The sequence below is a fragment of the Rhodococcus sp. USK10 genome, assembly GCF_019378875.1.
In the GTDB taxonomy this organism is placed as follows: Bacteria; Actinomycetota; Actinomycetes; order Mycobacteriales; family Mycobacteriaceae; genus Rhodococcus_F; species Rhodococcus_F pseudokoreensis.
Genome location: NZ_CP076048.1, coordinates 1861497 through 1919167, shown reverse-complemented (window position 1 = coordinate 1919167; position 57671 = coordinate 1861497). Strand labels below are relative to the sequence as shown.

48 protein-coding genes (2 of these 48 cut by a window edge) are annotated in these 57671 nt (G+C 68.2%); 24 read left to right on the top strand and 24 right to left on the bottom strand.

From position 1 onward, the window contains the following. The 4 genes in view from I1A62_RS15865 to glyA are tightly spaced (at most 12 nt apart) and all read right to left on the bottom strand, a layout consistent with a single transcriptional unit that may run on beyond the window. Nucleotides 1–2753, bottom strand: the 5' portion of a protein-coding gene (locus tag I1A62_RS15865; RefSeq protein WP_219459116.1) for a 2Fe-2S iron-sulfur cluster-binding protein. The gene continues 115 nt to the left of window position 1, outside the view; 2753 of the gene's 2868 nt are visible here — the first part of the coding sequence; it begins with the start codon at nt 2751–2753; its stop codon lies off the left edge, out of view. Then, complete coding sequence (locus tag I1A62_RS15860) at nt 2750–3028, bottom strand: sarcosine oxidase subunit delta (RefSeq protein ID WP_124389817.1); 279 nt, start codon at nt 3026–3028, stop codon at nt 2750–2752. Before I1A62_RS15860 ends, I1A62_RS15865 begins: the two co-directional genes overlap by 4 nt. Nucleotides 3029–3040: 12 nt before the next feature. Next, nucleotides 3041–4276, bottom strand: a complete 1236-nt coding sequence (locus I1A62_RS15855; protein ID WP_219459115.1) for a sarcosine oxidase subunit beta family protein — start codon at nt 4274–4276, stop codon at nt 3041–3043. After that, a complete protein-coding gene (gene glyA, locus I1A62_RS15850; RefSeq protein WP_257890820.1) occupies nt 4276–5601 on the bottom strand; it encodes a serine hydroxymethyltransferase in 1326 nt (441 codons plus the stop codon). The genes I1A62_RS15855 and glyA overlap by 1 nt, the downstream gene beginning before the upstream one ends. A gap of 113 nt (nt 5602–5714) precedes the next feature. Here glyA and I1A62_RS15845 point away from each other — a divergent pair, with 113 nt between their 5' ends. Continuing rightward, entirely contained in the window at nt 5715–6386 is a 672-nt protein-coding gene (locus I1A62_RS15845) for a GntR family transcriptional regulator (protein WP_124389814.1), read from the top strand. Nucleotides 6387–6455: 69 nt separating this feature from the next. Here I1A62_RS15845 and purU read toward each other — a convergent pair whose 3' ends face one another. From purU to I1A62_RS15825, 4 genes are all read right to left on the bottom strand, one after another. Further along, nucleotides 6456–7304: a formyltetrahydrofolate deformylase gene (gene purU / locus I1A62_RS15840; RefSeq protein WP_219459114.1), complete on the bottom strand. Its 849-nt coding sequence runs from the start codon at nt 7302–7304 to the stop codon at nt 6456–6458. Between the two features lie 115 nt (nt 7305–7419). Next, nucleotides 7420–8313, bottom strand: coding sequence for a bifunctional 5,10-methylenetetrahydrofolate dehydrogenase/5,10-methenyltetrahydrofolate cyclohydrolase (locus tag I1A62_RS15835; protein ID WP_219459113.1), 894 nt, complete (start codon nt 8311–8313; stop codon nt 7420–7422). Beyond that, nucleotides 8310–8936, bottom strand: a complete 627-nt coding sequence (locus I1A62_RS15830; protein WP_219459112.1) for a cyclodeaminase/cyclohydrolase family protein — start codon at nt 8934–8936, stop codon at nt 8310–8312. Before I1A62_RS15830 ends, I1A62_RS15835 begins: the two co-directional genes overlap by 4 nt. After that, a complete protein-coding gene (locus tag I1A62_RS15825; protein ID WP_219459111.1) occupies nt 8933–11395 on the bottom strand; it encodes an FAD-dependent oxidoreductase in 2463 nt (820 codons plus the stop codon). The genes I1A62_RS15830 and I1A62_RS15825 overlap by 4 nt, the downstream gene beginning before the upstream one ends. A gap of 363 nt (nt 11396–11758) precedes the next feature. On the opposite strand from I1A62_RS15825, the gene I1A62_RS15820 reads away from it, so the two are divergent. Further along, nucleotides 11759–12559, top strand: a complete 801-nt coding sequence (locus I1A62_RS15820; protein WP_219459110.1) for an IclR family transcriptional regulator — start codon at nt 11759–11761, stop codon at nt 12557–12559. Nucleotides 12560–12567: 8 nt separating this feature from the next. Here I1A62_RS15820 and I1A62_RS15815 read toward each other — a convergent pair whose 3' ends face one another. Beyond that, nucleotides 12568–13746, bottom strand: coding sequence for an NAD(P)/FAD-dependent oxidoreductase (locus I1A62_RS15815; protein WP_124389808.1), 1179 nt, complete (start codon nt 13744–13746; stop codon nt 12568–12570). Continuing rightward, nucleotides 13743–14087: a bifunctional 3-phenylpropionate/cinnamic acid dioxygenase ferredoxin subunit gene (locus tag I1A62_RS15810; protein WP_219461217.1), complete on the bottom strand. Its 345-nt coding sequence runs from the start codon at nt 14085–14087 to the stop codon at nt 13743–13745. The genes I1A62_RS15815 and I1A62_RS15810 overlap by 4 nt, the downstream gene beginning before the upstream one ends. A gap of 198 nt (nt 14088–14285) precedes the next feature. Here I1A62_RS15810 and I1A62_RS15805 point away from each other — a divergent pair, with 198 nt between their 5' ends. The 6 genes from I1A62_RS15805 (at nt 14286) to I1A62_RS15780 (ending at nt 23027) form a co-directional block, all read left to right on the top strand. Further along, nucleotides 14286–15098 (top strand): IclR family transcriptional regulator, encoded by an 813-nt coding sequence (locus I1A62_RS15805; RefSeq protein ID WP_124389807.1) that lies wholly within the window; start codon nt 14286–14288, stop codon nt 15096–15098. A gap of 379 nt (nt 15099–15477) precedes the next feature. After that, nucleotides 15478–16644 (top strand): aromatic ring-hydroxylating dioxygenase subunit alpha, encoded by a 1167-nt coding sequence (locus I1A62_RS15800; RefSeq protein WP_219459109.1) that lies wholly within the window; start codon nt 15478–15480, stop codon nt 16642–16644. Further along, nucleotides 16641–18266: a BCCT family transporter gene (locus tag I1A62_RS15795; protein WP_219459108.1), complete on the top strand. Its 1626-nt coding sequence runs from the start codon at nt 16641–16643 to the stop codon at nt 18264–18266. Before I1A62_RS15800 ends, I1A62_RS15795 begins: the two co-directional genes overlap by 4 nt. Then, complete coding sequence (locus I1A62_RS15790; protein ID WP_219459107.1) at nt 18263–19783, top strand: aldehyde dehydrogenase family protein; 1521 nt, start codon at nt 18263–18265, stop codon at nt 19781–19783. The genes I1A62_RS15795 and I1A62_RS15790 overlap by 4 nt, the downstream gene beginning before the upstream one ends. A 56-nt stretch (nt 19784–19839) precedes the next feature. Next, complete coding sequence (locus I1A62_RS15785) at nt 19840–21408, top strand: APC family permease (protein WP_219459106.1); 1569 nt, start codon at nt 19840–19842, stop codon at nt 21406–21408. Next, nucleotides 21405–23027: a GMC family oxidoreductase gene (locus I1A62_RS15780; RefSeq protein ID WP_219459105.1), complete on the top strand. Its 1623-nt coding sequence runs from the start codon at nt 21405–21407 to the stop codon at nt 23025–23027. Before I1A62_RS15785 ends, I1A62_RS15780 begins: the two co-directional genes overlap by 4 nt. On the opposite strand, the gene I1A62_RS15775 is transcribed toward I1A62_RS15780, so the two are convergent. Continuing rightward, nucleotides 23008–24111 (bottom strand): S9 family peptidase, encoded by a 1104-nt coding sequence (locus I1A62_RS15775; protein WP_219459104.1) that lies wholly within the window; start codon nt 24109–24111, stop codon nt 23008–23010. The genes I1A62_RS15780 and I1A62_RS15775 overlap by 20 nt on opposite strands. A 101-nt stretch (nt 24112–24212) precedes the next feature. On the opposite strand from I1A62_RS15775, the gene I1A62_RS15770 reads away from it, so the two are divergent. From I1A62_RS15770 to I1A62_RS15760, 3 genes are all read left to right on the top strand, one after another. Then, complete coding sequence (locus I1A62_RS15770; RefSeq protein ID WP_219459103.1) at nt 24213–25085, top strand: LLM class F420-dependent oxidoreductase; 873 nt, start codon at nt 24213–24215, stop codon at nt 25083–25085. 191 nt (nt 25086–25276) lie between these two features. Next, nucleotides 25277–26365 carry a DUF2207 domain-containing protein gene (locus I1A62_RS15765; protein ID WP_219459102.1) on the top strand — a complete coding sequence of 363 codons (1089 nt, stop codon included), beginning with the start codon at nt 25277–25279 and terminating at the stop codon, nt 26363–26365. A gap of 18 nt (nt 26366–26383) precedes the next feature. After that, entirely contained in the window at nt 26384–26902 is a 519-nt protein-coding gene (locus tag I1A62_RS15760; RefSeq protein WP_219459101.1) for a hypothetical protein, read from the top strand. 39 nt (nt 26903–26941) lie between these two features. Here the strand turns inward: I1A62_RS15760 and I1A62_RS15755 are convergent, their stop codons facing one another. Continuing rightward, nucleotides 26942–27487, bottom strand: coding sequence for a dihydrofolate reductase family protein (locus I1A62_RS15755; RefSeq protein WP_219459100.1), 546 nt, complete (start codon nt 27485–27487; stop codon nt 26942–26944). A gap of 257 nt (nt 27488–27744) precedes the next feature. Here I1A62_RS15755 and I1A62_RS15750 point away from each other — a divergent pair, with 257 nt between their 5' ends. The 4 genes from I1A62_RS15750 (at nt 27745) to I1A62_RS15735 (ending at nt 31624) form a co-directional block, all read left to right on the top strand. After that, nucleotides 27745–28584 (top strand): NmrA/HSCARG family protein, encoded by an 840-nt coding sequence (locus tag I1A62_RS15750; RefSeq protein ID WP_374710776.1) that lies wholly within the window; start codon nt 27745–27747, stop codon nt 28582–28584. Nucleotides 28585–28690: 106 nt separating this feature from the next. Beyond that, entirely contained in the window at nt 28691–29545 is an 855-nt protein-coding gene (locus I1A62_RS15745) for a tryptophan 2,3-dioxygenase (protein ID WP_219459098.1), read from the top strand. Continuing rightward, a complete protein-coding gene (locus I1A62_RS15740) occupies nt 29542–30777 on the top strand; it encodes a kynureninase (protein ID WP_219459097.1) in 1236 nt (411 codons plus the stop codon). Before I1A62_RS15745 ends, I1A62_RS15740 begins: the two co-directional genes overlap by 4 nt. Then, nucleotides 30761–31624: a PaaX family transcriptional regulator C-terminal domain-containing protein gene (locus I1A62_RS15735; protein ID WP_219459096.1), complete on the top strand. Its 864-nt coding sequence runs from the start codon at nt 30761–30763 to the stop codon at nt 31622–31624. The genes I1A62_RS15740 and I1A62_RS15735 overlap by 17 nt, the downstream gene beginning before the upstream one ends. 5 nt (nt 31625–31629) lie before the next feature. Here I1A62_RS15735 and I1A62_RS15730 read toward each other — a convergent pair whose 3' ends face one another. The 10 genes from I1A62_RS15730 to I1A62_RS15685 all read right to left on the bottom strand — a co-directional run bounded on the left by I1A62_RS15730 (nt 31630) and on the right by I1A62_RS15685 (nt 47511). Continuing rightward, nucleotides 31630–32079 (bottom strand): flavodoxin domain-containing protein, encoded by a 450-nt coding sequence (locus I1A62_RS15730; RefSeq protein WP_072944048.1) that lies wholly within the window; start codon nt 32077–32079, stop codon nt 31630–31632. A 34-nt stretch (nt 32080–32113) separates the two neighbouring features. Beyond that, nucleotides 32114–33883 carry a sulfite reductase subunit alpha gene (locus I1A62_RS15725; protein WP_219459095.1) on the bottom strand — a complete coding sequence of 590 codons (1770 nt, stop codon included), beginning with the start codon at nt 33881–33883 and terminating at the stop codon, nt 32114–32116. Further along, nucleotides 33880–39387, bottom strand: coding sequence for a glutamate synthase-related protein (locus I1A62_RS15720; protein ID WP_219459094.1), 5508 nt, complete (start codon nt 39385–39387; stop codon nt 33880–33882). The genes I1A62_RS15725 and I1A62_RS15720 overlap by 4 nt, the downstream gene beginning before the upstream one ends. A gap of 411 nt (nt 39388–39798) precedes the next feature. After that, nucleotides 39799–40194 (bottom strand): nitroreductase/quinone reductase family protein, encoded by a 396-nt coding sequence (locus tag I1A62_RS15715; RefSeq protein WP_219459093.1) that lies wholly within the window; start codon nt 40192–40194, stop codon nt 39799–39801. A 42-nt stretch (nt 40195–40236) separates the two neighbouring features. Next, a complete protein-coding gene (locus I1A62_RS15710) occupies nt 40237–41619 on the bottom strand; it encodes a dicarboxylate/amino acid:cation symporter (RefSeq protein ID WP_219459092.1) in 1383 nt (460 codons plus the stop codon). A gap of 191 nt (nt 41620–41810) precedes the next feature. Further along, a complete protein-coding gene (locus I1A62_RS15705; RefSeq protein ID WP_124389763.1) occupies nt 41811–42797 on the bottom strand; it encodes an isopenicillin N synthase family oxygenase in 987 nt (328 codons plus the stop codon). Nucleotides 42798–42828: 31 nt separating this feature from the next. After that, on the bottom strand, nt 42829–43317 hold the full coding sequence (locus tag I1A62_RS15700; RefSeq protein ID WP_219459091.1) for a GNAT family N-acetyltransferase: 489 nt from the start codon (nt 43315–43317) through the stop codon (nt 42829–42831). A gap of 179 nt (nt 43318–43496) precedes the next feature. Beyond that, nucleotides 43497–44990 (bottom strand): aldehyde dehydrogenase, encoded by a 1494-nt coding sequence (locus I1A62_RS15695; RefSeq protein ID WP_219459090.1) that lies wholly within the window; start codon nt 44988–44990, stop codon nt 43497–43499. A 26-nt stretch (nt 44991–45016) separates the two neighbouring features. Further along, nucleotides 45017–45382, bottom strand: a complete 366-nt coding sequence (locus I1A62_RS15690; RefSeq protein ID WP_219459089.1) for a cupin domain-containing protein — start codon at nt 45380–45382, stop codon at nt 45017–45019. Between the two features lie 11 nt (nt 45383–45393). After that, nucleotides 45394–47511 carry an FAD-dependent oxidoreductase gene (locus I1A62_RS15685; RefSeq protein WP_219459088.1) on the bottom strand — a complete coding sequence of 706 codons (2118 nt, stop codon included), beginning with the start codon at nt 47509–47511 and terminating at the stop codon, nt 45394–45396. A 209-nt stretch (nt 47512–47720) separates the two neighbouring features. Here I1A62_RS15685 and I1A62_RS15680 point away from each other — a divergent pair, with 209 nt between their 5' ends. From I1A62_RS15680 to I1A62_RS15670, 3 genes are all read left to right on the top strand, one after another. Continuing rightward, nucleotides 47721–48338: a TetR/AcrR family transcriptional regulator gene (locus I1A62_RS15680; protein WP_257890819.1), complete on the top strand. Its 618-nt coding sequence runs from the start codon at nt 47721–47723 to the stop codon at nt 48336–48338. 200 nt (nt 48339–48538) lie between these two features. Continuing rightward, nucleotides 48539–50080, top strand: a complete 1542-nt coding sequence (locus I1A62_RS15675; protein WP_219459086.1) for an APC family permease — start codon at nt 48539–48541, stop codon at nt 50078–50080. An 85-nt stretch (nt 50081–50165) separates the two neighbouring features. Further along, nucleotides 50166–51092, top strand: coding sequence for a LysR family transcriptional regulator (locus tag I1A62_RS15670; RefSeq protein WP_124389756.1), 927 nt, complete (start codon nt 50166–50168; stop codon nt 51090–51092). On the opposite strand, the gene I1A62_RS15665 is transcribed toward I1A62_RS15670, so the two are convergent. Beyond that, nucleotides 51089–52294, bottom strand: a complete 1206-nt coding sequence (locus I1A62_RS15665; RefSeq protein ID WP_219459085.1) for an enhanced intracellular survival protein Eis — start codon at nt 52292–52294, stop codon at nt 51089–51091. The two genes, I1A62_RS15670 and I1A62_RS15665, sit on opposite strands and share 4 nt — an antisense overlap. Before the next feature lie 120 nt (nt 52295–52414). On the opposite strand from I1A62_RS15665, the gene I1A62_RS15660 reads away from it, so the two are divergent. After that, nucleotides 52415–53092, top strand: coding sequence for a hypothetical protein (locus I1A62_RS15660; RefSeq protein ID WP_219459084.1), 678 nt, complete (start codon nt 52415–52417; stop codon nt 53090–53092). Here the strand turns inward: I1A62_RS15660 and I1A62_RS15655 are convergent. Further along, nucleotides 53050–53958, bottom strand: a complete 909-nt coding sequence (locus I1A62_RS15655) for a dienelactone hydrolase family protein (protein ID WP_124389753.1) — start codon at nt 53956–53958, stop codon at nt 53050–53052. The genes I1A62_RS15660 and I1A62_RS15655 overlap by 43 nt on opposite strands. A gap of 192 nt (nt 53959–54150) precedes the next feature. Between I1A62_RS15655 and I1A62_RS15650 the strand changes: the two genes are divergently transcribed. The 5 genes in view from I1A62_RS15650 to I1A62_RS15630 are tightly spaced (each overlapping or abutting the next) and all read left to right on the top strand, a layout consistent with a single transcriptional unit that may run on beyond the window. Further along, nucleotides 54151–54771 carry a flavin reductase family protein gene (locus tag I1A62_RS15650; RefSeq protein ID WP_124389752.1) on the top strand — a complete coding sequence of 207 codons (621 nt, stop codon included), beginning with the start codon at nt 54151–54153 and terminating at the stop codon, nt 54769–54771. Beyond that, nucleotides 54768–56228 carry a 4-hydroxyphenylacetate 3-hydroxylase family protein gene (locus I1A62_RS15645; RefSeq protein ID WP_219459083.1) on the top strand — a complete coding sequence of 487 codons (1461 nt, stop codon included), beginning with the start codon at nt 54768–54770 and terminating at the stop codon, nt 56226–56228. Before I1A62_RS15650 ends, I1A62_RS15645 begins: the two co-directional genes overlap by 4 nt. Next, complete coding sequence (locus tag I1A62_RS15640; protein WP_219459082.1) at nt 56225–56638, top strand: RidA family protein; 414 nt, start codon at nt 56225–56227, stop codon at nt 56636–56638. The genes I1A62_RS15645 and I1A62_RS15640 overlap by 4 nt, the downstream gene beginning before the upstream one ends. Next, nucleotides 56635–57306 (top strand): DUF1028 domain-containing protein, encoded by a 672-nt coding sequence (locus I1A62_RS15635; RefSeq protein ID WP_219459081.1) that lies wholly within the window; start codon nt 56635–56637, stop codon nt 57304–57306. The genes I1A62_RS15640 and I1A62_RS15635 overlap by 4 nt, the downstream gene beginning before the upstream one ends. After that, on the top strand, nt 57303–57671 hold the 5' end (the start) of the coding sequence (locus I1A62_RS15630) for a M20 family metallopeptidase (RefSeq protein ID WP_219459080.1). 780 nt of this gene lie beyond the right edge of the window; only the first 369 of its 1149 coding nucleotides appear in the window; it begins with the start codon at nt 57303–57305; the stop codon falls past the right edge of the window. The genes I1A62_RS15635 and I1A62_RS15630 overlap by 4 nt, the downstream gene beginning before the upstream one ends.

Sequence of the window (57671 nt, the reverse complement as noted above, 5' to 3'; positions counted from 1 at the left end):
CCCTTGACGAGGGCGAGACCGAACGGGCGGCCGAGTTCGGCGCTGAGGTAGCTGGAGGTGACGTGCCCGAGCATCGGGACCGGCGGCGGTGGCAGGGTGCCGTCGGGGCGGTGTTCGATGATCTGCGCGCCCTCGGGCAGCACGGTCTGCTTGTCGAGGGGCAGCAGTCCGACGAACTGCTTACGCAGCGGGTTCTGGTTCTCCTCCCGGCTGAAGGAGCGCTTGCCGACGAAGTCGACCTTCTTCTTCGACACGGCCCAACTCATCCCGAGATCCTGGGGGGTGACCGTGCCGTCGGTGTCCTGCCCGATGATCGGGTAGCCCTTCTCGGCGCGCAGGACGTGCATGGTCTCGGTGCCGTACGGGGTGATGCCGAACTTTTCCCCGGCGGCGATCAGGCGCGCCCAGACCGCGGGGGCGTGCCAGCCGCCCACGTTGACCTCGTAGGCGAGTTCGCCGGAGAAGCTGACCCGGGCCACGCGCACGTGCTGGTCGCCGAGGGCGGTGTCGCGCCAGGCCATGAACGGGAACGCGTCGTTGGTGACGTCGAGGTCGGGGAAGACCTCACCGATCACGTCACGCGATTTCGGTCCGACGACGGGGAAGGTGGCCCATTGTTCGGTGACGGAGGTGAGCCTCACCTGCAGGTGGGGCCATTCGGTCTGGAGCCATTCCTCCATCCAGTCGAGGATCTTCGCGGCGCCGCCGGTGGTGGTGAAGACCTGGTAGCGGTCGTCGGCCAGGCGCATCACGGTGCCGTCGTCGATGACCATGCCGTCGACGCCGCACATGACGCCGTAGCGGACCATGCCGACCTTGAGGGTGCTCATCATGTTCGTGTAGAGCATGTCGAGCAGCACACCGGCGTCGGGTCCCTGGACGTCGATCTTGCCGAGGGTGGAGCCGTCGAGGATGCCGACGCCGGCGCGGACGGCGGCGCATTCGCGCAGCACCGCGGCGTCCATGTCCTCCCCGGGCAGCGGGTAGTAGCGGGGACGCTTCCACTGGCCGACGTCCTCGAACACCGCGCCGCGGCCGACGTGCCAGTCGTGCAGGGCCGTGACCCGTTCGGGGTCGAAGAGGGCGCCGCGACTGCGGCCGGCCAGCGCGGCGAACGCGACCGGGGTGTACGGGGGCCGGAACGTGGTGGTGCCGAGGGTCTCGATCGGGCGGCCGAGGAGTTCGGCGGTGATGCCCGACGAGATCACACCCGACGTCTTGCCCTGGTCGTGGGCGGTGCCGATGGTCGTGTAGCGCTTGATGTGCTCCATCGACGTCATTCCGGCGCCGACCGCGCGGGCGAGGTCGGCGACCGTCGCGTCGCGCTGGACGTCGACGAACTGGGTGTCCTGCCCCGCGACATCGGGCACCCGCCAGAGCACCAGGGGCTTCGTCGTCTCGGGTGCGACGGAGGGTGCCGTGTCGGTGTCAGTGCCGGGGGCGAGGGCGTCGAAGCCCAACGCGCCCAGAATCTCCCGGCCCGCGCGCTCGCCGTCGTGCAGACACCCCGCCAGGTCGAAGATGCCGTTGGCGGAGCCGGCGACGGTGACGCCGTCGAGGTCCTCGCCCGGCACGAACGCGCCGAGGTTCTCCTCGTAGCGGAGCTTGCCGCGGGCCTGACTGAACAGGTGCACGGCCGGGTTCCAGCCGCCGCTGACGAGCAGGGCGTCGCAGGCCAGCGGGACCGCGGTGCCGGTGTCGTCGCCGCGGGAGGTGACGAGGGCGTGGCTGACCCGGCCGTTGCCGCGGGTGCCGCAGACGACGGATGAGGTGCGGACAGTGATGCCGCGCTTGTCGCACTCACGCTGCCAGTGGGCGGGGGCGGTGTCGCGGGCCTCGACAACCGCGTTGATGCGGACACCGGCGTCGTGCAGGTCGATCGCCGCCTGGTACGCACTGTCGTTGGTGGTGAACACGACGGCCTGCTCACCGACCTTGACGCCGTACCGGTGCAGGAAGGTGCGGGCACCGTGCGCCAGCATGATGCCGGGGCGGTCGTTGTCGGTGAAGACGACGGGACGCTCGTGCGCTCCGGCGGCGACGAGGATGTGCCGGGCCCGGATCCGCCAGACACGCTGGCGGCTCAGGGCGGCCGGGGCCTGGCCACCGAGGTGGTCGGTGCGACGCTCCAGGGCGAGGACGAAGCCGTCGTCGTAGTGGCCGAACGCGGTGGTGCGCTGCAGGTGCAGCACATCCGGGTAGGTTGCGAGTTCGGCGACCGCGGCCGTCACCCAGTCGAGAGCGGGGGCGCCGTCGATCAGATCCGTGCTGCCGAGCAGGTCACCGCCGGCTTCGCTCTGCTCGTCGACGAGGACGACCCGCGCACCGGCCCGGGCCGCGATCAGCGCGGCGGCGAGACCGGCCGGGCCGGCGCCGGCGACCAACAGGTCGGTGTGGACGTGTTTGGCGTCGTATTTCGCCGAATCCGGGATGGTCGCGAGACGTCCCTGACCGGGGATGCCGCGGGCGACGAGGCCGTCGAACAACTCGATGGTGGTGGCGAGCAGCATCGGCTCGGGGAACGGCTCCTCGATCTGCACGAGGCCGCCGGTGTCCTCGGCCCAGGCGGCGGTGATGCCGCGGGGGCGGCCGAGTTTGATGCTGGTGGTGACCTGGTGGACGCCGTTCGCGAGCAGCGCCGAACCGAGCGTGTCACCGGGGTGACCGGTCAGTTCCCGGCCGTCGAACGTGAAGGTGTAGGAGGTGTCGCGGTCGAGGCGACCGCCCTGGCGGGTGCGGAAGGGTGCGTTCACGATATCGTCGGCTTCTGCTCGTCCAAGCGGTACACGCTGTGGAATCGGTAGGTGGCAGTGTCTCGTACGGCGTTGAACCAGCGCCTGCAGCCGGCGCTGTGGTTCCATCGTTCCGCGAACAGACCTTTCGGGTTCGCGCGGAAGAACACGAAGTGCGCCCATTCCTCGTCGGTCAGCGACTGCGGATCTTCCGGGTACACGACGTGGGCTTCGCCGCCGTAGTGGAACTCGGTTTCCTCACGGGACCCGCACCACGGGCATTCGATGAGTTGCATTGTGGCTCCTGGTTAGTGGGCGACGGCCGCAGCGCCGTGCTCGTCGACGAGGGCGCCGGTGACGAACCGGTCGAGGCTGAACGGCGCGATGAACTCGTGCGGTTCGTCGTTCGCGAGGGTGTCCGCGAGGCACCAGCCCAACCCTGGGGTGGCCTTGAAACCGCCGGTGCCCCACCCGCCGTTGAGATACACGTTGTCGTAGGGGGTGCGGCCGACGATCGGGGAGGCGTCGGGGCAGGTGTCGACGATGCCGCCCCAGGTGCGCAGCAGATGCGCCCGGGCGAACACCGGGAACAACTCCACAGCGGCCGCCATCTGGCGTTCGATGATGTGGAACGCGCCGCGCTGGCCGTAGCCGTTGTAGGAGTCGACACCGGCGCCCATCACCAGTTCCCCCTTGTGCGCCTGGGAGACGTACACGTGGATGGCGTTGGACATCACGATCGTCGGGTGCACCGGTTCGAGGAGTTCGGAGACCAGGGCTTGGAGCGGGTGCGACTGCAGGGGGGTGCGGATGCCGAGCATGTCGGTCAGGGTGGAGGTGTGTCCGGCGGCGCAGAGCGCGACCTGTCCGGTGGCGATGTCGCCGCGGGTGGTGCGGACCCCGGTGACCTTGTTGCCGTCGGTGACGAAGCCGGTGACCTCACAGTTCTGGATGATGTCGATGCCGGCCTCGTCAGCGCGGCGAGCGAATCCCCAGGCCACGTAGTCGTGCTTGGCGATGCCGGCCCGCGGCTGATAGGTGGCGCCGAGCACGGGGTAGCGGATGTCGGAGGAGATGTTCACCAGCGGACAGAGTTTTTTGACCTCGTCGGGTCCGACCCATTCGGCGTCGACGCCGTTGAGTTTGTTGGCCTCGACCCGGCGGACGCTGTCGCGGACGTCCTGGAGGCTGTGCGCGAGGTTGAGGACGCCGCGCTGGCTGAACAGGATCGGGTAGTCGAGGTCCTCCTCGAGGCCCTCCCACAGTTTCAGGGCGTGCTCGTAGATGCGGGTGCTCTCGTCCCACAGGTAGTTCGACCGGATCAACGTGGTGTTGCGGGCCATGTTCCCGCCCGCGAGCCAGCCCTTCTCCAGGACGGCGACGTTGGTGATGCCGTAGTTCTTGGCGAGGTAGTGGGCGGTGGCGAGGCCGTGGCCGCCGCCGCCGACGATCACGACGTCGTAGGACTTCTTCGGTTCCGGGTTACGCCACAGGAAGTCCGGGTGGTCGGGCAGGTGCGCGCCGGGCGGTTGGGTGGCACTCATCAGTTCGCCTCCGTGAGGTCGGGGTAGAGCGGGAACGCGGCGGCGAGGGCGTCGACCCGGGCCCGCAGGCTATTGAGTCCGGCCTCGTCGGTGGCCGGGCGCAGGGCGTGGCTGATGATGTCGGCGACCTCGGTGAACGCGGCCTCGTCGAAACCGCGGGTGGCGAGAGCGGGGGTGCCGATCCGCACCCCCGAGCTGACCATCGGCGGGCGGGGGTCGAACGGGACGGCGTTGCGGTTGACGGTGATTCCCACGCGGTGCAGCCGGTCCTCGGCCTGCTTGCCGTCGAGTTCGGACTCGCGCAGGTCCACCAGGACCAGGTGGACGTCGGTGCCGCCGGAGACGACGTTGATGCCCGCGGCCCGCGAATCTGCTTGCAGGAGGCGGTCGGCGAGGATCTTCGCGCCGGCCAGGGTGCGCTCCTGACGTTCGCGGAACTCGGGTTCGGCGGCGAGCTTGAACGAGACGGCCTTGCCGGCGATCACGTGCTCGAGCGGGCCACCCTGCTGTCCGGGGAAGACGGAGGAGTTGAACTTCTTCGCCAGCGCCGCGTCGTTGGTGAGGATGACGCCGCCGCGGGGACCGCCCAACGTCTTGTGCGTCGTCGACGTCACCACGTGCGCGTGCGGGACGGGGGAGGGGTGCAGTCCGGCGGCGACCAATCCGGCGAAGTGCGCCATGTCGACCATCAGGTAGGCGCCGACCTCGTCGGCGATCGCACGGAACCGGGCGAAGTCGAGCTGGCGGGGGTACGCGGACCAGCCGGCCATGATCAGCTTGGGGCGGTGCTCGCGGGCGAGGCGCTCGACCTCGTCCATGTCCACTCGGTGGTCGTCCTCGCGGACGTGGTAGGCGGCGACGTCGTACAGCTTGCCGGAGAAGTTCAGCTTCATCCCGTGGGTGAGGTGACCGCCGTGCGCGAGGTCCAGCCCGAGGATGCCGTCGCCGGGCTGCAGCAGTGCCGCCATCGCCGCGGCGTTGGCCTGCGCCCCCGAATGCGGCTGCACGTTCGCGAACTCCGCGCCGAACAGCGACTTCAGGCGGTCGATGGCGAGCTGCTCGATGACGTCGACGTGCTCGCACCCACCGTAGTAGCGGCGTCCGGGGTAGCCCTCGGCGTACTTGTTGGTCAGCACCGACCCCTGCGCCTGCATCACCGCGAGCGGGGCGAAGTTCTCACTGGCGATCATCTCCAGGGTGCCCTGCTGGCGCTCCAGTTCGGCCCCGATCGCCGCGTGCACGGCCGGATCGAGATCGGCGAGCGAATGAGTCAGCGTCGGATTCGCTGCTGCTACCTCGGTGAGGTTTGCGGTGTCCACGGTCATGGTTCGCCTTTCTGGAAGGTCAGTTGAACTGGAACTGATATATCAACTGGAAAGTAGCGTAAGGTCAGTACCGGACAAAGGTCAATAGCTCCGGAAAATCAGGGAGACGGAACATGAGCCTGGCGCATTCATCGGTCGCGGACCCGGCATCGAACGGCGGCACCAACGCCGACCGCGCGTACGAGATCGTGCGCGAACGCCTGGTCATGCTCGACATCCGGCCGGGCGAGCCGATCAACGACGACCGCCTCGCCGAGGAACTCGGCTTCGGCCGGACGCCCGTACGGGAAGCGCTCAAGCGCCTCGAGCGGGAGCGTCTCGTGATCGCCTACCCCCGTCGCGGCACGTTCGCCACCGCCGTCGACATGACCGACCTCGCCGACATCTCCGAGATCCGCAAGCAGCTCGAACCCACGGCGGCCGCCCGGGCGGCGCGCACGGCGTCGCAGGACGCACGGGCCCGGCTGTCCGCGCTCGCCGACGAGATCGCGGAGATCGACGACAGCGAAGACCCGCGCGACGTCCTGCGCAAGGACGTGCGGGTGCACCGCGAGATCTACCGGGCGTCCGGCAATCCGCACCTCGAAGACATCCTCGTCAGCCTCGACGCCCACGCCACCCGCATCTGGTGCCTCTTCCTCGACCGGCTGCCGGACGTCGCCGCCCACGTCCGCGAGCACGTCGCCCTGCTCCGGGCCATCGTCGACGGCGACGGGGACACGGCGTCCGCGCTCACGCTGTCGCATGTCGCGGGCTTCGAGCAGGCCATCCGCGACCTGCTGTAGGCGCTTCGCGCCCGTGCGTGGTTAACGAGTGCAGAGACTCGTTAACCACGCACGGGCGGCGAAGCCGCCTCAACTGAAGACGACCGTCCGGTGTCCGTGGAGCAGGACCCGGTTCTCGCAGTGCCAGCGCACGGCCCGCGACAGCGCGAGGGCCTCGGCGTCCTGCCCGACCGTGGCGAGCCGCACCGGGTCGAAGCTGTGGTCGATGCGGATGACTTCCTGCTCGATGATGGGTCCCTCGTCCAGGTCGGGTGTCACGTAGTGGGCGGTGGCGCCGACTTGCTTGACTCCGCGATCGAACGCCTGGTGGTAGGGCTTGGCGCCCTTGAAGCCGGGCAGGAACGAGTGGTGGATGTTGATCGCGCGTCCACGCAGTGCGCGGCACGCGTCGTCCGACAGCACCTGCATGTAGCGGGCGAGCACCACAAGATCTGCGTCGAATTCCTCGACGAGTTCGAGTAGCCGGGCTTCGGCCTCCGGCTTGGTGGTCGGCGTGACGGGGACGTGGACGAACGGCAGGCCGGCGGCCTCGGCCATCGGGCGCAGCACCTCGTGGTTGGAGACGACGGCGACGAGTTCGGCGCCGAGGTTGCCCGCTCGCCAGCGGAAGATGAGGTCGTTGAGGCAGTGGCCCATCTTGGAGACCATCACGATCACGCGGGGTAGGTCGCTGCCGTTGAAGTTGAACGTCATGCCGAATCTCGCGGCCACGTCGGCGAATTGAGCGGTCAAGTGCTCGATGTCGACGTCACCCGCTGACACGAACGACGTGCGGAGGAAGAACGCGTCGCTCCGGGTGTCGTCGAACTGCTGATGCTCGGCGATATCGCAGTTCTGCTCGAAGAGGAAGGAGCTGACTGCGTGAACGATCCCGGGGCGCTGAGCGCAGCTGAGCGTCAGGGTGAAGGTCTGGGTCATGTGGGTCTCCTCGATGCCGGAATCAAATTGAGGTATTAGTCCGAGCAAACTGATATATCAGGATGGTCAATGCTATTTCAGGCGGGACGGGCGGGTCAAGGGCTGGAGACGGAAGTCAGACGCCGCTTCGGAATCCGGCGAGCACCGAGTCCGATCGGGTCTGGGCGTGCTGGGTGGCGGCAGCATCGACGGTATGGGCGATCAGTAACGCGGTGGTCACCGGTCCCACCCCTCCGGGGACCGGGGTCAGCGCACCGGCCCGGCGGTCCACGCCCGCGGCGTCGACGTCACCGAGCAGTCGGCCGTCGGCGGTCGCCGTGGTCCCCACATCGATGACGACGGCGCCGTCGGCGACGTGGTCGGCGGTGATCAGTCCGGGAATACCGACGGCGACGACGAGGATGTCGGCGTCTCGGGTGCCGGCAGCCAGATCGGTGGTGTGCCGGTGGCAGACGGTCACCGTCGCGTTGCGCTGCACGAGCAGATGCGCGACCGGACTTCCGACCACCGTCGATCGGCCGACCACCGCAGCGGTCCTGCCGTGCGGAGAGATTCCGTGGTGATCGAGCAGCTCGATCACGGCCTGTGCGGTGGCGGGTGCGAACGCGGGGAGGCGCGCGACGAGACGACCCAGACTGACCGGGTTCGCGCCGTCGACGTCCTTGGCGGGGTTGATCGCCTCCCGGAGTGCGTCCAGGTCGGTGCCGTCCGGCAAGGGGGTCTGCAGGATGATGCCGTGGACGTCCGGGTCGTGGCCGAGTTCGACGAGCGTGCCGTGGATCTGTCCGGTCGTCGCCGACGCACCGAGATCGACTATGTCGCACAGGATTCCGGTGCGTTTCGCGGCCGCCGCGATGGAGCGCACATACCAGGCGGTTGATTCGTCGTCGGTGGCCAGCACGACCGCCAGCCTGGGCCGGATTCCGAGGTCGGTGAGAGCGGCGGCGGCGACGGACGCGTCGTCTCGGATGGAGGTGGCGAGTTCGGCGCCACCGAGGCTTCTGGTCATGAACTCAGCTGCTTTCGTACTCGTGTCGTGACGGCGTCGGCGCGCTCGACGATGGCGTCGACGCCGGCCAGGCACTCGGTGAGGGACCGGCGGGTGTCCGCATCGGTGATACCGGGCAGGTTCACATCGATGTTGACCCGGGCGGTGGTGGCGGCGGCGCGGGCGGCCTCGGCTGCGGCCGCGACGTCGCTGACGACGGTGGGGTTCGCCACCGGCAGCAGGATGTCGGCGAGCGCGACGACGTCACCTGCCGCGACCACCACCTCGGCGGGCACCGCGGCCGCGCCGGCGAGTGCGGTCGCGATCGCCGCCGTGCGCGCCCCCGATTCTTCCTCGGTTTCCCGGGGGAGACGGTAGGCGTCGATGACGGCCGTGAACGCAGCCATGTCGTCGTCGGCGAACTGCAGTGCCTTCTCGCGGAACGCATCTGCGGACGCGCAGATGCGTTCGACGAGCATCCCGTGGTCGGCGTACCTCTTGCCGGTGGTGTAGCGGGCGACCATCGAGACCAGCGCGGCCGCCTGGCCGAGGTGGAGCGCGGCGGTTGCGCCGCCACCCGGCGCGGGGGTTCGATCGGCGAGCGAATCCAGGAACCCGGTGATCGTGTCGTGCCGGATGCTCATGACCGGATCTTCTTCATCTCGGGGTCGACGAGCGGTTCGGCCACGACGGTGGCGGGGATGCGCCGCCCAAAATATTCGATCTCCACCGCGGTGTCCACGGTCGCGGTCGCGGGCAGCCAGGCGTAGGCGATCGGCGCCCCCACCGTGTGACCGAACGCGGCACTCGTGACGTACCCGGCGGGCTGTCCGTCGACGAACACCGGTTCGTGGCCCAGGACCACCGACTGCCGATCGTCGATCATCAGGCACGCCAGGCGCCGCTCCACCGTCTCGTCGGAGACGCCGTCAAGGGCGTCACGCCCGCGGAAGTCGCCCTTCTGCAACCGGACCGCGAAACCGAGACCGGCCTCGTACGGGTTGTGCTCGGTAGTCATGTCGGTTCCCCACGAGCGGTAACCCTTCTCCATCCGGAGGCTGTTGAACGCGGCGCGGCCGGCCGCGATGACGTCGTACTTCTGTCCCTCCGCCCACAGCAGATCCCACAGCCGCAGACCGTTGTCGGCGGACGTGTACAGCTCCCAGCCGAGTTCACCGACGTACGACAGGCGCATCGCCGTGACGGGCACCCCGCCGATGTGCACCTCCTTCGCGCGGAAGTACTTGAAGTTCTCGTTCGTGAAGTCGTCGGAGCTGAGCGCCTGCACCAGATCCCGCGCGCGGGGACCCCACAGCCCGATCCCGCACGTGCCGCCGGTGACGTCGCGGATCTGCACACTGCCGTCGTCCGGGGACTGCCGGCGGAAGTAGTCGAGGTCGAGGTTGCCGTTGGCGCCGACCTGGAAGACGGTGTCGGACAACCGCGTGACGGTGAGGTCGCTGCGCACGCCGCCGGCGTCGTCGAGTGCCAGCGTGTAGGTGACGGATCCGACGGACTTGTCCATCTTGCCGGTCGTCAGCCGATCGAGCAGATCGAGGGCACCGGCGCCGGAGATCTCGAGCCGCTTCAGCGGTGTCATGTCGTACATCGCCACCGACGTGCGGGTGCGCCAGGCCTCGGCCGCTGCGATGGGGGAGTGGAACATCGCTGCCCACGGCTCACGGGCCGGTGGCTGCCAGTCGGCCGGAAGGTCCTGCACCAGATGGGCATTGGACTCGAACCAGTGCGGGCGCTCCCAGCCCGAACTCTCCAGGAACATGGCGCCGAGTGCCTTCTGGCGCACATGGAACGGGCTCACGCGCAGGTCGCGGGGAGACTCCTTGGGCTGCAGCGGGTGCAGCACGTCGTAGATCTCGACGAAGTTCTGCTGCGAGGTCTCGCTGACGTAGTCGGGCGCGATTTGGATCTCCTCGAAGCGGTGGACGTCGCAGCCGTGGAGTTCGATCTCGGAGCGGCCGTCGACGAGGAGTTGGGCGACCGCGCGGGCGACACCGGCGGAGTGCGTCACCCACACCGCCTCGGCGATCCAGAAACCGGCGACGTCCGGTGACTCGCCGAGCAGGGGGCCGCCGTCCGGGGTGAACGAGAAGACACCGTTGAATCCGGCTTCCAGTTCGGCGGATTCGAGGCAGGGCAGCAGCAGCTTGCTCTGCTCCCAGGACGGCGCGAAGTCCTCTTCCGTGAACGGCAGCATGGACGGCATGTCGGAGGAGGACACGTCGGTGCTCTCGTCCAGGTCGCGCAGGTTCACCGGCATCGGCCGGTGGGCGTACGTGCCGATGCCGAGACGGTCGACATGCTCGCGGAAGTACAGATCCTGATCCTGATGGCGCAGGATCGGGAAACCCGCCTCGGCGAGTTCGGTGTTCCGTCCGACGAGTTCGGGGATCTGCTCGGTTTTCGCGTACTGGTGCGCCAGGGGCAGCAGCGGGACGTTCATCCCGACCATCGCGCCGACGTCGGGACCCCAGAAGCCGGCGCAGGACACCACGATGTCTGCGGGAATCACACCGTCCGGGGTGGCGACACCGGTGACCTTGCCGCCGCGTTGCTCGATGCCGATCACCTTCGTCGAGCCCTGGAACACGGCGCCGCGGGATTCGGCGCGCCGGGCCAGCGCGACGACGGCACGGGACGCCTTGGCGAGGCCGTCGGTCTCCACGTGCAGCCCGCCGAGGACCCGCTTCTCGTCCAGCAGCGGGTGCAGCTTCGCGCACTCGGCGGGGTCGAGGACGGTGCCCTCGATGCCCCAGGACGTTGCCCAGCCCTGCTTACGGTGCAGGTCGGCGAGACGCTCGGGGGTGGTGGCCACCTCGAGTCCGCCGAGTTGGTTGAAGCACCACTGACCGTCCACGTCCAGTCCGACGAACTTCTCGACCGTGTACCGGGCGAACTCGGTCATCGTCTTGGACGCGTTCGTCTGGAACACCAGGCCCGGTGCGTGCGACGTGGATCCTCCGGTGAGCGGCAGCGGTCCCTGATCGAGGACCGTGATCCGATCCCAGCCGCGAGCGGTGAGCTCGTCGGCCAGATTCGCGCCGACGATGCCGGCTCCGATGATCACTACGCGCGGTGACCCCATGATGGTCCTCCTGGTTCGGTGGGTGCCTGTGTGTGGCGAAGTACGGGTGCTGCCGCTGTCGCGGCGGGTGGGACGTTCGATGTTCGGTGCGGGCTGGGACGGCGCCGGAGAGAACTGTGAATTGCGAAACGGTTCGGGCTGATCGGAACCATTATCGACAACTGATATATCAACACATTAGGTCCGGAAGAGTAAGGGGGTCAACCCCGAATTGCGGGTAACTCCTTGATGATCGAGTAGGGAAACAGCGAATGATCCCCGACTTACCGGAGAAATGCGCACCGCGGCGACCGGCGGTGGCTCGGAACGGGGTGTGGATGGAGATAACCGTCGCACGATGATGTCGCCTATCCTGAAGTCGCGATGACTGAATTGGACGATAACTCGAATGGAGATCGGAGCCGGCCGGCCGGCGCTGTGCAGTCAGTGGATCGCGCTCTGGCGGTACTCGAAATCCTCGCCAGGCTCGGCACCGCCGGCGTCACGGAAATCGCCGAGGAGCTGGGCGTCCACAAGTCGACCGCGTCGCGCCTCGTCGCTGTCCTGGATTCGCGGGGCTACGTCTCCCAATTGAAGAGCCGGGGGAAGTTCCAGCTCGGGAATTCGATCGTCCGTCTGGCCCGCACCGCGACGCCGGACGGCGATCTGGTGCGGCAGAGTCAGGAATTGTGTGCCGAACTGGCCGAAATTGTCGGCGAGAGCGTCAATGTGTCGATACTCGACGGCAATCGCTCGGTGAGCATCGTCAAAGCGGACGGCCCGTCCGGCGTCGGTACCTATACGTGGGTGGGGCAGAGCAGCCCGGCACACGCGACGGCGAGCGGAAAACTGTTGCTGACGGAATTGTCCGACAGTGAAATCGCGGAGCGGGTGGGAGAAAGTCCGATCGCTCTCACGTCCGAAACTCTCACCGATGTGCCTGCCCTCGTGGAATCGCTGAATTCCATCCGCGAGCGGGGCTGGGCGGAGTCCGAGGAGGAACTCGAACTCGGATTGAACGCGGTGTCCGTCCCGATCCGTGATTACACATCGAAAATGATTGCGGCTCTGAGTGTGTCCGGCCCCGCCTACCGATTGCTGCCGGAACGGTTCGAGGACGTCGCACGCGCCGCGCTCGACACGTCCCAGCGGATCAGCAACCGCCTGGGCTACGCCGTCACGTAGCGCCGGCATCAGGCCCGCGACCTGGCGAGTTGCTTCTTGTACCGGGTGAACAGCCGGGGATTGTTCATCGCGAAGACGCCGACGGTATCGCCGTCCCTGTCGTAGGTGGCCACGAACGTGCCGGTGCCGGGGTCGCCGTCGACGAAGCGGACCTCGTCGGTGCTGTGCCACGTTCCGGCGAACTGCAGCATCTTGCCGTACTGGTGGGACCAGAAGTACGGGATCGCGGCGGGGCCGGACGGTGTAGCCATGATGGTGTCGGCCACCGTGGCCGCCTGGGCGACGGCGTTGCTCCAGTGCTCGCTCCGGTGATGGATCTGGTGGGCGTCGTCGAAAGTTCGTGCGCAGTCGCCGATCGCGTACACCCCGGGGAGGTTCGTCCGGCACGACGAGTCGGTGAGGAAGCCGTCGTCGATCATCAGTTCCGAATCGCACGCCCATTCGACGTTGGGGACGGCCCCGATTCCGACCACCACGACGTCCGCGGGCAGGACCGTTCCGTCGCTGAGCCGGACGGCCTCGACCGCGTCGTCGCCGAGCAGTGCGTCGACGACCGACCCGGTGAGAAGCCGGACGCCGTGTGCGGCGTGCTGTCCCGCGCAGATCGCCCCGAGTTCGATGCCGAGCGGACCCGCGAGGGGTGTCGGCGAGGCCTCGACGACCGTGACGTGCAGGCTCATTTCGGCCGCACTCGAGGCCACCTCGGCTCCGATGAAACCGGCTCCCACGATCACGAGATTCTGCGCTCGTGACAGCGATTCCCGCAGTGCGCGTGCGTCGTCGACAGATCTGAGCGTGTGCACGCCGGCGAGACCGAGGTGCCCGGGCAGGGTCCGGGCGCGCGCGCCGGTCGCGACGACCACGGCATCGGCGTCGAGGTGGGACCCGTCGTCGAACATGACGCGGTGGAGCCCGTCGGGGGAGCGGACGAGGCCGGTGGCGGTGCTGTTCATCCGCCATTCGACGTCGAGGGTGTCGTCGTCGCTGTTCATCAACAGCAGGTCCTCGTCCGTCATGCCTCCGGTGAGGAATTCCTTGGACAGCGGTGGTCGGTCGTAGGGCAGTGATGGCTCGCTGCCCGCCACGACGAGGCGGCCGGTGTATCCCTGCTCGCGCAGCGCGCGGACCGCCGACAGTCCGGCAAGTGAAGCGCCTAGTACCACAATGGAATTCGGGACAGTGCTCATCTTGTGTCGCCCTTCTGTTCGAGATGGAGCAGCACGGTGCCGTCGACGATCGACACGTCGTGGGTGCGGACTGCGATCTTGGCCGGCGGGCCCGACGGCACTCCGGTGCGGAGGTCGAAGCATGCCTCGTGGAGCGGGCACTCCACCGTGCAGCCCTCGACCCAGCCGTCGGCGAGGGAGGCGTCCTGATGGGTGCAGGTGTCGTCGACGGCGTACAGACCGTCGGAGGTGTGGAAGACGGAGATGGGAGCCATTCCCGGCGGCGTGACCGTGACTACTTCGCCCACGGGCAGGGTAATGAGTTCGCACACGGCGAACGGTGTGGTGCCGGGGTGGATCACAACTGGGGAATCGTTATCGAGAATCACTCGATACCTCCGGATGCGTCGGGAAGGAGGGGCAAGTTGTGGAGCAGTTGTTGCGCTATGCGCGACGACTTGCAAGCTGTGCAACACAATGCTCTCCGGTGCTGCCCCGCGGTGTCAAGCATTCGTGTGTAAAAACTGCGTTCCGGAAGTCGGTGGGCATAACCTCGGGGCATGAGTGAATCCGAGGCGACGGCACCCGCGGCCCAGGGCGTGGAAGGGAAGGCGAAGACCGTGCACGCGGTGGAACGTGCCATCGACGTGCTCGAGATCGTCGCGGCGGAGGGCCGGGTCGGCGCCACGGAGATCGCCGTGCGCCTCGGCGTGCACAAATCGACCGTCTCACGTCTGATCGCCTCGCTGCAGCAACGCGGATTCGTGGAGGAAGCGGGCGTCCGCGGCAAATACCAGCTCGGATTCGCAGTCGTGCGATTGGCAGAGGCCACGGTCGCGCAGAGCGGGCTCGTCGAGGTTGCGCAGCCCGAGTGCGACCGCCTGGCCGATGCGTTCGGCGAGACGGTCAACCTCGCGGTGCTGGACGGTGCTGCGACGCTCAACGTGCTCGAAGCTCGCAGCGATCGTCATGTCGCGCTCCGCACGTGGGTGGGTCAGGTCACCCCGGCACATGCGACCGCAACCGGCAAGGTCCTGGTCTCGGAGATGACATCGGGCCAGCTCCGCAGCAGGCTGGGCCCGCGATTGAGCGCACTCACTCCCAATACGATCACCGACTTCCGTGCGTTCGACGTCGAGCTCGAGCACGTGCGGTCGCGAGGCTGGGCGTCCACGGCCGAGGAGCTCGAAGCGGGGCTCAATTCCATCGCGGTGCCGGTGCGGAGCAAGGTCACCAACCGGATCGTCGCGTCGATCTGTGTGTCCGGCCCGGAGTACCGCCTGGCGCCCGATCAGTTCGAGGCGGTGGCGCTCGAAATCGCCGACGCGGTGGCGCGGATCGAAGCGCAGCAATCCGTCGGCGCGGGTGACTGACGACCCGAAAGTGACTCTCTCTCAACGTAGGACGAACCGATAGTCCGGTTTGCCCGGGTTTCGCCGACTCGTGGTTAACGCGGCGTTTCGGCCGTGTCGCGTCTGCGAAAGAAGTGCCGAATGTGATGTTTGACACGTCTGCTCGCGACGGTCTAAGTTGTTTAAATCGCATAGCGTTGCTGATGACGCAACAATGCTGGCGCCGCGATGACTCGACGGGACTGCTGTCCGCTGTTCGAACGATCGTCGCGGATCGGGCATCCATGTCGTCACACTCGGCAACGACGCCCCTTGCGATCTGCGCCCCATTCGCCCACAGATTCCAGGTCACAGCCCCGACCGAACGCATCTTTCCCGTAACGAAAGAACGGTGACATCTATGTCCGCTCCGGACGTCCAAGCCCCCGCTCCCGCGCCCGCCCCGGCACTGATCCCCACTCTGGGGGGTCGCTTCTACACCGACCCCGACATTTTCGTGAGCGAGCAGGAGAACGTCTTCGAGGCGATGTGGTTCTGCGCCGCCCGCACCGCCGACCTCGCCGACGCCGGTGCCTTCAAGAAGGTCACCGTCGGCCGGGAGAGTGTCCTCGTCGTCCGCGGCCGGGACGGCGCCCTCCGGGCCTTCCTCAACATCTGCCGGCACCGCGGCGCCATGCTCTGCACGGAGGACGAAGGCCAGGTCCGGCGGAACCTCCAGTGCCCGTATCACGCGTGGACGTACGGACTCGACGGCAAACTGGTCGCCGCGCCGAACATGGCCGCGCTGCGCGACGAGACCGGAGCCGACATCGACCGGGTGCGGTACGGGCTGGTGCCGGTCGCGCTGCGCGAGTGGCTCGGTTACGCCTGGGTGTGCCTCGCGGACGAGCCGCCGTCGTTCGAGGACGAGGTCATCGGCTCCGTCACCGAACGGCTCGGCGATCCGGCCGCCATCGATCGGTACGAGATCGGAACCCTCGAACTCGGCCGCCGGATCACCTACGACGTCGCGGCCAACTGGAAGCTGATCATCGAGAACTTCATGGAGTGCTACCACTGCGCCACCATTCACCCGGAACTCACCGAGGTGCTTCCGGAGTTCGCGGACGGCCTTGCCGCACAGTACTTCGTGGGGCACGGCGCCGCCTTCGGTGACGAAGTCGAGGGCTTCACCATCGACGGAAGCGGCGGATTCGAGGCGTTGTCCGGCATCAGCGACGATCAGGACCGCAAGTACTACGCCATCACGGTCCGCCCGCAGGTCTTCGTGAACCTCGTGCCCGACCACGTCATCTTCCACCGGATGTACCCCATGTCCGCGGACCGCACCATCGTCGAATGCGACTGGCTGTACGCGCCGGACGTCACGGCGTCGGGACGTGACGTCTCCCGCTCGGTCGAACTGTTCCACCGGGTCAACGAGCAGGACTTCGACGCCTGCGAGCGGACGCAGCCGACGATGTCGTCGAAGGCCTACCGCGACGGGGGTGTGCTGGTGCCCGCGGAGCATCACATCGGCGAATTCCACGACTGGTTACTCACCCGGCTGGGTGGGGACGCGAAATGACGTACGCCGGCGAGCAACCGAGGGTGATCGACCCTCCCGAACTGCAGGCACCGGAACCGGAGCGCGGGGCACCCGCCCACGCCGCGCCGCGGGGCGGCGTCGACAAGGTGGTGTTCGGCGCCGCGGCCGGAGTCGGGGTGGGCATCATCCTGTGGGGCCTGCTGGCGCCGGAGAACCTCGCGCTCGTGTCGAACGCGGCCCTCGGGTGGCTCGTCGCCGACATGGGGTGGTTGTTCATCACCGCGGCCACCGGGTTCGTCCTCTTCTCGCTGTTCCTGGCGTTTTCGCGGTACGGCCGGATTCCGCTCGGCAAGGACGGCGAGAAGCCGGAGTTCCGGACGGTCAGCTGGATCGCGATGATGTTCAGCGCCGGCATGGGGATCGGGCTGATGTTCTACGGCGTCGCCGAACCCCTCGCGCACATGGTGAGCCCGCCTCCCGGAACCGACGGCAGCGCCGGGTCGGCGATGGCCACGACGATGTACCACTGGGGACTGCACCCGTGGGCGATCTACGCGGTCGTCGGATTGTCGATCGCCTACGGCTCCTATCGGCGGGGCCGCAAGCAACTCATCAGCTCCGCGTTCATCCCGCTCCTCGGCCGTCGCGCCGAGGGGGCGGCGGGCAAGGTGATCGACGTGCTCGCGATCATCGCGACGATGTTCGGCACCGCCGCGTCGCTCGGCCTCGGTGCCCTCCAGATCGGGTCCGGGCTCGAGATCATCGGCTGGATGGGTGAGGTCGGCACGTTCGCCCTGGTGGCCCTCGTCGGATTGCTGACGTTCGCGTTCGTCGCCTCGGCGGTGTCCGGGGTGGCCCGCGGAATCCACTGGTTGTCCAACATCAACATGGTGCTGGCCATCGTGCTGGCGGTCTTCGTGTTCGTCCTCGGCCCCACGGTGCTGATCCTCAACCTGCTGCCCACCACCATCGCCGACTACAGCGCGCAACTCGCGACGATGTCGGGTCGCACCGCCGCGAGTGCGGGTGACGACACCGCATCGTGGTTGTCGTCGTGGACGATCTTCTACTGGGCGTGGTGGGTGTCGTGGACCCCGTTCGTCGGCATGTTCCTGGCCCGGATCAGCCGCGGCCGCACCATCCGGCAGTTCGTCGTCGGTGTGATCGTCATTCCCACCTCGGTCAGCCTCGTGTGGTTCGCGGTGTTCGGAGGTTCCGCGATCGGGGTGCAACGTGACGGCACCGACGTCGCGTCCCAGTCGTCGACCGAGGGGCAGTTGTTCGGAATGCTCGACCACCTGCCGCTCGCCGGTGTTTCCACCGTGCTGGTCATGGTGCTGGTGGCATTGTTCTTCGTCTCCGGCGCCGACGCGGCATCGCTCGTGATGGGCACCCTGTCGGAGCGGGGGACCCGGCACCCGAGCAAGCGGATCGTCGTGTTCTGGGGCACGCTCACCGGCGGCACCGCGGCGCTCATCCTCTGGACCGGCGGCTCGGACGCCCTTCAGGGCCTGCAGACGATGACGATCATCGCGGCCGCGCCGTTCCTGCTGGTGATGATCGGACTGTGCGTCTCGCTGTACCGGGACGTCTCCCGTGATCCGCTCATCGTCGGCCCAACGAAAGAATCTGCACACGAAAGGGTTTCGGACACACTATGAAGATGTCGGCGCTATCTGCTGATCTCGACGTCCAGAAATTGTTCGGCACGGTGAATTTCATCGCGGGGGAGTGGGTGGCTGCGTCATCGGGGCGCACCCGCGACTGCATCGACCCGGCAACCGGGAACGTGATCGCCACCGTGGACGAGGCGTCGCCCGAAGACGCCGGGCGAGCAGTACAGGCGGCACGGGCGGCCTTCGATGCCGGGGACTGGCCGGAGACGCCGGTCGCCACGCGATCGTCGCTGTTGTCGCGTATCGCCGATCTCCTCGAGCGCGACAAGGAGGAACTGGCGCGCATCGAGACGGTCGACACCGGTAAGACGTTGGTGGAGAGTCGAATCGACATCGACGACGTCGTCTCCGTGTTCCGGTACTACGCCCGGCTGGCCCTCGTGTCGAGCGACCGCGTCGTCGACGTGGGTGACCCCGCCGTCGTTTCCCGGGTCGTGCGCGAACCGATCGGGGTCTGCGTCCTGATCGCACCGTGGAACTACCCGCTGCTGCAGATCTCCTGGAAGGTGGCACCGGCGTTGGCGGCCGGCTGCACGATGGTACTCAAACCCAGTGAGGTCACGCCGCTGAGCACGATCGCATTCACCCGGCTGATGGAGGAGGCCGGTGTGCCCGCCGGTGTGGTCAACCTTGTGCAGGGCAGCGGCGCCGACCTCGGCCCCGCGCTCACCGACACCGGCGACGTCGACTTCATCTCGTTCACCGGCGGACTCGCCACCGGCACCACCATCCTGGAAACGGCCGCGAAGCACGTCACGAAGGTCGCCGTGGAACTCGGCGGCAAGAATCCCCACCTCGTCTTCGCGGACGCCGACTGGGAGTCGTCCGTCGACCAGGTGCTCACCGGGGTCTTCCTGCATTCGGGTCAGGTGTGCTCGGCCGGGACGCGTCTGATCGTCGAGGAGTCGATCGCCGACGAGTTCGTCGCCGCCCTCGTCTCGCGGGCCGAGGCCATCCGTGTCGGCCCGGGACTCGACCCGTCCAGCGAGACCGGACCTCTCGTGTCGACGGCGCAGCGCGACAAGATCGAAGCCTATGTGGCACTGGGCATCGCCGAGGGAGCGACGCTCCGGACGGGCGGTTCGCGGCCCGCCGATCTCGCGCTCGACGGCGGCAGCTACTACCTGCCCACCATCTTCGACCACTGCGACCGCACGATGCGGATCGTGCAGGAGGAGACGTTCGGGCCCATCCTCACCGTCGAGCGATTCACCACCGAGGAGGACGCGGTCCGGCTCGGCAACGACACCGAGTACGGCCTCGCCGCCGGGGTCCGGACGTCGGACGCCGCCCGCGGCGAGCGGGTGGTGCGGCGGCTGCGCCACGGAACGGTGTGGCTCAACGACTTCGGCTACTACACGCCGGCGGCGGAGTGGGGCGGATTCAAGAAGTCCGGCAACGGACGCGAACTCGGACCCGCCGGGCTCTCCGAATACCAGGAAGTCAAACACATCTGGAACAACACGACCTCACCTCACGCGGGGTGGTTTACCGCGACCTGACGTGCACTCGGCAGGGCGCGCGAGCAGACCCCATCGACTTCTCAGGAAGTGATCGAATGACCAGACCCGACAACACGGCCGGCGATCAGGACAGTGGACTCGACGATTTCGGATACAAGGAGTCCCTGGATCGCAGTATCGGCAAGTTCGCGAGTTTTGCCGCGGGCGTCAGTTACATTTCCATCCTGACCGGCACTTTCCAATTGTTCTACTTCGGTTTCGGCACTGCAGGCCCCGCATACCTGTGGTCGTGGCCGCTGGTGTTTCTCGGCCAGCTCGCGGTGGCACTGTGCTTCATGGAGCTGGCTGCCAAGTATCCGATCGCCGGTTCCGTGTACAACTGGGCGAAAACGCTCGGCAGCAGAGTGGTGGGGTGGTCGGCGGGCTGGCTGATGCTCACCGCGTCGATCGTCACCCTGTCGGCCGTTGTGCTGGCGCTGCAGCTCAATCTGCCGCGGCTGTGGAGCGGCTTCCAGATCGTCGGCGACGGTACCGGGGAACACGACTTCGCCACCAACGCCGTCATTCTCGGGACCGTGATGATCGGCTTCACCACCGTTGTCAACGCGCTCGGTGTCCGTCTGATGGCGATGATCAACAGCGCCGGGGTGTTCATCGAACTCATTGCCGCGGTGCTGATCGCGATCATCCTCGCCGCCAACGCGACCCGCGGCCCGCAGGTGTTCTTCTCCACCCACGGCTACGGCGCCGGTGAAAGTGGAGGCTATCTCGGTGCGTTCCTGGTGGCCACTCTCGCGTCGGGCTACGTGATGTACGGCTTCGACACCGCGAGCTCGCTGGGCGAGGAGACGGTGGAACCGCGCCGCACCGCCCCCAAGGCGATCCTCCGGGCGATCCTCGCCTCGTTCGTGATCGGCGGCGCGATCCTCGTGTTCGCCGTGATGGCGGCACCCGACCTGGACGATCCGAAGATCGGCGCATCCGACGGCAGCCTGCAGTACATCGTGGAGCAGGTGATGTGGGGCCCGCTGGGCACCATCTTCCTGATCTGCATCGTGATCGCCGTGACGGTGTGCTCGCTGGCGGTGCACACCGCAGCCATCCGGCTGACCTTCGCCATGGCCCGCGACAACGCACTCCCGTTCGGGGAGCGGCTCGCCCGCGTTCACCCGAAGACACGGACACCCGTCGTGCCCGCGGTGACGATCGGAGTGGTGGCCGCGCTGATCCTGGTGGTCAACATCGGCCAACCGCACATCTTCACCGTGCTGACCTCGATCGCGATCATCATGATCTACCTCGCGTACCTGATGGTGACCGGCCCGATGCTGAAGCGGAGGCTGCGCGGTCAGTGGCCGCCGCGGGACCTGAAGGAGGGCGGTTACTTCACGATGGGCAGGTGGGGGCTGCCCGTCAACATCGTCGCTGTGGTGTGGGGAATTGGCATGGCCGTCAACCTCGCCTGGCCGCGCGAAGCCGTCTACGGGGAGCCTTGGTACAACACGTGGGGCGCCTTCGTCTACATCGGCGTCATCCTCGGGCTCGGACTGCTGTGGTACCTCACCACCGGCAGGCACCACATCGGAACGTTGACGTCACACTCCGCGGCCGCCGCACCGGCCGCACCGCAATCCGAACCGATCGACAAGGAGCTTGCTCGATGACCGAAAGTGAACTGCGGAGCACTGCACTGGAATTCGACTATGTGATCGCGGGTGGCGGCAGTGCGGGTTGCGTCCTCGCAGCCCGCCTGAGCGAGGACCCGTCGGTGACGGTGTGCCTGCTGGAGGCGGGACCGTCGGACGTCGGGGACCGGGCCATCCTCGAGTTGTCGCAGTGGATGCACCTGCTGGACTCTGGATACGACTGGGACTATCCGGTCGAGCCGCAGGAGCGGGGCAACAGTTTCATGCGGCACGCCCGGGCCAAGGTCCTCGGCGGGTGCTCGTCTCACAATTCGTGTATTGCGTTCTGGCCGCCGGCCGAGGTGCTCGACGACTGGGAGGCGATGGGTGCGTCGGGGTGGGGTGCGCGCGACATCCTGCCGTACGTCGGCCGGCTGGAGAACAACGACGCCCCCGGCGACGGCCACGGTCGCAGTGGTCCGGTGCGGTTGCGCGACGTCCCACCGAACGATCCGTGCGGCCACGCGGTCCTCGACGCCGCCGCCGCGGTCGGGCTGCCGACCGTCGCGTTCAACCGCGGCGGAACGGTGCTCAACGGGGCCGGGTGGTTCCAGATCAACGCGTCCGAGGACGGCACCCGGATGTCGTCGTCGCACGCCTACCTGCACCCGATTCTCGGCACCCGCCCCAACCTGGAGGTCCGGACCGGCTGCTGGGTCCGTGAGATCCTGTTCGACGAGCAGCAGACGGCGACGGGCGTGCGCTACCAGCGCCCCGACCTCACCGGGTACGACACGGTGTCGGCGCGACGGGAGGTGATCGTCACCGCCGGTGCCATCGACACCCCGAAACTGCTGATGCTCTCGGGTATCGGACCGGCGGAGCATCTCGCGGAGTTCGGCATTCCGGTCCGCGTCGATTCGCCCGGGGTCGGAGCCAACCTCGACGACCACGTCGAGGGTCTGGTGTTCTGGGAGGCGTCCCGGCCGATGGTCACCGAGTCGACGCAGTGGTGGGAGATCGGCCTGTTCGCCACCACCGAGACGGGGCTGAACCATCCGGACCTGATGATGCACTACGGGAGCGTCCCGTTCGACATGAACACCCTCCGGTGGGGCTACCCCACCACCGACAACGGATTCTGCCTGACACCCAACGTCACTCAGGGCCGCTCCCGGGGCACGGTGCGGCTGCGCTCGCGCGACTTCCGCGACCGCGCGAAGGTCGATCCCCGGTACTTCACCGACAGCGACGGTCACGACGACCGGGTGATGCTGTCCGGGGTGAAACTGGCCCGCACGATCGCCGAGCAGAAGGCGCTGCGTGGGTGGATCGCCCGTGAACTGGCGCCGGGACCGGATGCGGTGACCGACGACGAGATCCTCGACTACATCCACAAGACCCACAACACGGTGTATCACCCGGCGGGCACGGCCCGCATGGGCGGTGTCGACGATCCGATGGCGGTGCTCGATCCGGAACTGCGGGTCAAGGGGGTGCGGGGACTGCGGGTGGTGGACGCGTCCGCGATGCCGAAACTGCCGCACGTCAACCCGAACATCACGGTCATGACGATGGCCGAGCGCTGCGCGGACCTGCTGCGCGGTCGCGTGGGGGCCGGGCTACAGCCGGCGGTGTCTACGCTGTCCGAGGTCTGATCCGGGCATCGACCGCCCCGGCGATCCTTCGCCAGATCTCGCTCGCGGGATCGATGACAGCGAAGTGATCGCCGGGGCCCTCGATCAGGGTGACGTCGGCGTGGGTCTCCGCTGCGGTCGCGTGGTATTCCCTGCTCATCTCCACCAGGTCCGGCTCGTCGTCCACGGCGCACGCGACGAGTTGCGGGACACCGAGCGGCAGCCGATGGAGCGGTGACGACCGCTCGTACGTCGCCCGGTCTTCGGCCCAGCGGCCGCCGACGGCGTGCGCGACCGCGCCCTCGCCGAGCCGGCGTTCGTCGGCGAGTCGCAGATTCAGCACCCCGGCGAGGCTGACCGCCAGCGCGGGACGTATCGCCGCCCGGTCGGCGACGGCGTCGGCGGCGGCGCGCAGGGCGAGCTGACCGCCGGCCGAGTGGCCGAGGATCACGACGCGTCCCGGATCAACCTCCGGGACGGACCCGGCGGCCTGCAGGGCGGCGGCGACGTCGGACGTCATCGCTGCCCATCGGTCGTCGGCGCCGCGCCGGTACTCGACGTTCCACGTCACGTACCCGCGGGCCGTCAGGTCCACCGCCAGACCGTCCATCAGGTCGAACTCCCAACGGGGACGCCAATATCCGCCGTGGATCAGCACGGCGACGGGGAACGGTCCGGTGCCGTCCGGGACCCGTAGTTCGGCGCGCTGATCGGGGTCGTCGCCGTAGCGAACGATCGTCCCGGAGTGAAAGCGGTGGTGGTACCAGCTGTCGACGGCGAAGCGGAGTCCGTCGAGTCCCCGCCCGCGGATGTGGGCCCGGATGCCGTCGGAGCGATCCGGCTCGCACTCCCCGAAATCGACGCGGATCGCCCCACAGGCCGGTGCGGTGAACGACGCTCCGGCGCCGGGCACGACGACGAACTCGCCCCGGACCGTCGCCGCCCGCACGGCGAGCTGCAGATCCGCGGTATCCGCGGCGAACGTCAGCTCGCCGGTGAGGCCGCGCGCATCGAGCGCCCGGCCGAGGAGTTCCGCGGCGGTTCCCCTGTGCGCGACGGTCCCGGGTGCGAAGACGACGTCGAGTCGGCGAGCGGATTCGGTCACCGGGTCACCGTACGTATCAGTGAGGACATCTGGCGAGGGCACGGTGGGTGGTACTGACGATCCCTGGGTAGCGAGCGGCAACAGGTTTACCGTGGAGAGCTATGGAACTTGGACTGCACATCGCCGACTTCACCTTTCCCGCCGGACCGTCGATCCTCTCGGACGACCTGCGTCGCATTGCCGTCACCGCCGAGGGCGCGGGTTTCTCCAAGCTCAGCGTCATGGACCACCTCTGGCAGATCGAACCGGTCGGACCGATCGACACCGAGATGCTCGAGGCGTACACCACCCTCGGATTCCTCGCCGCCGTCACCGAGAAGGTGGACCTGCTGGCCTGGGTCACCGCCACCGTCTATCGCGAGCCGGGCCTTCTCGCCAAGGCCGTGAGCACGCTCGACGTCCTGTCCAAGGGGCGCGCGTACCTCGGAATCGGCGCCGCCTGGAACGAGGACGAGAGTGTCGGGCTCGGCCTCCACTTCCCGCCGACGGCCGAACGCTTCGAGCGACTCGAGGAGACACTGCAGATCTGCCTGCAGATGTGGAGCGAGAACGACGGACCGTTCGAGGGAAAGCACTACCAGCTCGGCCGCACCATGAACGTGCCGCAGCCGCTACGGCGCCCACACCCGCCCATCCTCATCGGCGGCGGGGGCGAGAAGAAGACGCTTCGGATGGTCGCGCAGTACGCACAGGCCTGCAATTTGTTCGGTGGACCCGAGGTCGCCCACAAGCTGGACGTGCTGAGGGATCATTGCAGCGCACTCGGTACCGACTACGACGCCATCGAGAAGACCGTGATGTTCCCGCTCGACCCGGGTGCGGGCGGACAGAATGTGGACACCTTGCTCGGTCAGCTCGAGGACCTGTCGAAGCTCGGCATAACCCACGTTCACGGATGGGTGCCGCAGGTCGCGTCGATCACGCCCCTCGAGATCCTGGGCGAACGCGTCGTTCCGGTGATCGCGGACTGGTGAATCGCGTTCGCCGTCACCGACCGGACGGAGGTGTCGACGCAACACGCCGTGCGTGGGAGCGTCGTCCCCGATGGGGTGAGGATTCGTGCACCTCGAGGTGGCGTTGGTAGTCCCTGTGTCGTCTGGTTGCCGGGGGTGCGGGTGCCGAGGATTGCGGTATCAGCGAATATTCCCGGCGACGAGGTAGGCGAATGTACGACAACGGCGATGAGTACCAGCCCGATTCCGGTGAGGAGGTCCGCGGCGTGGCGCGGGGTCGCGCGTCGGATGCGGCGAGGATGCGCGTTGCCGCTGTCGTACTCCTCGGCGTCTCGGCGTGCACAGGACTGCTGTTTCCCCTGGTGTGGGGGCCGACGTCGAATGCGCGTGGGCTCGCGGCGATCGTCGGCGACTCGTTCGGGCTCGCCGCGGGCGCTGTGGCGCTGTCGGTCGTCGCGTGGGGCGCGGGTCGGCTGTGGTCGCGAAGTGCCCGCGAGAAGCTCCCCGAGCCGCCGGTGCGGTACGGACCCGTGCCCGGTCTCGGGCCTGCGCAGACCGAATTCGTCGTGCGGAAGTGGATCGGCGACAGCGCGCCGACGGCGACACTGCTGCACCTGGCCGAGCAGTCGGTGGTCCGGCTGACCTTGGTCGACGACGGCCTGTGGCAGATCGAGGGGATCGGCACCCCACAACGGTGGAGGCGGATCGACGCCATTTCGCGGGTGTTGGCCGATCACCTCGGAATCCGTTCGCCGGGTGGGGTGTTCGTTGCCGACGGCTCGCCGACATCCGGCTACGCGGTCAGAGAGGGCATGCGCGCGATGTCCGACGAATGCCGGTCGTGGGCGGCGCGGGACGATCTGCTCGTGCCCTCGGTCAGGACGTGGATCGGGCGGGCGATGGCGTGCCTGTGCACGGTCCTCGCCGCGCTCGGATTCCTCGGCGTACTCGGTCCCACGATCCTCGGTGTTCCGTTCGTCGCGTTCGTCATCGGCGCCCTCGGCGTGTTCGCTGCGGGAACAGGTCTTCGGCACACGCCGACGGGACGGCACGTGTGGGCGGGCGCCGCCGGGTTCGAACGCGTGCTGTCGGGCCGGTCGACGACGATCGGGTCCGCCGCGGTCCGTGAGTGCTTCCTCGCTGCCGTCCCCTACGCCTTCGCGTTCGGTGTTGCCGACCGGTGGTCGGCGCAGTACCGCCGCGTGACCGGACGGGCCGCCCCGCACCCCGACTGGTACCCGTCGACCGCGTTGTACGACGACGAAGCAGGCCTTCAGTGGGCGGCGAAGCCGCATAATTGAGGGTGCGAGGTGAGACCGGTGCGACAGACACCCTGGTTGGCGGCGACGGCATTCGTCGGGGCGGTTGCTGTCCTGCTCGCAGTCCACACCGGCGGCGGTGCGTCGAGCGAACCCGAAAGGGAAGCGACGCGCATGCTCGATCCCGCGGGGCCGGTCCTCTTCGTCACTCCGCCGAGCGGGCAGCCGGGCGACCGCATCCAGTACCACGCGACGAATCTTCCGACGTGCGGTGGGCCGTGGTCAGTGGAGTTCGGAGATCGTGTCCTGGGCGAGACCCGTCAGGTCGGGAGCGTCGCGGACTTCCGCGCGACGGTGCCGAACCGCGGCGTCCGCGGTTTCCAGGTGGCCGGTCTGCGGTGCGGGCCGCTCCCGTCGATGGTGGTGCAGACGACGTTCGAGGTACTCCCCGTGACACGCTCGTCGGAGCCGACCACCACTTTGTTGCTGCCGCCACCACCAGAGCTGCCGACGCGGACGAAGAGACCGACACCGACGACGACCACCACGATCACAGTTCCTGCTGACGCGGAGCGGTAGGTGCCAGGTGGCGCCAGTCGACCGGACTCGGTGGAGTCCTCAGACGGTGTAGTGCAGCAGGGAGACGCCGTTCTGGAAGCCGCGGGCCTCGACCAGCTGTAGCCTCGGCGTCTCGTACCCGTCGGGGAACAGCCGTCGTCCCCGACCCTGGACGACGGGGTATACGAACAGCCGGTACTCGTCGACCAGGCCGGACTCGATCAGGGCATGGGTCAACGTGATGCTGCCCGTGACGATGATGTCGCGGCCCTCCTGCCCCTTCAGGGCCCGCACCTGGGCGATCCAATCGCCCGTGAGCACGGTCGAGTTCTCCCATTCGGGGTCGGACATGGTGGAGGAGACGACGTACTTCTGAATCTGGTTCAGCTCATCGGTGATCCCGGTCTGGTCGTCGGTTTGTCGGGGCCAGTAACTGCGGAAGTCCTCGAACGTCTGCCGACCCAGCAACATTGCGTCCGCGCGCTCGGACTGCCGGTTGGTCGCCTCCAGCAACTGCGGATCCTGGTCCGATGGGTCGAACCAGTCGCCGAGCATCTCGATCGAGCCGTCGAGGGTGATGTTCTGGGTAATCGCGAGTGTTCTCATATGAGTACTGACACGACCCAGGCCGCAAAATCATCGCCGGTAGGCCGTGGTCGGCAGCTTCGACGCCGTGTCCTCGTCGGCTGGTGTGAAGGTGGACATCGCGAGCTCCGAACGGTTCAGGTGGGTCACGTGGACTTCAACGACCCGGCAGTGGGGTGCTCGAATGCCTGCTCGGCGCACAGGTTCGGGTCACCAACTCTGTGGCCGCGCGGACCGGGCCTGCGAGTACGCTGGCGCGGTCGAGAAGGAGAGAGGTTGTGCCCATGAGTGAGCCGTACGCAGTCGTCGGAGCGACGGGTGGTCAAGGAGGCGCTGTCGTCGACGCGCTGCTCGAGCGAGGACGTGAGGTCCGAGCGCTCGTCCGTCGAAGCTCCTCTCGCTCAGAGGCGTTGCGCCTGCGAGGCGTCGACATCGCCGTGGCCGAGATCACCGACCGGGCGGCGATCGCGTCTGCGGTCGACGGGTGTGCGGGCGTGTTCGCCATGACAACGCCTTTCGAAGACGGCCCGGAGGCGGAGATCGCTCAGGGCGCCGCGCTCGTCGGCGCGTTCGGTGATTCCGGTGTTCCACACGTGGTGTTCTCTTCGGTGGCCGACGCGGACAAGAGCACCGGGGTGCCACATTTCGAGACGAAGGCCGTGACCGAGGCGTTGCTGCGGGAATCATCGGTGTCGTACACGATCGTCGGGCCGACCTACTTCTACGACAACCTGCTCGGCGGCCTCGACGGCATCCGCCACGGCCGGCTCGACCTGCCTCTGCCCGTCGATACCCCGCTGCAGCAGTTGTCACGCCGGGACCTCGGTCGGTTCGTCGCCCTCGTGTTCGACGATCCGGACCGATTTGCCGGGGCGAGAGTCGACCTGGCTTCGGATGATCCGTCGCCACGTCGAATGGCCGAGGTGCTCGGTGGGGTGCTGGGCACACAGGTACGTGCGCATTCGTCCGACGCGGACGCCATCGCATCGCCGGACATGCGCGCGATGTTCCGCTTCCTCACCGACACGGGGTACGACGCGAACATCGGCGAACTGCGTCGGCTCTACCCCGAGGTGGGCTGGCAGAGCTTCGCCGAGTGGGCGGCCGAGTTGGCCTGAGGTCCGAGGAGCGGGCCAGCGGGTATTCGACAACTGTAGCGGTCGCCACGATTATGTAATATGGAGGTCGGAGCCCGGTACTCGAACACCAGCAGTGAGGACGGCCATGGGCGTGCAGGCCAATACCAGAGCCATCGAGAAAGAGATCGTCACCGATTTCAGCGAGCGGATGAGCTACGGCTCGTACCTGGACCTCGACACCCTGCTGAGCGCGCAGAAACCGGTGAGCAGGCCCGAGCATCACGACGAGCTGCTGTTCATCATCCAGCACCAGACCACCGAACTCTGGCTGAAGCTCGTCCTGCACGAAACCCTCGCGGCCCGGGACGCTTTCGATGCGGACGACATCGGCAGGGCGCTCAAGTGCGTGGCGCGCGTCAAGCACATCCAGAAGACGCTGACCGAGCAGTGGTCGGTGCTGGCCACGCTGACGCCCACCGAGTACTCCGAGTTCCGGCAGTTCCTCGGCAATTCGTCCGGGTTCCAGTCCTATCAGTACCGCGCCGTCGAGTTCGTACTCGGCAACAAGAACGCCGGGATGCTGAAGGTGTTCGAGGCCGATCCTGCCGCCCACGAACTGCTCGACCGGCTGCTCCGCGAGCCGAGTCTGTACGACGCGTTCTGGCAGTGCCTGTCACGGCTCGGGTACGACGTGCCGGCATCCGCGCTGCACCGCGACGTGACCGCCGCCTACAGCCTGAACGACGACCTGATGCCGCTGACCAAGTTCGTGTACGAGAATTCCGAGGAGCACTGGGCCGTCTACGAGGCGTTCGAGGAGTTCGTCGACCTCGAGGAGAACTTTCAGCTGTGGCGCTTCCGCCACATGCGCACGGTGCTGCGGACCATCGGGATGAAGTCCGGAACGGGAGGATCCAGCGGTGTCGGGTTCCTGCAGAAGGCCCTCGAACTGACGTTCTTTCCGGAGCTCCTGGCCGTGCGCACCGAGATCGGGCGATGATGACCGCATCGACGGATGTGCTGGCGGCCCGGGCCGCGGAACTCGACGCCGCGGACCCGCTGCGCTCGTACCGCAACCTGTTCATCGGCGCCGACGACCCGTCAGTGCCCTCATACCTCGATGGGAACTCGCTCGGCAGGCCCACCAAGGCGAGCGCCGAGCGCATCACCGCCTTCGTCACGCAGTCGTGGGGCGGCCGGCTGATCCGCGGGTGGGACGAGGAGTGGTACGAACTGCCGATCACGATCGGCGACACCCTCGCGCGGGTGTCGCTGGGCGCGGCCGCCGGTCAGACCACCATCGGCGACTCGACGACGGTCCTGTTGTACAAACTCGCGCGGGGCGGGCTCGCGTTGCGGCCGGGTCGCACCGAGATCGTCGTGGACCGCGACAACTTTCCGACGGACCGGTACGTGCTCGAATCCATCGCCGGGGAACTCGGGCTCACACTCCGGTGGATCGAATCGGATACCCGGGGCGGCGTCACCGTCGAGGACTTGCAGTCGGTGGTCTCCGAACGCACCGCGCTCGTCGTCCTCAGCCACGTCGCGTACCGCTCGGGCTACCTGGTGGACGCGGCCGGGGCCGCCCGGGTGGTGCACGAGGCGGGCGCGCTCTTGCTCCTCGACCTGTGCCACTCCGTCGGCTCGGTTCCCCTCGACCTCGACGCGTGGGGTGTCGACCTGGCGGTCGGGTGCACGTACAAGTACTTGAACGGCGGACCCGGCTCACCGGCGTTCGCGTACGTCCGGGCCGACCATCAGCAGGACTTCGTGCAGCCGATCTGGGGTTGGATGGGCCGCGAAAACCCGTTCGCGATGGCGCAGGGTTACAAGCCGGCGCCGGGCATCCGGCGCGTGATCAGCGGAACGCCGTCGGTCCTCGGCATGATCGCACTGCAGGACACCCTGGCCCTCCTTGGAGAGGTCGGGATGGACGCCGTGCGGGCCAAGTCGATCGCCCTGACCGAGTACGCACTCGACCTCGTGCGCGAGGTGCTGGTTCCGCTGGGTGTGGAGATCGGATCGCCGGAGAATTCCGCCGAGCGGGGCGGTCACGTCATCATCGACCACCCCCGCTTCGAGGCCGTCGTGCAGCGACTGTGGACGAAGGGCGTCATCCCCGATTTCCGTGCCCCGCAAGGACTGCGCCTCGGGCTGAGCCCGCTGAGCACGAGCTTCCGCGAGGTGTGCGCCGGGATACTCGCGATCCGTGATGAACTCGCCGACTGAACCGGCGAGCGCGATCCTCGACGACTTCGATTCGCGCCCAGGCAGCGCCACGTCGCTGATCCGCACCGTGCTCGGTGCGTACGTGCGCGACGTCGGCGGGTGGGTGGCGATCGCCGATTTCGTGGAAGTGATGCAGGCGGTCGGTATCCCACCCGAGTCGACGCGCATCGCGGTGGCCCGCCTGAAGAAGAAGGGGGTGCTCCGACCGCGCGCCCGCGACGGCCGCAGCGGGTACGAGGTGACCGAGCAGGCCGAGTCGATGTTCACCCGCGGCGATCCGCGGATCTTCGGTTTCCGTCAGATGGCGGACACCGATCCGTGGCGGCTGATCTCGTTCACCATCCCCGAATCGCAGCGGGCGGCGCGGCACCAGTTGCGCAGACGGCTCGGCTGGATCGGGTGCGGAACCGTGTCGCCGGGGCTGTGGATCGCCCCCGAACACCTCGCAACCGAGGTCGGGGACATCGTCGACGCGCTGGGCCTGTCCGAGTACGTGACCACGTTCGTGTCCACGTCGGTGTTCGCCCCCGATTCGATGGGGGACGCGGCGGCCCGGTGGTGGGATCTGGGTGGCATCGCCGCGCGGCACCGCGATTTCCTGGACCACCACCGGGTCGCGCTCTCAGCGCCGGAGGAGGTGTCGCCGCGCGACGCGTTCGTCCGCTTCGTGCCGCTGCTCGACGAATGGCGCATCATCCCGTACATCGACCCGGGCCTGCCGGGCGCAATGCTGCCCGCGGACTGGCCCGGCGCCGACAGCGTTCACCTGTTCGCCTCGGCGCGGGACCGCTACCTCGCCGGGAGCCGCGACTGGGTGCGGAGCGTGCAGTCGCGGCTCCCGGTCTGAGGGTGTCAGCCCAGGAATTCCTCGCCGATGTTCTTGGCCCACTCCTCGGCCTGATCCTTCGGGCGGACGGAGCTGGAGCCGTCGTGCCTGCCGTGTTCGCCGACCTGGACCGCGCCGAGGGAGATCAGCTTCTCGGCCATGATCTCGCCGCCGCGGTTGTACGTCTCCTCGTACACCTTGTCGCCGAGACCGAACAGCGCGAACTGCATGCCGGTGAGGTCGGGTTCGTCCTCCTCGAGCCCTTCGAAGAAGGGTTCCGCGCCGGTGGGCAGCTCGCCCTCACCGTACGTGGAGCACACGATGACGTGGAAGTTCTCGGGGTCGAGATCGCCCGCATCGAATTCCATCATGTCGTACAGGGACGTGTCGCCGTAGTCGCCGAGCACGTCGGCGATGTTGTCGGCCACCAGTTCGGAGGTCCCGCCCTCGCTACCGTACAGAATCACCACTGCCATTGTTCTTGCTCCTCGTGAGTTGCTGCCGACGTGGTCAGTACACGTCGCGCAGGTAGCGCTTTTCCTTCTTGAGCTTGGTCACGTAGTCGGCGGCCTGCTCGGTGGAAAGACTGCCATGGGTGGCGATCACGTCGTGCAGTGCCCGGTCGACGTCCTTCGCCATGCGGGTGGCGTCGCCGCACACGTAGAAGTGGCCGCCGTCCTCGAGCCAGGCGAACAACTCGGCGCCGTTCTCGATCATCCGGTTCTGCACGTAGATCTTCTCCGCCTGGTCGCGGGAGAAGGCGAGGTCGAGGCGGGTGAGCAGACCGCTGTCGCTCATCGCGCCGATCTCCTCCTCGTAGATGTAGTCCGACGCGCGGTGCTGGTCGCCGAAGAACAGCCAGTTGCGTCCCGACGCGCCCCGCGCCTGCCGCTCCTGCAGGAACGCGCGGAACGGCGCGATGCCGGTGCCCGGGCCGACCATGATCATCGGTGCGTCGTCGTCCGCGGGGACCCGGAACGACTTGTTCTTCGACACGAAGATCCCGCCGTTGCCGCCCTCGGCGATCCGATCGGCGAGGAAGGTAGAGCACACGCCGCCGCGGTCGCGTCCGGCCGAGCTGTAGCGGACGCTGGCGACGGTCAGATGCACGCTGCCCGGGTTGGCCAGCGGGCTGGAGGAGATGGAGTACGCCCGGTGCTGCAACGGCTTCAGCAGTCCGACGAACTCGTCCGCCGTCAGCGTCACCGACGGTTCGAGGAGCAGCAGGTCGAGCACGTCCTTGCCCCACAACCACGCGTCGAGGGCTTCCTTGTCGCCGTGCCGCAGCACGTGACTCAGCTCCTCGTCGCCCGCCCGCTTCTCGATCTCGTCGATGAATTCGTGGCTCGGCGTGGAGATCTCGTACCCGTGCAGCAGCAGGTCGCGCAGCGGCCGCTCCTTGCCGGTGACGGCGGCATCCGCCGGGATGCCCAGCCGTGCGACGAGGGCGTCGACGAGGGCGGGATCGTTGATCGGCATCACACCGAGCGCGTCACCGGCCTCGTAGTCGAGACCGCTGTCGGCGAGCGCGAACTCGTAGTGGCGGATCTCCTTCGCGGACTCCTCGCTCGACAGCCGCCGGTTCACGGACAGCGTGGAACCGTAGGGGTTCTTGCGGTTCCACTGCGACCGGGTGCGGGCCGGTTTCGTCACCGGCTCGGCGACGTCGGCGACGGCGGACTCGCCGCGAATGCCCTCGACGGCCGCGAACAGCGGCAGCGTGTCGGCGACCCACGCGGCGGCGGCGTCCTCGTAGTCGACGTCGCAGTCGACCCGCGGCGTCACACGGTGGGCCCCGAGCTGCTCGAGCCTCGTGTCGATCATCTTGCCCGCCTGGCAGTACCCGTCGTACCCGGTATCGCCGAGTGCCAGGACCGCGAAGTCGGTGGTCTCGAGCCTCGGTGCGGTCTCGGCGGCCAGCGCCTGCCAGAACAGTTCGGCGTTGTCGGGCATCTCGCCCTCACCGTAGGTGGAGGTGACGACGAGGACGCGCTGCATCGCGGCGAGTGCGTCCGTGTCGACGTCGTCGAGGGCGCTCACGACCGGCGCGAACCCGTGCGAACGTGCCGCGGCCGCAGCGTCTTCCGCGACACCCTCGGCGTTCCCGGTCTGGCTGCCGTACAGCACGTGCATGGCGGGCAACTGCCCACCGGCAGCCGCGGCGGGCGCGTCGGAGCCGCCGACGATCAGACGCGAGCTCATTCCGGCGAGGAAGCCGGTGAGCCAGACGCGCTGGTCCTCGCTGAACGGGGCGTCCTGGGGGATGTAGGGCAATTTCATGAGGGCACCACGTCTTTCGTGGAGATGTCTCTCGTGGGGATCAGATCGGGGAGGGCGTGCTGCGCGAACAGCTCCTCGAAACCGGGCAGCCGGCCGATCTTGTCGACGTTCTTCGCATCCTGGTGCAGGATCCAGCCGTACGTGCCGGGGGCGTCGATGGACCGGACGTTGCGGCGGCGCAGCGCGTCCTTGTAGTCGGCGAGCCGCTTGGCTGCCACCATCACGGCGAGATCCTCGTCGCTGTAGTCCTTCAACGCTTCCCGTGCGTACCGCTGCAGCCGCTGCATGAGGAAGAAGTCCTCGGTGAGCAGCAGGTTGCGGACGGCCTTGTCGACGGACGGGTCGGACGGATCGGTGACACCGGGCAGCTTGGACAGCGCCATCTCCTGCGCCGCGTTCAGCACGGTGTAGTTGTTCAGCAGTGCGAACATCGCCTCGGTGTCGGCCTCGCCGTAGCCGGGCACGGCGCCGTCCAGCACGGCGTGACCGTCCCGGTAGTCCAGTTTGAACTTGCGCACCTGGTGCCCGACCAGTGCGGCGGCGAGTTCGTCGGCCAGGTCCTTGCGGGGCTTGGCCTTCAGGATCTCGTCGCTGTCCTGGTACTGCAGCAGCGCGCGCGGCATGCCGTACACGAAGTGGTGCTGCTCGGTCTCCCAGTTCTCCAGCAGCCACGCCGCCTTGGCGGAGCCGGTGGCCTCGAGGTGCCACCCGAGCAGCACGTGCACGGCCTGACGGTGCAGCGCGGCGTGCTCGTCGTCGCCGGTGATCGACCCGAGCAGGATCGAGTCGGCGCTGGCCTTGCCGGGCAGCTTGTTCTCGGGGTCGTACTGGTAGACGAAGCCACCGCTCATACCGTTGCCGACGCCCTTGCCGAAGCCACCGAGGTTGAGGACGGCGCCGTTGGTCATGTACTCGCAGGCGAAATCGCCGACACCCTCGACGACCGCGGTGGCACCCGAATTGCGCACGGCGAAGCGGTCACCCGCCTGACCCTCGACGAACGTGCGGCCACCGGTGGCGCCGAACAGCGCGAAGTTGCCGATCAGCACGTTGCCGCCGTGGCGGTCCGAACCGCCACCGGGGGAGCGCACGACGATGCTGCCGCCGTTCGCGCCCTTGCCGACGCCGTCGTTGGCGGTGCCGGTGTGGACCAGCGCCATGCCGTCGTTGCAGAACGCGCCGTACGACAGGCCCGCGGACCCGGACGTCGCGATCCGGACGCTGCCGTCGCGCAGGTAGCCGCGGCCGCGCTCGTCGCGGAGCACGGCCGACAGCGAGATGTCGGTGAGCTCGTGATTGAGCATCCGCTCGATGTCGACTGCCAGCTGGGCGCCGACGCTCTTGTTGCGGTTGCTCAGGTGCACGCCGTCGCCGAGTTCGACCGTGGCCTCGCCCTGCTCGATCAGCGCGGCACGCAGCTGCACGAGCCAGCCGTCGTCGAGCGTGTAGTCCTTCTCCAGGTACACCGGGTCGCCGATGGTGACCTCGTCGACCACGGCGAGCATCGCGCGCAGGTCGAGCTGGCCGACGCTGGACGGGTGGTCGAGGAGCTGCAGCAGATCCGAGCGTCCCCGGGCCTCGCGCAGCGAGGACATGCCCAGCTCGGCCAGCACCTCACGGGTCTCGTGCGCGATGTTGAGCAGGTACTGCGCCATCGCGCGCGGGTCACCGTCGAACAGCTCGGGGTTGGTGGTCAGGCCGGCGGGGCACTTGACGTTGCAGTTCTTGGCCATGACGCACTTGAGCATCATCAGGGCGGTGGTGCCGAACTCGAAGCTGTCCGCGCCGAGCAGCGCCGACTTCACGACGTCGCTCGCCGTCTGGTGCGCGCCGGAACAGCGGAGCAGCACCTTCTGCCGCAAACCGTTGGCGCACAACGCCTGATGGACCTCGGCGACGCCGATCTCCGCCGAACGTCCGGCGTACTTGAGGCTCGTCACCGCGGCGGCACCGGTGCCGCCGGTGTTGCCGGCCACGTTGATGACGTCGGCGCCGGCCTTCGCGACACCCACCGCGATGGTGCCGATGCCCTCCGAGGACACGAGCTTCACGATGACGCGGACCCGCGCCGCCTTGCAGTCGTGGATCAGCTGCGCGAGGTCCTCGATGGAGTACGTGTCGTGATGCGGTGGGGGAGAAACGAGTTCGACGCCGGGAGTGCCGCCGCGGGCGGCCGCGATCTCGACGGTCACCTTCGGTGCAGGCAGCTGTCCGCCCTCGCCGGGCTTGGCGCCCTGCGCGATCTTGATCTCGAGTTCCTCGAGCATCGGGTCGGCGAGGTAGCCGGCCCACACACCGAAGCGGCCCGACGCGAACTGCTTGATCCGGGAACCGCGGATGGTGCCGTAGCGGGAGATGTGCTCGCCGCCCTCACCGCTGTTCGACATGCCGCCGACCATGTTGGTGCCGTGCGCGACGGCCTCGTGCGCGTTGGAGTTCAACGCGCCGTGGCTCATGGCGCCGGACGTGAGGAACGGGGTGATCTCGCTGGCCTTCTGCACCCCGTCGATCGGCAGGCTCGCCGGAGCGGTGCGCAGCAGCGACAGGCACCGCAGCGCCTCACCGGACGTGCGCACCACGAGGGTGTCGCCGTCGACGCGGTGTTCGCGGAGGTCGTCGCCGAACCGCATCACCAACGACTCGCCGAGCGCCGCGAGCACGGTGGCCTCGCCCGCGTGGGGGCCGGTGAGCCGGAGCCGGAATCCGTCGTCGCCGACGGCCTCGGAGGCGAGTCCGCGCACCGCGAAGCTGTTGTTGCCCTTGCGGGAGAAGCGGCCCATCTGCTTGCGGAACTCGGCCGCCGTGGTGAGGAACGTGACGTCGGCGGGCAGATCCAGGACGTCGCGCAGCGCTGCGGGACGACGCGTCCGCTCGTCGGCCATCGTCCGCGCGAACGCGCGGTAGCCGGGGGTGATCTCGAAGCGGTCGATCGCCTCGTGCGTCAGCTTCTGGAAACCGGCGTTGCGGTAGGCGTCGTCGTCGAGACCGAACGCATCCTCGAGCCGGTTCAGCGGCAGCAGTCGCAGCGACTCCGTGTGGTCCTGCGTGCCCGCCGTGTCGAACGCGATGGGTTCCTCGGTGAGGTCGACGAAACCGCGCACGGCCGCCGTGCCGTACGAGTGGCCCGCGCCCTCCGCGCGCTCCTTGAACAGGCCGAGCAGCGGGACGTCCTTCTCCCCGGTCACGGTCAGCGCGCGCTGATGCCAGTCCGCGACGGCCTGCGCGATGACGGCGAACCCGACACCGCCGACCGGCGTCTTCACGTTCGCGAAGTAGCGGCGCAGGACCCGGTCGTCCGTGTCGAGGTAGTTCGGTTCGAAGAACTCGCCGCCGATGTAGCTCTCGGCGGTGCACAGGCCGACCCGGCCCATCGTCTTCATCAGCGACTTCTCGGCGGCCTTCGCGAACCGCTTGAACGCCTGGTCGGCGTCGTCGGCGAACTTCTCCTCGGCGCGCAGACGGACGGCGAGGGGGTAGATCGCGGCCGCGCCGAAACCGAGGGCGGCGGCGACGTGGTGCGAGGACGAGATCTGACCGCTCTCGGCGACGACGGACACCCGCAGGCGCAGGCCCTCCTCGATCAGCCGCTGGTTGACCGCGGAGATCGCCACGATCATCGGCAGCGCCGCACGGTCGGTGGCCACGTGACGGTCGGTGAGGATCGCGATGCCACCCTGCTCGCGGGCAAACGCCTCCACCTCGTCGCAGAGCCCGTCGACCGCGGCCTCGAGCGCCGCCGCGTTGGCGGCCTGGTCGCCGTGCACCGGGGTGTACAGCATCGGGAACCGCTGCACCGGAGTCTCGTTCTGCTTGCGGATCCGCAGCATGTCCATGTGGGTGAGGATCGGCGACGGCACCACGATCTGCGGCGCCGACTGCGCGCCGCTGTTCGGCTTGGCGCCCAGCGCGACGCGCAGCGTCATGCCGTCGGCCTCACGGATGCTGTCCAGCGACGGGTTGGTCACCTGCGCGAAACGCTGCGAGAAGTACTTGGCGACACCACCCTCCTGATCGGAGAGCGCGTTGATGGCGTTGCCGTAGCCCATCGCGGAGATCTTCTCCTGACCCGACGCGAGCATCGGGTCCATCATGAACTTGAAGCTTTCCTGGTTGTGCGAGTACGCGACGTAGCGCTGGGTGCGCTCGAGGTCGCCGTTGTAGCGCAACGGACCCGGCTCGGCCTCGACCTCGGGCAGCGCCTCGATGGTCCGGCGGGCCTCCGCGACGAGCGTCGGGTAGTCGCCTCGGGCGGCGAGCAGTTCGAGCGCCTCGTCGGTGGAGTACGAGCGGCCCACGCGGTGGTCGAAGTACAGCATCCCGCCGGCCTCGATGCGTCCGCGGTGCAGCACGGTGGCGGGGTCGACGTCGATCTGCCCGGCCTCCGACGTGACGCACAGGTACTCGTCCGTCTCCACCGAACGCAGCGGACGCAGTCCGAGCCGGTCGAGCCGGGCGCCGACGACGGTGCCGTCGCCGAAGATCAGCGCGGCCGGACCGTCGTTCTTCTCCTCGTACAGCGAGAAGTACTCGAGCATCGCCCGCACCTCGGGTGACAGCGTGGAATCGTTCTCCCACGCCGGCGGCATCATCGACACGACCGCGGTCACCAGGTCGAGACCGTCCTCCACGACGCGGCTCTGCAGCGTCTGGTCGAGGCGACAGCTGTCGGACTGACCGTGCGGACGGACGATCTCCCGGTTGCGGGCACGGGCCAGGGCCGTCTCGGAGAGGCGGTTCTTCTTGTCGGTGTTGAGCTCACCGTTGTGCGCCATCAGACGGAACGGCTGCGCCATCGTCGGATGCGGGTCGGTGTTGGTGGAGAACCGGGTGTGGAAGTACAGGGTGTGGATGGCGTGCGCCGGGTCGACGAGGTCCTGGAAGTAAGGCATCACCTCGTTCGAGTTGAGGCGGCCCTTGAGCACCTGCGTGCGCGCGCTGAGCGACAGCGGGTACAGCCCGGCCAGATCCGGCCGGGTGTACGCGACGGCCTCGATCGCGAGGAGTGCGTCGTGGATGCGGCGGTCGAACTTTGCCTCGTCGGCGCACGCGTCGGGCGCCGTGAACACCCACTGCCGGATCGGCAGTTGGTGCCGGATCGCGGCGGGCCGGAGCACGGTGGCGTCGACGGGCACGTCCCGCTCGAGCAGCACCCGGAACCCCTGCGCCGCGAGAGCCCGCTCGATCACGGCCTCCGCGTCGCCGTGAAACGCGACGTCGGTGGGGAGGAAGAAGTTGCCGACCCCGAAGCGGCCCGCCTCGAGCTCGCCGTCACCGGTCAGGGCGCGGAAGAACGGCACCGACAGGTCGACGCACACGCCGGCACCGTCGCCGACACCCTCGGCGGACATGCCTCCGCGGTGAGGAACGGCACACAGGGCCTCGTGGCCGCGGAGGAGGACGTCATGGGTCTGAATGCCGTCCTTGCGGGTAATGAAGCCCACGCCGCAGCTGCTCTTGTCGAGCGTCCTGTCGTACAGGCCGGACTCGGTGGCACTCGTGTTCAACCGACTGTCTCCTCGCGATACTCGCCGAATGGGGGTCCGTGCTGGACGCACGGGTGGCGTCGGCGAGAGGATCACGGCAGAGAACCGGCCCCGTACCGATGCGCCGGTGAGGCAGACGTCGTTGTCTGAAATGCGGACTTTGGCTTGTCCACGCGAAACCGCAGATTAGCGGAGGCTAAGTCCGATCTGCAAGCTGCTCGATTCGAGCGCGACGAGCGGTAGCAAATCCGCGCCCGGCGTGAAGGCCGAACGCGGAGTTGCGAACATCACACCTGGCCAGGCCGTAAAACGTGCATACCCGAACGGCCGTTCGGACTGACTGGTCCGTAGATGCGCAGCGATTGGTTGGATGCGGACGCTATTGCGTCCGCGGATGGCAATTCGGTGGGCGTCTGTGGGGGTCTCAGCCACTCAGTCGGTGAGATCGATCCGGACCGTCAGGAGGTCGGTGCCGACCGCGCGGACGGCGGTGCTGTTCATCCGGGGCAGCTGCGACAGCCGGGCGCGGGTGTCGTCGTCGGGCAGCAGTGTCGCCGTGCCGGTGTGCCACCGGCCGTGGAGCCGCAGGCGAACGGCGTTGTTCGCACGGATGTTGCGGATGTAGTTCGACTTCTCCCCGAACTCGGACACCAGCCAGAACTCGGTGCCTGTGCGCCGGCCGCCGATGGGCGTGACGCGGGGCTGCCCGCTCACCCGGCCGGTGGTCTCGAGGAGCGTCTGGCCCGACAGTCGCGCGGTGAGCGGATTGGCGACGTGCCGCTGGAATTGCATGACGATCCGTCGTTTGATCGTGCTGAGGTCGGCCATGACGAGAGCCTCCCACGGGGGAAGGCTCTCGTCGAGGGTTCGCTACGCCGCGGCGACCGTGTCGTCGTCCTGGAACGGGTCGCCGGTGCGCTCGGCGTTGTAGCGGGCTTCGTCGAGGATGCCCTCCCGCTTGGCGACGATGGTGGGGACGAGCGCCTGACCGGTGACGTTCACCGCGGTGCGGCCCATGTCGACGATCGGCTCGACCGCGAGCAGCAGGCCGACACCGGCGAGGGGAAGCCCCAGCGTCGACAGCGTGAGCGTCAGCATGACCGTGGCTCCGGTGGTGCCCGCGGTGGCCGCGGAACCGATGACCGACACGACGATGATCAGCAGGTAGTCGGTGAACGACAAAGGCACACCGTAGAACTCGGCGACGAAGATCGCTGCGATCGCCGGGTAGATCGCGGCGCACCCGTCCATCTTGGTGGTCGATCCGAGCGGCACGGCGAACGACGCGTACTCGCGGGGGACACCGAGGTTGCGTTCGGTGACCCGCTCGGTGAGGGGCAGGGTGCCGATCGACGACCGCGACACGAACCCGAGTTGTGTTGCGGGCCACACGCCGGAGTAGAAGGCGCGCACCGACAGTCCGTGCGCGCGGATCAGGACGGGGTAGACGGCGAAGAACACGATCGCCAGCCCGACGTACACGGCGGCGGTGAACCAGCCGAGGGATCCGATGGCGTCCCAGCCGTACGTGGCGACGGCGTTCGCGATCAGTGCCGCGGTCCCGATCGGTGCGAGACGGATGATCCACCACAGCACCTTCTGCACGATGGCGAGGAGCGATGCGTTGAACTGCAGGAACGGTTCGGCTTTCGCTCCGACCTTCAGGGCGGCGATGCCGATCGCGGCCGCGACGACGAGCAGTTGCAGCACGTTGAAGCTCAGCGACGTGCTGGCCGCGCCCTCGGTGACGGTGGTCTTCGCGTTCAGTCCGAGGAAGTTGCTGGGGACCAGTCCGGTGACGAACGCCCACCACGAACCGGTGGTGCCGGGCGCCTTTTCGGTGGCGGCGCTGACGCCGGTGCGGGCTCCGGGCTGGGTGATCGACCCGACGACGATCCCGATGATCACGGCGATGAACGCGGTGATCGCGAACCACAACAGCGTCTGCACGGCCAGGCGGGCGGCGTTGGCCACCTCACGCAGGTTGGCGATCGAGCTGACGATGGCGGTGAACACCAGCGGGATCACCGCGACGGTAAGCAGTTTCACATAACTGGAACCGATGGTGTGGACGGTTCCGACGAGCCAGTTCTCGTTGCCGTCGGCGGCGACGGGCATGGCGCGGGCGACGAGTCCGAGGACGACGCCGACGACGAGTCCGGTGACGATCTGGGGGCCGAACGATGTGGCCCACTGGGGGAGTCGGCGCCGAGAGGTGGTCTCGGCGCGCGTGGACAGCGCGGGGCTGGGCATGGGTGTGCCTTTCGCATGGGGCCGTGAGACTGCGCCCGGTGGGGCGGGTACGGCGAGAGAGAGTCCTGAGTGATGCGGTGCGTCAGCGCGAGCGCGGACAGATGGCACTCGCCTGCAGGCGGAGGTCGACGTAACGCCGAGAGGTCAGGAGCAACACTGCGGGAACATTACTCCCGGTGGTGGCGGGAGTTTTACCCCGGTTCCGCCTCGTCCGGATACCAGCGTGCGTAGACGTCGGGGTGGGCGCGGGTGCGGCTCTTCCACGCGTTCTCGCCGTACGTGTTGTAGAGCGGGTTCGACGGGTCCATCTCGATTCCGCGGGCTCGTGCGGCGAGATGTGGTGGCAGGGTGATCACCGGGACCGTGGCGTCGAGAGCGGGATTGAGGAAGTACGGGACCGACAGCCGCTCGGGCGCACCGGCGGGCGTGAGCACCCGATGCCGGGTGGCCCGGAGGTAGCCACCGGTCGCGACCTCGAGCAGTTCGCCGATGTTCACGACGAACGAACCCGCCCGCGCGGGCGCGTCGATCCAGTCGCCGTCCTCGGTCTCCACCTGCAGTCCCGATGACCCCGGTTCGAGGAGCAGCATGGTGAGCACACCCGAGTCCTTGTGGGCGCCCACCCCCTGCTCGCCGGTGTGGTCCGCGCTCGGCCGCGCCGGGTAGCGGACCACCTTGATCAGGGTGGCGGGGGCGTGCGCGAACGCGTCGTCGAAGATCGCGGGATCGGCGTCGAGCGACGCGGCCCAGTGCCGCAGCAGTCGCATGCCGACGTCGGCGAGCGCGGCGTCCAGCGCCTCGATCGTCTTCTCCAGGTCGGGTAGGTCGCCGGGCCACTGATTGGGCCCCTGCAGGCGCAGGTAGTCGGCGGCGCCGGGGATCGGCGGGCGTTCGGGTCCGATGTCGATCTGTTCGCGCCAGTCGGTCTCGCCGTTGGTCAGCTCACCGCCCACGCGGTTGTAGCCGCGGAAGTGCGGGCTGTTCAGCATCGCGACGGACTGTTTGGAGTCCTCGGGCAGTGCGAAGAACTCCCGTGCGACCGTGAACACGCGGTCGAGCAACTCGCGGTCCACGCCGTGCCCGTCGAGATAGAAGAAACCCACGTGATGGGTGATTTCCCGCAACCGTTCCCGCCCGGCCGGTGTGTCCAGTTCGGCGAGATCGACGATGGGGAGCATCCCTCCACGGTATCCCCGGGGCGCTGCGGTGTCAGGTGTCGCGGCGGCGCTCGAGCAGGACGCTGTCGTGCCAGGTGCCGTCGATCTGCGCGAGTCGCTCCCGCACCCCGACCGTCCGGTAGCCGACCGCGTGGTGCAGGGCGATGGATCCGGTGTTGACCGCCAGCACCGAGGCCTGCAGCGTCCACAGTCCCGCGAAGTCGGCCTCGTCGATGAGCCGCCGCATCAGTGCGGTTCCGACGCCACCGCCACGGAATTCGCTGGCGGTGTACACGGAATTCTCGGCGACCCCGCGGAAGCACCGCCGCGAGGAGATGGGGGAGAGGGCGGCCCACCCGGCCACCGTCCCCGACACCTCGGCCACCCACCGGTGCCCGTCGAGCCAGCGTGTATCCAGCTCCGACCTGGTCGGGGTCGCCGTCTCGAACGTGGCCCGTCGCGTCGCGATCCCCTCGGAGTAGATCCGGAGCACCGCCTCCCAGTCGGTGGCGTCGAGCCGGCGTACCGTGATCGCCTCCATCGTGGAGGTGTTGCCGTGAAGTGCTGTGGCACAACGCAATCGCGGATCTGGTTCCGAAGGGACGCGGGCGAACATGGCGCCAGCTTAGCGGCTCGACCGGCGCGTGTGGGGTGCCACGTTTCGGGGCGAATGTACCTCCGGGCGCCCCGGGTGCGCCGAAAGGTACATTCGCCCGGTTGTCACCGCAGCCGGATCCACGTCGTCTTCAGCCCGGTGTACTTGTCCATCGCGTGCAGGGACAGGTCGCGCCCGAACCCGGACTGTTTGAACCCGCCGAACGGGGTCTGCGCGCTGATGGCGTCGACGGTGTTGACCGAGACGGTCCCCGCCCGCAGCGCGGAGGAGACGCGGTGGGCCCGGTTCAGGTTCTCCGTCCACACCGACGCCGCCAGCCCGTAGATGCTGTCGTTGGCCATCCGGACGGCGTCGGACTCGTCGGTGAACGTCTGGACGGTGAGGACGGGTCCGAACACCTCCTGGGTCACCACCTCGGCGGCCTCGGCGACGTCGCCGAGGATCGTCGGTTCGAGGAAGCATCCCCGGCCGTCGACGGTGGTCCGGTTGCCGCCGAGCAACACCCGGCTGTCGGGGCGGGCGCGTTCGATGAAACCGGCGACCGTCCGGGTGTGCTGCTCGTCGACGATCGCGCCCAGCGTGGACCCGGGGTCGAGCGGGTTGCCCGGCCGGATCGACGACGCCCGGCGGACGAGGGCGTCGGTGACCTGCTCGGCGACCGACTCCTGCACCAGCAACCGGGAGTTGGCGGAGCACACCGCCCCCTGGTTGTAGAAGGCGCCGAACACGGCCTTCTCCACGGCCTCGTCGAAATCGGCGTCGGCGAACACGAGATTCGGGCTCTTGCCGCCGCATTCGAGCCAGACCTGCTTCAGATTCGAGTCCGCCGCGTACCGGAGGAACCTCTTCCCGGTCTCGGTGGAGCCGGTGAAGGCGACGACGTCGACGTCGGGATGCAGGCCCAGCGAGGCGCCGGCGGCGGCGCCGAGACCGGGAAGAACGCCCAGGACGCCGTCCGGCAGGCCCGCCTCGGCCGCGAGTTCGGCCAGGCGCAGCACCGACAGCGGCGCCTGCTCGGCGGGTTTGACGATGACGCTGTTACCGGCGGCGAGGGCGGGCGCCAGCTTCCACACCGCCAGATCGAGCGGAAAGTTCCACGGCACCACGGCGGCGACGACACCGAGCGGTTCGCGGGAGACGAGCGCGAGACTTTCCGGATCGGTGGGCGCGATCTCCCCGCCGATCTTGTCGAGAGCCTCGGCGTAGAACGTGAAAAGTGCGGCGGCCGAGGGGACGTCGACGGTCAGCGCCTCCACCACGAGCTTGCCCATGTCGAGGGAGTCGAGCAGGGCGAGCTCGTGGCGGTGCTCGAGGATCAGCTCGGCGAGCCGGAGCAGGACCCGTTTGCGGTGCGACGCCGGGCTGCGCGACCAGATGCCCGAGTCGAACGCCTCCCGCGCGGACCGGACCGCCGCATCCACGTCGGGGGCGTCCGCGGCGGACACCCGGGCGAGTAGTTCGCCGGTCGCCGGATTGATCGAATCGAAGGTTTCGTCCGATTTCGCGGGACGGAACGCGCCGTCGACGAACAGTTCGCGGCGCGGTGTGATCGTCGCGGCGAGCGCCGTCCAGTCGTCGAGTGTGGTCGGATCGGTCATCGTCATCCTCGTGCTCGAAAGTGTTGTCAGGGAACGTAGATCGCGAACTGCTTGAGCAGGGGTTCGTCGACGCGGTACTCCCCGCGCCACCCTCTGGCCAGGGTGAACGCGTCGCCGGGGCCGAAGGTGTGGGCGACGCCGTCGTCCGCCGTCAACGTCACGGAACCCTTCAGGACCCGGGTGTATTCGTCGCCTGGATAGGACTCGATGAACTCGCGGTAGGGCTCGGCGCGCCACGAGCCGACGGTGAACTTCTCGTCGCCGCTGCTCAGGTGAACCATTTCGTGTTCCTGCGGATCGCCCGCCCGGAGCGTGTCCGCGGTGACGTAGGCGCTGGGGGTCATCGCCGCGATGTTCTCGGCGTCGGTGGGGATCGGGTGTACTGCGGTCATGGCGGTGTTCCTCAATTCTGTGCGGTGGCGAACGGGGGGATCGTCAGTGTGCTGACGGGTTCGATCGACAGGCCGGTGACTTCCCGGCGGAAGGCGACCGGGCCCGGCGCGGGCGGTTCGTCGAGTTCCTCGGCGTACCGGTGCCCGGACCAGACGGCCGCTGCGATGGTGGACGGCGCCCAGGCGTCGCCGATGCCGCGGACGCTGCGCAGGTCGGCGGCGGCCCACTCGGATTCGCGCGACTGCAGGTCGTGGAACAGTCCGTCGTGCGGAAGCCGGGCGGTGACGAGGACGACGCCGTCCGCGTCGACGAACTGTTCGTCGCCGGTGAACGCGCACACCGTGCGGACACCTTCGGGGGTGATCGCGGTGACGGCGCGGTTCACCTGAACGTGAACCCCGGCCTTGATGATTCGCTTGCGGATCCGGAGCACTTCCATGGTGTTCGTCGTCCACTGCGACACGTGCGCGGCCGGCGTGATCAGGGTGACGTCGAATCCCTCCTTCGCCAGGAGTTCGGCGACGACCGCCCCGAGGTAGTAGTGGTCGTCGTCGAAGAGCGCGACTTTGTTGCCCGCGGGTCGAAGCCCGGCCAAGACGTCGTCCGGTGTGAGGACGTCGGCGTGGTCGTCGACGGGAACGGGGTGGGTGTGCCACCGGCCGACGCCGTCGCGGCGCCAACTCGAACCGGTCGCGACGACAACGTGGTGAAAGTCGTTGTCGATGACGTCGTCGGCGGTCATCTCGCTCTCCATGAACACGTCGACGTTGGACAGCTTGCGGAGTTGCTGCTGCCGGTAGTCCACCACCCGGATCCAGGCGGACAGCCCGGGCAGCTTCGACTCGCGGGTCACCCGGCCGCCGAGTTGCCGGCTTGCCTCGGCGAGGCTCACGGTGTAGCCGCGTTGCCCGAGGGCGCGCGCGGCCTCGAGTCCGGCGGGACCCGCACCGACCACGAGCACGTTCGACTCGCTCGACCGGACCTTGATCCGTTCCGGGTGCCACCCGCGACGGAACTCCTCGCCCATCGTCGGGTTCTGGGTGCAGCGGATCGGGGACATCGTGAAGTCACCGGACACGCAGATGTTGCAGCCGATGCACTCGCGGATGTCCTCGAGGTTCCCCTCCTCGATCTTGCGGGGGAGGTACGGGTCGGCGATCGACGGGCGGGCCGCCCCGATGAAGTCGAGGATGCCGCTCTTGACCTGGTGCAGCATCGTGTCGGGCGAGGTGAAACGGCCGACACCGACGACGGGTTTGGTGGTGAGCTGCTTCAGCCCCCGGACGTACGGTTCCTGCTCCGCCTCCGGCCCGAACCGTGAGGTGACGGAGTCGTCCTCCCAGCTGCCGAGCACGAAGTCCCACAGGTCCGGGGTCTCGCCGAGCAGGCCGATCACGTCCTCGATCTCGCTGCGGGTGATGCCCTCGTCACCGAGGAGTTCGTCGACGGAGATGCGGCACGCGACCGCAGCCTTGCCGTCGGCGACCTCGCGGGAATCCTCGAGGATCTCGCGGAGCAGGCGAACGCGGTTGGTCAGGCTTCCGCCGTACTCGTCCGTCCGGTTGTTGTAGCGGCGGGACAGGAAGTGGTGCAGGCCGCCGATCGCGTGCCCGGCGTACACGTAGACGATGTCGTATTCGGCCTTCAACGACCGGCGCACCGCCTCCTTGTGCCAGTGCCGCAGGTCGGCGATGTCCGCTTTGGTCATCGCCCTGGCCTGGACGGGGTCGTAGTTCCAGGAGACGACGGGCAGATTCTGCGGGCCGAGCGGGGTTTCGCGGCTGATCAGGTTGGGGCTGTTCAGGCCGTTGTGGGCGAGTTCGATGCCGGCGAGTGAGCCGCCTTCGTGGATCTTCTCGGAGATCCTGGTGAGGGCGGGCAGGTCCTGATCGTCCCAGAGGCGCAGTTCGATGAACGGGCCGATGTCCGAGGTGGGGTGGATCTCGACCTGCTCGGTGCAGACCACCGCCCAGCCGCCCTCGGCCTTGACTCGCCGCATGTAGGCCTCGCCGGAGGGGTCGCGGTAGCCCATGCCGTTGCAGTGGGGGACCTGGAAGAACCGGTTGCGGGCGGTGACCGGTCCGATCTTGACCGGTTCGAACAGGATGTCGTATCGCGGATCACGCACGGTGGGTTCCTGACTGGAGACGGAGAGTGGGCTCGCTGTGGTGGCCTGCGCGCTCGGCTGGCCTGCCGTTCCACTGTCGCCGAGACGGCGATTATTTGCGATCTGTCTCAAATAATTGCCGATGGGGTTGTGAAAGTCCAGGCTCGGTTGGAGAAATACCGCCCTGATCGCGACTTGTTTATTGATGAAGTTCATCAATAATGGTGGTCATGGCACGTCCGAAGAGGCAGGGAGTCCGGCGCAGTGAGATGGTCTCGGCGGCCACCACCGCGATCACCAAGCGGGGCATGACCGGGCTGCGCATCAAGGACGTCGCGGAGGAGGCGGGCTTGTCGGCGGGGCTGGTCAGCTACTACTACCCGTCGCTCGAGGATCTTCTCGTCGAGGTGCACGAGCACGCGGTCGACCGGTTCTACCGGCGCAGGCACGACGCGGTGCAGGATCTCGCCGATCCGGTCGAGCGGCTGCGCACCACGGTGCGGCTGGGCATCCCCGATGCCGCCGACGATCCGCTGTGCACGGTCCTCTACGAACTGCATCTCCACGCGAGCCGCAACGCGACGCACTCCGCACTGCTGTCGACGCTGTTCGACCTGGAGGTGTCGCTGTACAGCACGGTGCTCGAGATCGGCCGGTCCCAGGGCGTGTTCACGCCGTCGATGCCCATCGAGGAGATCGCCCGCACCGCGGTGAGCCTCGAGGACGCCTACGGCCTGCACATCATCGCGCGGAACCGGCGCATCGAGCCGTGGACCGCGCGGAACAGCGTCCTTCGCTACCTCGACACCGTGCTGTCGTGTTCCATCGCCGAGTTCGCCGCGGACTAGTCGCAGGGATTCACCGGAGTCTTGGCATCTGCAGAACTGATGCACTACCCCGGATATTTGTGCTGTACAGATTTGCCGGGTGCGGACGAGAGTAGTGACCGGCATCACTGCACCGTTGCCGCCGAAGACCGACACCGTTCCGGCCGAAACACGGTAACGCGCAAGCGCATTCCTATCGACTCCAGCAACGAGGTACATCGATGAGCGACAACACCCCCACCGCCCTGGCGGACGAACAGACACGACACCTCAAGAAGTCCCTCGGCCGTTTCGACATCGTCTTCCTCATCGTCGCGGCGGTGGTGTCGGTCGAGGTTCTCGGTCAGGTCTCCACGTTCGGCGCGGAGACCTTCACCTGGGCACTGGTTCTCGCGGTGTTCTTCCTGCTGCCGTATGGTCTGATCTTCGCCGAGATCGGCAGCACGTTCACCGGTGAGGGCGGCGTCTACGTGTGGGTGCGGCGAGCGTTCGGCCGGCCACTCGCCGCCCTCGCGTCGCTGCTGACGTGGGTGACCCAGCCCGTGTGGGTCGGCGGGTCGATGGCGTTCATAGCCGCCGAGACCTGGAACCACTACGTCACCGCATTCGAGGCAGGGTCGGTGACGGACTACCTGTTCAAGCTGGTCTTCATCTGGCTGACGGTGCTTGCGGCCGTGGTGAGTCTCGCACGGGGCAAATGGATTCCGACGGTCGGCGCGTTCCTGAAGATCGTCTTCCTGCTGTTCTTCCTCGTCACCACCGGGATCTATGCCGCGAAGAACGGTTTCGCCGGCATCTCCGCCGGAGACTTCAGCCCCACTCTCACCGGGCTCCTCGGGGTGACACCGCTACTGCTGTTCTCCTACCTCGGTTTCGAATCCGGGAACAGTGCCGCCGGGGAGATGAAGAACCCCGCCCGGGACGTCCCGATCTCCATCGCGCGCGCCTGCGGCATCGCCGCCGCGTCCTACCTGCTCCCGATCTTCGCGATCCTCCTCGTCGTGCCGGCGGACGACATCACCGGTGTCGGCGGTCTCCTCGAGGCGGTCGCGACCGTGTACAGCGTCTACGGACCCGCCGCGCCCGCCATGCTCACCGCGACCGGCGTGATCTTCGCGGTGATCCTGATGACCCAGGGTGCGGCGTGGATGATCATCAGCGACCGCATGCAGGCGATGGCCGCGGCCGACGGCGCCTTCTTCGGCGGGTTCTTCGGCCGATTCCATCCGCGCCTCGGAACGCCGGTGCGCGTCAACTTCCTGTCCGGACTCGTCGCCACCGTCTTCATGATCGCGGCGATGCAGATCACCGGGTCCGGCGGTTCCATCTTCGCGGTGGTACTGACGATCTCGATCTCGACGTTCCTGCTCAGCTACCTGATCGTCATCCCCTCCGCGGTCCGGTTGCGCACCCGGTTCCCGGACGTCGCGCGGCCTTTCCGGGTGCCCACCGGGAATGTCGGCTTCCGCGTCCTCGGCTCCCTCTGCTTCACCTGGGTGCTGCTCGGTTCCTGGGTGGCGGTGTTCCCCGGCACACTGGAATCGGTGTTCGGCCTGGACTACGACTTCACGGAGATCTGGGGCGTGAGCCAGGGGACGTTCGAACTGTTCACCCTCGGGACGCTCGCCGTGCTCGCGCTCCTCGGCGCGGTCGGCTACGTGCGGGGCGCGTCGGTCCGGTCCGCGAGCGGCCCGCGCACTGCCCGGGAGAACGGCCCCGGATCGGAGCCGGACCCCGACCTCGTGAAGGCCGACGTCCGCTGACGGTGTCGCGGCCGCCGCGGGGTCGTGGGTGGCTCCCCGGTCGGAGACCTGCGATCCTGATGGCCTCAGATCCCGAGGAGAGCGCATGCAACGACGACCCGACGTGACGTTCACCCAGCTCAGGTATTTCGTCGAGGCCGCGAACTTCTCCAGCATGACGAAGGCCGCCGACGAACTGTTGGTCGCGCAGTCGGCGGTTTCGTCGGCGATCTCCCAACTCGAGCACCAGATCGGCACCCAGCTGTTCATTCGGCAACGGTCCCGCGGACTCGTTCTCACGGCGGCGGGGGAGGAGATGCTCCGCGACACCCGCAGCGTCCTCGCGCATCTCGGGGAGGTCCTCGACGCGGCGCGCGGCCACGAGGACAACGTCCGGGGAACGGTGCGCCTGGCCTGCTTCGTCACCCTCACCCCGTTCATCCTCCCGACGCTCATCTCGGACCTGCGCGATCAGCACCCCGACCTGGAGGTGGAGGTCGTCGAGACGCAGGCGGAGGCGGTGCGGGCTGCGTTGCGGAACGGCACTGCGGAACTGGCCCTCACCTACGACCTGGCGCTGGGCGAAGACATGGAGACGGAGACGCTGGGCGTCGCCCGACCGCATGTCGTCCTGCCGCCGGACCACCGGCTGGCCGGCCACGACGCGATCGCGCTCGCCGACCTCGAGGGCGAACCGATGGTGCTGCTGGACCTGCCGAGCAGCCGCGACTACTTCCTCGCCATGCTGTCGGGTTCGGGGGTCACCCCGATGGTCCGCTACCGGTCGGCGAGCTACGAAACGGTGCGTGGTCTCGTTGCCCGCGGCCACGGGTTCTCGATCCTGAACCAGCGGCCCGCCGAGGGCCGGACGTACGACGGTGGGCGGGTCGCGACACTGCCGATCGCCGACGACGTTCCCGGCCTCCCCGTTGTCCTCGCCCGGCTCAAGGGGGTCCGGAGCACGGCACGGGCCCGGGCCGTCGCCGAGCGGGCGCGGGCCGTGTTCGCGAAACAGGCACGGACGGCGGGCTAGAACCCCCACCCCATCTGCGCGTCGCGGTCGGAGCCGAACGCGTGCTCGAACCGGTCGAGGACGTCGGCGTCGGCGGCCCACAGCCGGTTCGCGGCCGCGAACGTCCGCGCCCGGTGCGCCCCGAGATACAGGCTGCCGAGCACGTCCAGGTCGAGCACCACCTGCGGTGCGGCGTCGGTCCGCGTGCACACGGCCTTGCCGTCCCGGACGGTGAGGGCGAATGTGCCACCGGCGTCCAGGAACCCGTCGTCGACCTGGACCACGACGTCGAGGTCGCCGCGGAACGTGCGGGCCTCCAGCGCGGCGGGGACGTCCATGATCCGCACCCACAACTCGTCGTGACGCGAGGAGGTGCGCACGAGCCGGCCGTCGGTGAGCAGATAGGGCAGCGGATCCTCGGGGGTGAGGTTCGCTTCGATGCGGCGCACGAGGTCGAGGCCGAGCATCGCCCGCCACAGCGCAGCGTGGGCGTCGCCGGTGACCGTGCGGATCTCCTCCACCCGGGCGAACGATCCGTTGTCGCCGGAGGCGCGGCGGTACAGCACGTAGCCGTCGTCGTGGACCATCCCGAACAACGCTGTGCCGCCGCCCCGCTCGCTCTCGCGGTCGGCGAAGATCCGGTTCCACACGATCTCCGGCCGCACCTGCGCGCCCGGTGTCACCTGCTGCCAGCGGTGGTAGACGTCCGTGAACGCGGGCCTTGTCTCCGCGGGATGGACCATCCGCACACCGCCGGGGTCCGGTGCCTTCGGGTGCGGAACGGCGAACCGGCGGTCGACGCTCACCGTCGACTCGACGGTCGCGGGTCCGTACCCGAACCGTCCGTAGATGCCGCCCTCGCTGGCGGTGAGAATCGACAGCGGCACGCCCGACGCCCGGATCCGCGCGTGGTGTTCGGTGTACAGCGCGCGGAGGATGCCGCGCCGCCGGTGGGTGGGCGCGACCGTGACCGCGGTGACGCCCGCCGCCGCGACGCTGCCGCCGCCGGGAACGGTGACCGTCATGGGAATGTCCATCGTCGCGCCGACGATCTCGTCCCCGTCCAGCGCGATCACCGGTGGTTCGCCGCTGACGAGCTGCCTCCAGTGGGCGGTGAATTCCTCCGTCTGCGGTGTCACGAAGCAGATCTCGTTGAGCACGACGATCTTCGGCCAGTCCTGCTCGGTCGCAGTTCTGATCGTGATTCCGCCGATGCTCGTCATGGTTCGACACTGGCACACCCCGCGTGGACTCGCAGCCGAATTTCCGCGCCCGGCCTTGACCGGGCCCGGGTCTTCGGAGAGTCTGAGGACCCGGGCCGACGAGGTGAGGGGGACGTCACGATGTCGAAGGACCGCACCTCGTCCGCGCCGCGCCGGGTGCTGCGCCTGCGCCGGGAATCCTGGGGATTCGTCATCGGCTCCTTCCTGTTCGGACTCGCGGCCACGCGGGTGTACGGCGACGCGGTCGGCCCGGAACTCGACAACATCACCTACTTCGTCGGATCGTTGTTCTTCACCGCCGCCGGATTCATCCAGTTGTCGCTCAGCGGCCGACCGGTGCCCGGGGCGGAATCGCACCGGGTGGAACGCTACGACTGGTGGGCCGCACTGATCCAGTTCGTCGGCACCCTCCTGTTCAACGTGAGTACCGCGGTCGCTCTGATCCAGGGGCTCACCGTCGAACAGGACCGGGTGTGGGGGTGGCGGCCCGACCTCTTCGGGTCGACGGCGTTCCTGGTCGCCAGCGGTCTGGCGGTGGTCGCCACCACCGAAACCGACAAACTGTGGGATCCGCACGCCCGCAACTGGCGCAGCACCTGGCTGAACATGATCGGGTCGGTGGCGTTCGGGGTGTCCGCGGTCGGCGCGTACATCGTCCCGGGCACGGACGTGTTGAAGAACGCGACGGTCGCGGACCTGGGCACGTTCGTGGGTGCCGTCTGCTTCCTCGTGGCGGCGCTGCTGATGCGCCCGCCTCACCCCAGGTATTCGCCGAACCAGGCGAGGACGCGTTCGTAAGCCTCCGCCGCCGCGGTCGCGTTGTACCGGGGCCCGGTGTCGTTGAAGAACGCGTGATCGGCGCCCGGAACGGTGACGATCTCGTGCGGCAGCCCCGCCTTCGCGAGTGCCGCGGCGGCGGCGTCGCGGGAGGCGTTCACCCTCGCATCCAGCTCCGCGTAGATGGCGAGGACCGCGGCCTTCGACCCCGAGAAGTCCGCGCCCTCGGGCAGGGGTCCGTAGAAGGGGACGGCCGCGGCCAGTCGCGGTTCGCCGGCCGCGAGGAGTTGCCACACCATGCCGCCGCCGAAGCAGAACCCGACCGCCGCCGCCTTCTTGTCCGGTACCCGGCGGCCGAGTTCGTCGACCCCGGCCTTCATGTCGGCGACGAAGCGTTCCGGCGGCACGGTGGCCAGCGCGGCGGTGGCCTGCGCCTGGTCGGTGAACGTCGCCGTCCCGCCCTCCTCGGAGAGCAGGTCGACGGCGAGCGCCGAGTATCCGGCGCCCGCGAATCGGCCCGCCACCGAACGGATGTGATCGGTGAGGCCCTTGTTCTCGTGCACCACGAGTACCGTTCCACGGGGCGTGGCCGCTTCGGCCCAGGCGCCCTGCAGGACCCGCCCGTCCGGGCCTGCGAACGTCACGGACTCGGTGCTCACGGCGTCGGCCGTTCCGGGCGGCGGGGGTGTCGCTCCACCGGGTGTCGCCGGCGCCGACGTCGACGACTGCTCGTCGCTGCCGGTGGAGCACGCGGCGAGCAGGGAGGTCGCCGCGGCCACCCCGAGGCCGATGAGCCCGAGTCTGCGCAGCGCCTCCCGTCGCGTCAGCAGCCCGTCGGCATGGTCGATCGCGATCTCTTCGGCTATGTAGCGCTGCAGTGGCGTCATGATCGTCCCCGTCCGCATCGGCTGATGTAGGAATTATCGCTGGTCCGAACGCTGCGGGTCACCCGTTCCTACTGCATCGATTTTCGTTATGCAATGCTCCACTTATCTGTGTTGTACAGATTTCGCCGCGGACTTCAAGATTGGTTCCACGGCACGAACTCCTCGCTCACCGCACACAGAAAGGAGCCCGTCATGCCGATCGCCGACCCTCACTCAGCCGTCGAAACGACGGCCCGACCATCGGTGGCCCCACCGGTGCCGGACAACTCGATCGCGAACTTCGTCACGGCCATGGGCGCTGTCGCGACCGGGGTCACAGTCGTCGCGACCGACGGTCCCGGCGGGCGCGCCGCGCAGACCGTGAGCGCGATGTGTTCCGTGTCGGCCGACCCGGCGCTGGTGCTGGTCTGCCTCCACGGACGGAGCCCGGTCAACGACGCGATCTCCGAGAACGGCGTCTTCTGCGTCAATGTGCTTGCCACCCAGCATGATCACGTCGCCGACACGTTCGCGGGCCGTCCGTGGCCCGGTAAGCAGCGGTGGGACTTCACCTGCGGGCACTGGACCGTGGCAGCATCCGGTTCACCGCGCGTCCACGACGCGATCGCGTCGTTCGACTGCGCCGTCCACGAGGTCATCGACGCCGGCACCCACCGCGTCTACATCGGGCGTGTCGCCGCCGTGGAGTCGCACCCCGGGGACCCGCTCGTCTATGCGTCCCGCACCTACAGCAAGCCCGCAGCATTCGAACCTTCCACCTTTCCCGACTACCCGGACGCACACCCCGCGCCCAGGACCAGGAGCACGAAATGATCCGCACCGGTGACGAATACAGGGAGTCCATCAGAGACGGCCGTGAGGTCTGGGTCGACGGGGAATGCGTCAAGGACGTCGCCGACCACCCCATGTTCAAGCCGATCGTCGACGTCCGGGCACGTATCTACGACCTCGCGCACGACGAGGCCGCGCAGGACGCGATGACGTACGTCGACCCCGACTCCGGTGAACGCAACGCCATCGCCAACAAACTGCCCCGCACCCAGCAGGACTGGCTCGACAAGCGGGCCGCCGTCGACCTGGTGCTCGAGGACACCCGGGGTGTCGTCACCCGCGTCGGCGACGAGACCATCGGTGAGATGTGGTCGCTGTTCGACGGGCAGGATGTCCTCAACGAGGTGGACCCGCGCTTCTCGGAGAACATCCGCCGCCATCTCGAGCGGTCGGTCCGGGAGGATCCGTTCCACGTGTCGGCGAACACCGACCCCAAGGGCGACCGGTCCAGGGCCCCGCAGGACCAGGACCCCGACATGCTGCTGCACGTCGTGAAGGAGACCGACAACGGCATTGTCGTGCGCGGCGCCAAGTACGAGACCGCCGCCGCGTATTCCAACCAGGCGTTCACCAAGCCGACCATCGCGAACTGGGGCAATAGCGAACTGTCCGACTACGCTGTCGGATTCGTGCTCGACATGGGGGCGCCGGGGCTGAAGTACATCTCCCGCAACGGGTTCGCCGGCCGCGCACCGGCCGCCGACTACCCGCTCGCCAACCGGGTCGACGAGGTCGAGTCGCTCGTCGTGTTCGACAACGTCGAGATCCCCTGGGAAGACGTGCTGTTCTACCGGCACACCCGGGCCGCGACGTTCATCCGCTCCACCCTGCACCGCTACAGCGCGTTCCCGTTCGTGCAGCGCACCCTGCACCTCGCCGACCTCATGATCGGATCGGCGCTGTGGAACGTCAAGCAGAGCGGGCTCGAGAAGCAGCAGGCCGTACAGGAGAAGCTCGCCCAGCTCGCCTGCTACCGGGAGACGATCAACGCCCACCTCACCGCCGCGATCTCGCTGGCCGAGCCCAGCCCCGGCGGTCTGCTCATGCCCAACCAGTCCCTGCTCTACACCGGCCGGGTGATGGCGCTCAGCCAGCTGCCCGCGATGATGCACATCGCCCGCGAACTGTGCGGCGGCCAGATCTGCATCACCCCGGACGCCGCCACGTTCGCCGACCCGGACGTCGCGCCGTGGCTGGAGAAGTTCTACTCCATCAACGACGACTGGGTGGCCGACGACCGCCGCAAGCTCCTCGCGTTCGCCCGCGACCTGCTCAACAGCGACTACGCCGGACACCGGCTGACGTTCCAGCTCTTCGCCCAGTCGCCGCCGTTCGCGCAGCTCGCCGCCGTGTACCGCAACTTCGACTTCGACGGGCCGCTCGGCCTGGTCAAGGCCGCGGCGGGACTGTCCGACAACGTCGACGGCGGTGCGGCGTGACCACCCACACCCGCATCCGCCCGTTCAACACCCGGGAGACGTACCCGGAGCAGAACCTCGACAACGATCTCGCGCAGGCCGTCGTCGCCGGCGGCGTCGTGTACCTGCGCGGGCAGATCGGCCAGGACCTCGACACGAGGGAGTCCGTCGGAATCGGCGACGTCGAGGCCCAAGCCGAGCAGGCGATGGCGAACATCGCGATGCTGCTGAAGGAATCGGGCAGCCGACTCGAAGACGTCGTCAAGGTCACCATCTACCTGGTCGACGTCCGGTACCGGGAGACCGTCTACCGGGTGGTCGGGCGCTGGCTGAAAGGGGTGCACCCGGTGTCCACCGGCATCGTCGTCGACGCCCTGGCCCGGCCCGAATGGTTCGTCGAGATCGACGCGACGGCCGTGATCAGCTCATGACGTTCTCACTGGTCGCCCGTGATCCCGCAGGCGCGTTCGGGATGGTCGTCTGCTCCTCCAGTCCCGCCGTGGCGTCGCGCTGCCTGCATGTGCGGTCCGGCGTCGGTGTCGTCGCCTCTCAGAACGTCACCAATCCGCAGCTGGGACCGATCGGGCTCGACGCGCTCGCGTCGGGTGAGAACGCGGAGACCGCGCTGAAATCGGCACTCGCGCAGGAGAAGTTTCCGGAGTACCGGCAGATCGTAGTCGTGGATGCAGACGGCGGAACCGCGGTGCACTCGGGAGCGCAGACGCTGGGCATCCACAGCAGCGCGCAGGGCAGCGGCGCCGCCGTCGCAGGCAACATGCTCCGCGACGAGGGCGTCATCCGGTCGCTGCTGTTCGGCTACGTGTCGAGCACCGCCCCGACGTTCGAGGCGCGGTTGCTCGACGGTCTCACTGCCGCCGTCACCGCAGGCGGTGAGGCCGGGCCCGTGCACTCCGCGGGAATGCAGGTGGTCGAGGACGTGCCGTGGGGGGTCACCGATCTGCGCGTCGACTGGCACGACGACCCGGTCGGCGAACTGCGCCGGCTGTGGACGGTGTGGGAACCGCAGAAGCGGGACTACCGGGTGCGGGGTGTCGACCCCACGGCCGCCCCGTCCTACGGCGTCCCGGGTGACCTGTGACCGCCGGCGCCGCGATTCGTGACGGGGCCAGGCGTGCGGAAGACCGGATCCTGGCACTGTCGCACGACCTGCACGCCCACCCGGAGGTCGCGTGGGAGGAAGAACGCTCGTGCGTCCGGGTCGCCGGGGTGCTCTCGGACGCCGGTTTCACCGTGGAGCAGCAGTACGTCGGGCTGCCCACCGCGTTCCGCGCGCACCTCGGCACCGGACCGCTGCATCTCGCGGTCTGCGCGGAATACGACGCGCTCCCCGGACTCGGGCACGCGTGCGGGCACAACGTCATCTCCGCCATCTCGGTGGGGACGGCACTGGCCCTCGCGCCGCTCGTCGACGACCTCGGCATCACCCTGTCGGTGCTCGGCACC

What these genes read in the sequence shown, in the direction of transcription:
- I1A62_RS15740 (WP_219459097.1), top strand. Translation starts at nt 29,542, where the DNA reads ATGATGACCGCATCGACGGATGTGCTGGCGGCCCGGGCCGCGGAACTC.
- I1A62_RS15790 (WP_219459107.1), top strand. Translation starts at nt 18,263, where the DNA reads ATGAAGATGTCGGCGCTATCTGCTGATCTCGACGTCCAGAAATTGTTC.
- I1A62_RS15695 (WP_219459090.1), bottom strand. Translation starts at nt 44,990, where the DNA reads ATGACCGATCCGACCACACTCGACGACTGGACGGCGCTCGCCGCGACG.
- I1A62_RS15780 (WP_219459105.1), top strand. Translation starts at nt 21,405, where the DNA reads ATGACCGAAAGTGAACTGCGGAGCACTGCACTGGAATTCGACTATGTG.
- I1A62_RS15825 (WP_219459111.1), bottom strand. Translation starts at nt 11,395, where the DNA reads ATGGGGTCACCGCGCGTAGTGATCATCGGAGCCGGCATCGTCGGCGCG.
- I1A62_RS15785 (WP_219459106.1), top strand. Translation starts at nt 19,840, where the DNA reads ATGACCAGACCCGACAACACGGCCGGCGATCAGGACAGTGGACTCGAC.
- I1A62_RS15855 (WP_219459115.1), bottom strand. Translation starts at nt 4,276, where the DNA reads ATGAGTGCCACCCAACCGCCCGGCGCGCACCTGCCCGACCACCCGGAC.
- I1A62_RS15710 (WP_219459092.1), bottom strand. Translation starts at nt 41,619, where the DNA reads ATGCCCAGCCCCGCGCTGTCCACGCGCGCCGAGACCACCTCTCGGCGC.
- I1A62_RS15755 (WP_219459100.1), bottom strand. Translation starts at nt 27,487, where the DNA reads ATGAGAACACTCGCGATTACCCAGAACATCACCCTCGACGGCTCGATC.
- I1A62_RS15835 (WP_219459113.1), bottom strand. Translation starts at nt 8,313, where the DNA reads ATGACCAGAAGCCTCGGTGGCGCCGAACTCGCCACCTCCATCCGAGAC.
- I1A62_RS15705 (WP_124389763.1), bottom strand. Translation starts at nt 42,797, where the DNA reads ATGCTCCCCATCGTCGATCTCGCCGAACTGGACACACCGGCCGGGCGG.
- I1A62_RS15680 (WP_257890819.1), top strand. Translation starts at nt 47,721, where the DNA reads ATGGCACGTCCGAAGAGGCAGGGAGTCCGGCGCAGTGAGATGGTCTCG.
- I1A62_RS15635 (WP_219459081.1), top strand. Translation starts at nt 56,635, where the DNA reads ATGACGTTCTCACTGGTCGCCCGTGATCCCGCAGGCGCGTTCGGGATG.
- I1A62_RS15820 (WP_219459110.1), top strand. Translation starts at nt 11,759, where the DNA reads ATGACTGAATTGGACGATAACTCGAATGGAGATCGGAGCCGGCCGGCC.
- I1A62_RS15765 (WP_219459102.1), top strand. Translation starts at nt 25,277, where the DNA reads ATGTACGACAACGGCGATGAGTACCAGCCCGATTCCGGTGAGGAGGTC.
- I1A62_RS15815 (WP_124389808.1), bottom strand. Translation starts at nt 13,746, where the DNA reads ATGAGCACTGTCCCGAATTCCATTGTGGTACTAGGCGCTTCACTTGCC.
- I1A62_RS15645 (WP_219459083.1), top strand. Translation starts at nt 54,768, where the DNA reads ATGATCCGCACCGGTGACGAATACAGGGAGTCCATCAGAGACGGCCGT.
- I1A62_RS15660 (WP_219459084.1), top strand. Translation starts at nt 52,415, where the DNA reads ATGTCGAAGGACCGCACCTCGTCCGCGCCGCGCCGGGTGCTGCGCCTG.
- I1A62_RS15745 (WP_219459098.1), top strand. Translation starts at nt 28,691, where the DNA reads ATGGGCGTGCAGGCCAATACCAGAGCCATCGAGAAAGAGATCGTCACC.
- I1A62_RS15665 (WP_219459085.1), bottom strand. Translation starts at nt 52,294, where the DNA reads ATGACGAGCATCGGCGGAATCACGATCAGAACTGCGACCGAGCAGGAC.
- I1A62_RS15805 (WP_124389807.1), top strand. Translation starts at nt 14,286, where the DNA reads ATGAGTGAATCCGAGGCGACGGCACCCGCGGCCCAGGGCGTGGAAGGG.
- I1A62_RS15860 (WP_124389817.1), bottom strand. Translation starts at nt 3,028, where the DNA reads ATGCAACTCATCGAATGCCCGTGGTGCGGGTCCCGTGAGGAAACCGAG.
- I1A62_RS15735 (WP_219459096.1), top strand. Translation starts at nt 30,761, where the DNA reads ATGAACTCGCCGACTGAACCGGCGAGCGCGATCCTCGACGACTTCGAT.
- I1A62_RS15675 (WP_219459086.1), top strand. Translation starts at nt 48,539, where the DNA reads ATGAGCGACAACACCCCCACCGCCCTGGCGGACGAACAGACACGACAC.
- I1A62_RS15715 (WP_219459093.1), bottom strand. Translation starts at nt 40,194, where the DNA reads ATGGCCGACCTCAGCACGATCAAACGACGGATCGTCATGCAATTCCAG.
- I1A62_RS15830 (WP_219459112.1), bottom strand. Translation starts at nt 8,936, where the DNA reads ATGAGCATCCGGCACGACACGATCACCGGGTTCCTGGATTCGCTCGCC.
- I1A62_RS15725 (WP_219459095.1), bottom strand. Translation starts at nt 33,883, where the DNA reads ATGAAATTGCCCTACATCCCCCAGGACGCCCCGTTCAGCGAGGACCAG.
- I1A62_RS15700 (WP_219459091.1), bottom strand. Translation starts at nt 43,317, where the DNA reads ATGGAGGCGATCACGGTACGCCGGCTCGACGCCACCGACTGGGAGGCG.
- I1A62_RS15650 (WP_124389752.1), top strand. Translation starts at nt 54,151, where the DNA reads ATGCCGATCGCCGACCCTCACTCAGCCGTCGAAACGACGGCCCGACCA.
- I1A62_RS15800 (WP_219459109.1), top strand. Translation starts at nt 15,478, where the DNA reads ATGTCCGCTCCGGACGTCCAAGCCCCCGCTCCCGCGCCCGCCCCGGCA.
- glyA (WP_257890820.1), bottom strand. Translation starts at nt 5,601, where the DNA reads ATGACCGTGGACACCGCAAACCTCACCGAGGTAGCAGCAGCGAATCCG.
- I1A62_RS15690 (WP_219459089.1), bottom strand. Translation starts at nt 45,382, where the DNA reads ATGACCGCAGTACACCCGATCCCCACCGACGCCGAGAACATCGCGGCG.
- I1A62_RS15655 (WP_124389753.1), bottom strand. Translation starts at nt 53,958, where the DNA reads ATGACGCCACTGCAGCGCTACATAGCCGAAGAGATCGCGATCGACCAT.
- I1A62_RS15845 (WP_124389814.1), top strand. Translation starts at nt 5,715, where the DNA reads ATGAGCCTGGCGCATTCATCGGTCGCGGACCCGGCATCGAACGGCGGC.
- I1A62_RS15670 (WP_124389756.1), top strand. Translation starts at nt 50,166, where the DNA reads ATGCAACGACGACCCGACGTGACGTTCACCCAGCTCAGGTATTTCGTC.
- purU (WP_219459114.1), bottom strand. Translation starts at nt 7,304, where the DNA reads ATGACCCAGACCTTCACCCTGACGCTCAGCTGCGCTCAGCGCCCCGGG.
- I1A62_RS15795 (WP_219459108.1), top strand. Translation starts at nt 16,641, where the DNA reads ATGACGTACGCCGGCGAGCAACCGAGGGTGATCGACCCTCCCGAACTG.
- I1A62_RS15770 (WP_219459103.1), top strand. Translation starts at nt 24,213, where the DNA reads ATGGAACTTGGACTGCACATCGCCGACTTCACCTTTCCCGCCGGACCG.
- I1A62_RS15730 (WP_072944048.1), bottom strand. Translation starts at nt 32,079, where the DNA reads ATGGCAGTGGTGATTCTGTACGGTAGCGAGGGCGGGACCTCCGAACTG.